At 37.7% G+C, this 57,671-nt stretch carries 62 protein-coding genes, 2 pseudogenes and 1 riboswitch (1 of these 65 running past the window's edge); of the genes and pseudogenes, 19 read left to right on the forward strand and 45 right to left on the reverse strand.

Features of this window, described 5'->3' with window-relative positions:
* Positions 1 to 193: 193 nt before the first annotated feature.
* A pseudogene (locus tag M3183_RS06815) lies at positions 194 to 1,302 on the forward strand (IS1182 family transposase); the annotation flags it as partial.
* A gap of 253 nt (positions 1,303 to 1,555) precedes the next feature.
* Here M3183_RS06815 and M3183_RS06820 read toward each other — a convergent pair.
* Both M3183_RS06820 and M3183_RS06825 read right to left on the reverse strand, forming a co-directional pair.
* Positions 1,556 to 1,918 (reverse strand): YisL family protein, encoded by a 363-nt coding sequence (locus M3183_RS06820; protein WP_251467870.1) that lies wholly within the window; start codon positions 1,916 to 1,918, stop codon positions 1,556 to 1,558.
* A 100-nt stretch (positions 1,919 to 2,018) separates the two neighbouring features.
* Positions 2,019 to 2,927 carry a fumarylacetoacetate hydrolase family protein gene (locus tag M3183_RS06825; RefSeq protein ID WP_251467872.1) on the reverse strand — a complete coding sequence of 303 codons (909 nt, stop codon included), beginning with the start codon at positions 2,925 to 2,927 and terminating at the stop codon, positions 2,019 to 2,021.
* A 165-nt stretch (positions 2,928 to 3,092) separates the two neighbouring features.
* Here M3183_RS06825 and M3183_RS06830 point away from each other — a divergent pair, with 165 nt between their 5' ends.
* The 6 genes from M3183_RS06830 to M3183_RS06855 all read left to right on the forward strand — a co-directional run bounded on the left by M3183_RS06830 (position 3,093) and on the right by M3183_RS06855 (position 5,120).
* Positions 3,093 to 3,314 (forward strand): spore germination protein, encoded by a 222-nt coding sequence (locus M3183_RS06830; RefSeq protein WP_251467873.1) that lies wholly within the window; start codon positions 3,093 to 3,095, stop codon positions 3,312 to 3,314.
* Positions 3,315 to 3,331: 17 nt separating this feature from the next.
* The gene (locus M3183_RS06835) at positions 3,332 to 3,547 is read left to right on the forward strand and encodes a spore germination protein GerPB (RefSeq protein ID WP_251467876.1); all 216 of its coding nucleotides are present in this window, start codon (positions 3,332 to 3,334) and stop codon (positions 3,545 to 3,547) included.
* A 104-nt stretch (positions 3,548 to 3,651) separates the two neighbouring features.
* Positions 3,652 to 4,278 carry a spore germination protein GerPC gene (gene gerPC / locus M3183_RS06840; protein WP_251467878.1) on the forward strand — a complete coding sequence of 209 codons (627 nt, stop codon included), beginning with the start codon at positions 3,652 to 3,654 and terminating at the stop codon, positions 4,276 to 4,278.
* Entirely contained in the window at positions 4,268 to 4,474 is a 207-nt protein-coding gene (locus tag M3183_RS06845; RefSeq protein WP_251467880.1) for a spore gernimation protein GerPD, read from the forward strand. The genes gerPC and M3183_RS06845 overlap by 11 nt, the downstream gene beginning before the upstream one ends.
* The gene (locus M3183_RS06850; RefSeq protein ID WP_251467882.1) at positions 4,455 to 4,844 is read left to right on the forward strand and encodes a spore germination protein GerPE; all 390 of its coding nucleotides are present in this window, start codon (positions 4,455 to 4,457) and stop codon (positions 4,842 to 4,844) included. Before M3183_RS06845 ends, M3183_RS06850 begins: the two co-directional genes overlap by 20 nt.
* A 57-nt stretch (positions 4,845 to 4,901) precedes the next feature.
* Positions 4,902 to 5,120, forward strand: coding sequence for a spore germination protein (locus M3183_RS06855; RefSeq protein ID WP_251467884.1), 219 nt, complete (start codon positions 4,902 to 4,904; stop codon positions 5,118 to 5,120).
* A 249-nt stretch (positions 5,121 to 5,369) separates the two neighbouring features.
* Here the strand turns inward: M3183_RS06855 and addA are convergent, their stop codons facing one another.
* The 6 genes and pseudogenes from addA to M3183_RS06885 form a co-directional block, all read right to left on the reverse strand.
* Entirely contained in the window at positions 5,370 to 9,149 is a 3,780-nt protein-coding gene (gene addA, locus M3183_RS06860) for a helicase-exonuclease AddAB subunit AddA (RefSeq protein ID WP_251467886.1), read from the reverse strand.
* On the reverse strand, positions 9,142 to 12,630 hold the full coding sequence (gene addB / locus M3183_RS06865) for a helicase-exonuclease AddAB subunit AddB (protein ID WP_251467888.1): 3,489 nt from the start codon (positions 12,628 to 12,630) through the stop codon (positions 9,142 to 9,144). Before addB ends, addA begins: the two co-directional genes overlap by 8 nt.
* Before the next feature lie 469 nt (positions 12,631 to 13,099).
* Positions 13,100 to 13,354 (reverse strand): annotated as a pseudogene (locus M3183_RS06870) (transposase); the annotation flags it as partial.
* A gap of 243 nt (positions 13,355 to 13,597) precedes the next feature.
* Positions 13,598 to 14,152 carry a signal peptidase I gene (lepB, locus tag M3183_RS06875; protein WP_251467890.1) on the reverse strand — a complete coding sequence of 185 codons (555 nt, stop codon included), beginning with the start codon at positions 14,150 to 14,152 and terminating at the stop codon, positions 13,598 to 13,600.
* Positions 14,152 to 14,808 carry a TVP38/TMEM64 family protein gene (locus M3183_RS06880; RefSeq protein ID WP_251467892.1) on the reverse strand — a complete coding sequence of 219 codons (657 nt, stop codon included), beginning with the start codon at positions 14,806 to 14,808 and terminating at the stop codon, positions 14,152 to 14,154. The genes lepB and M3183_RS06880 overlap by 1 nt, the downstream gene beginning before the upstream one ends.
* A 45-nt stretch (positions 14,809 to 14,853) precedes the next feature.
* Complete coding sequence (locus tag M3183_RS06885; RefSeq protein WP_311315352.1) at positions 14,854 to 15,792, reverse strand: LCP family protein; 939 nt, start codon at positions 15,790 to 15,792, stop codon at positions 14,854 to 14,856.
* Between the two features lie 260 nt (positions 15,793 to 16,052).
* Here M3183_RS06885 and M3183_RS06890 point away from each other — a divergent pair, with 260 nt between their 5' ends.
* Entirely contained in the window at positions 16,053 to 16,418 is a 366-nt protein-coding gene (locus M3183_RS06890) for a YhjD family protein (RefSeq protein WP_251467894.1), read from the forward strand.
* A 12-nt stretch (positions 16,419 to 16,430) separates the two neighbouring features.
* On the opposite strand, the gene M3183_RS06895 is transcribed toward M3183_RS06890, so the two are convergent.
* Positions 16,431 to 16,994: a competence protein ComK gene (locus M3183_RS06895; RefSeq protein WP_251467896.1), complete on the reverse strand. Its 564-nt coding sequence runs from the start codon at positions 16,992 to 16,994 to the stop codon at positions 16,431 to 16,433.
* Between the two features lie 190 nt (positions 16,995 to 17,184).
* On the opposite strand from M3183_RS06895, the gene M3183_RS06900 reads away from it, so the two are divergent.
* Positions 17,185 to 17,421: an IDEAL domain-containing protein gene (locus M3183_RS06900; RefSeq protein ID WP_251467898.1), complete on the forward strand. Its 237-nt coding sequence runs from the start codon at positions 17,185 to 17,187 to the stop codon at positions 17,419 to 17,421.
* Between the two features lie 69 nt (positions 17,422 to 17,490).
* Here M3183_RS06900 and M3183_RS06905 read toward each other — a convergent pair whose 3' ends face one another.
* The 6 genes from M3183_RS06905 to M3183_RS06930 form a co-directional block, all read right to left on the reverse strand.
* Positions 17,491 to 18,765, reverse strand: a complete 1,275-nt coding sequence (locus tag M3183_RS06905; RefSeq protein ID WP_251468200.1) for a M48 family metallopeptidase — start codon at positions 18,763 to 18,765, stop codon at positions 17,491 to 17,493.
* A 173-nt stretch (positions 18,766 to 18,938) separates the two neighbouring features.
* A complete protein-coding gene (locus M3183_RS06910; RefSeq protein WP_251467900.1) occupies positions 18,939 to 20,492 on the reverse strand; it encodes a fatty acid--CoA ligase family protein in 1,554 nt (517 codons plus the stop codon).
* Positions 20,493 to 20,668: 176 nt separating this feature from the next.
* Positions 20,669 to 21,658: a lipoate--protein ligase gene (locus M3183_RS06915; RefSeq protein WP_251467902.1), complete on the reverse strand. Its 990-nt coding sequence runs from the start codon at positions 21,656 to 21,658 to the stop codon at positions 20,669 to 20,671.
* Positions 21,659 to 21,673: 15 nt separating this feature from the next.
* A complete protein-coding gene (locus tag M3183_RS06920) occupies positions 21,674 to 22,408 on the reverse strand; it encodes an MBL fold metallo-hydrolase (RefSeq protein ID WP_251467904.1) in 735 nt (244 codons plus the stop codon).
* 105 nt (positions 22,409 to 22,513) lie between these two features.
* Positions 22,514 to 24,667: a YhgE/Pip family protein gene (locus M3183_RS06925; protein ID WP_251467906.1), complete on the reverse strand. Its 2,154-nt coding sequence runs from the start codon at positions 24,665 to 24,667 to the stop codon at positions 22,514 to 22,516.
* Between the two features lie 15 nt (positions 24,668 to 24,682).
* The gene (locus M3183_RS06930) at positions 24,683 to 24,838 is read right to left on the reverse strand and encodes a hypothetical protein (protein ID WP_251467908.1); all 156 of its coding nucleotides are present in this window, start codon (positions 24,836 to 24,838) and stop codon (positions 24,683 to 24,685) included.
* A 233-nt stretch (positions 24,839 to 25,071) separates the two neighbouring features.
* On the opposite strand from M3183_RS06930, the gene M3183_RS06935 reads away from it, so the two are divergent.
* Positions 25,072 to 27,210, forward strand: coding sequence for a YhgE/Pip domain-containing protein (locus M3183_RS06935; protein WP_251467909.1), 2,139 nt, complete (start codon positions 25,072 to 25,074; stop codon positions 27,208 to 27,210).
* A 232-nt stretch (positions 27,211 to 27,442) separates the two neighbouring features.
* On the opposite strand, the gene hemY is transcribed toward M3183_RS06935, so the two are convergent.
* The 3 genes from hemY to hemE all read right to left on the reverse strand — a co-directional run bounded on the left by hemY (position 27,443) and on the right by hemE (position 31,041).
* A complete protein-coding gene (gene hemY, locus M3183_RS06940) occupies positions 27,443 to 28,855 on the reverse strand; it encodes a protoporphyrinogen oxidase (protein ID WP_251467911.1) in 1,413 nt (470 codons plus the stop codon).
* A 36-nt stretch (positions 28,856 to 28,891) separates the two neighbouring features.
* On the reverse strand, positions 28,892 to 29,827 hold the full coding sequence (gene hemH / locus M3183_RS06945; RefSeq protein WP_251467913.1) for a ferrochelatase: 936 nt from the start codon (positions 29,825 to 29,827) through the stop codon (positions 28,892 to 28,894).
* 170 nt (positions 29,828 to 29,997) lie between these two features.
* Positions 29,998 to 31,041 (reverse strand): uroporphyrinogen decarboxylase, encoded by a 1,044-nt coding sequence (gene hemE, locus M3183_RS06950; RefSeq protein WP_251467915.1) that lies wholly within the window; start codon positions 31,039 to 31,041, stop codon positions 29,998 to 30,000.
* A gap of 206 nt (positions 31,042 to 31,247) precedes the next feature.
* On the opposite strand from hemE, the gene M3183_RS06955 reads away from it, so the two are divergent.
* The 7 genes from M3183_RS06955 (at position 31,248) to M3183_RS06985 (ending at position 36,078) form a co-directional block, all read left to right on the forward strand.
* Positions 31,248 to 31,739: an antibiotic biosynthesis monooxygenase family protein gene (locus tag M3183_RS06955; protein ID WP_251467917.1), complete on the forward strand. Its 492-nt coding sequence runs from the start codon at positions 31,248 to 31,250 to the stop codon at positions 31,737 to 31,739.
* 131 nt (positions 31,740 to 31,870) lie between these two features.
* The gene (locus M3183_RS06960; RefSeq protein ID WP_251467919.1) at positions 31,871 to 33,145 is read left to right on the forward strand and encodes a hypothetical protein; all 1,275 of its coding nucleotides are present in this window, start codon (positions 31,871 to 31,873) and stop codon (positions 33,143 to 33,145) included.
* A gap of 33 nt (positions 33,146 to 33,178) precedes the next feature.
* Complete coding sequence (locus M3183_RS06965) at positions 33,179 to 33,406, forward strand: hypothetical protein (protein ID WP_251467921.1); 228 nt, start codon at positions 33,179 to 33,181, stop codon at positions 33,404 to 33,406.
* Between the two features lie 181 nt (positions 33,407 to 33,587).
* Positions 33,588 to 34,415, forward strand: coding sequence for a helix-turn-helix domain-containing protein (locus tag M3183_RS06970; protein ID WP_251467923.1), 828 nt, complete (start codon positions 33,588 to 33,590; stop codon positions 34,413 to 34,415).
* Between the two features lie 89 nt (positions 34,416 to 34,504).
* Positions 34,505 to 35,398 (forward strand): tripartite tricarboxylate transporter TctB family protein, encoded by an 894-nt coding sequence (locus M3183_RS06975; protein ID WP_251467925.1) that lies wholly within the window; start codon positions 34,505 to 34,507, stop codon positions 35,396 to 35,398.
* Between the two features lie 4 nt (positions 35,399 to 35,402).
* The gene (locus M3183_RS06980; protein WP_251467927.1) at positions 35,403 to 35,621 is read left to right on the forward strand and encodes a hypothetical protein; all 219 of its coding nucleotides are present in this window, start codon (positions 35,403 to 35,405) and stop codon (positions 35,619 to 35,621) included.
* A gap of 106 nt (positions 35,622 to 35,727) precedes the next feature.
* Entirely contained in the window at positions 35,728 to 36,078 is a 351-nt protein-coding gene (locus M3183_RS06985) for a sigma factor-like helix-turn-helix DNA-binding protein (protein WP_251467929.1), read from the forward strand.
* 324 nt (positions 36,079 to 36,402) lie between these two features.
* Here the strand turns inward: M3183_RS06985 and M3183_RS06990 are convergent, their stop codons facing one another.
* Entirely contained in the window at positions 36,403 to 36,906 is a 504-nt protein-coding gene (locus M3183_RS06990; protein ID WP_251467931.1) for a hypothetical protein, read from the reverse strand.
* Positions 36,907 to 36,955: 49 nt separating this feature from the next.
* Positions 36,956 to 37,042: riboswitch (cyclic di-GMP riboswitch) on the reverse strand.
* A 451-nt stretch (positions 37,043 to 37,493) separates the two neighbouring features.
* On the opposite strand from M3183_RS06990, the gene M3183_RS06995 reads away from it, so the two are divergent.
* Both M3183_RS06995 and M3183_RS07000 read left to right on the forward strand, forming a co-directional pair.
* Positions 37,494 to 37,826: a helix-turn-helix domain-containing protein gene (locus M3183_RS06995; RefSeq protein ID WP_251467933.1), complete on the forward strand. Its 333-nt coding sequence runs from the start codon at positions 37,494 to 37,496 to the stop codon at positions 37,824 to 37,826.
* The gene (locus M3183_RS07000) at positions 37,823 to 39,202 is read left to right on the forward strand and encodes a Fic family protein (protein ID WP_251467935.1); all 1,380 of its coding nucleotides are present in this window, start codon (positions 37,823 to 37,825) and stop codon (positions 39,200 to 39,202) included. Before M3183_RS06995 ends, M3183_RS07000 begins: the two co-directional genes overlap by 4 nt.
* A 58-nt stretch (positions 39,203 to 39,260) precedes the next feature.
* Here the strand turns inward: M3183_RS07000 and M3183_RS07005 are convergent, their stop codons facing one another.
* From M3183_RS07005 to M3183_RS07130, 26 genes are all read right to left on the reverse strand, one after another.
* Positions 39,261 to 39,965 (reverse strand): N-acetylmuramoyl-L-alanine amidase, encoded by a 705-nt coding sequence (locus M3183_RS07005; protein WP_251467937.1) that lies wholly within the window; start codon positions 39,963 to 39,965, stop codon positions 39,261 to 39,263.
* A gap of 51 nt (positions 39,966 to 40,016) precedes the next feature.
* On the reverse strand, positions 40,017 to 40,238 hold the full coding sequence (locus tag M3183_RS07010) for a phage holin (protein ID WP_251467939.1): 222 nt from the start codon (positions 40,236 to 40,238) through the stop codon (positions 40,017 to 40,019).
* Between the two features lie 16 nt (positions 40,239 to 40,254).
* On the reverse strand, positions 40,255 to 40,500 hold the full coding sequence (locus M3183_RS07015; RefSeq protein WP_251467941.1) for a hypothetical protein: 246 nt from the start codon (positions 40,498 to 40,500) through the stop codon (positions 40,255 to 40,257).
* A 60-nt stretch (positions 40,501 to 40,560) separates the two neighbouring features.
* Positions 40,561 to 40,683, reverse strand: coding sequence for a CD1375 family protein (locus tag M3183_RS07020; RefSeq protein WP_251467943.1), 123 nt, complete (start codon positions 40,681 to 40,683; stop codon positions 40,561 to 40,563).
* Positions 40,683 to 40,979, reverse strand: coding sequence for a hypothetical protein (locus M3183_RS07025; protein WP_251467945.1), 297 nt, complete (start codon positions 40,977 to 40,979; stop codon positions 40,683 to 40,685). The genes M3183_RS07020 and M3183_RS07025 overlap by 1 nt, the downstream gene beginning before the upstream one ends.
* Before the next feature lies 1 nt (position 40,980).
* Positions 40,981 to 43,557 carry a hypothetical protein gene (locus M3183_RS07030; protein WP_251467947.1) on the reverse strand — a complete coding sequence of 859 codons (2,577 nt, stop codon included), beginning with the start codon at positions 43,555 to 43,557 and terminating at the stop codon, positions 40,981 to 40,983.
* Positions 43,558 to 43,571: 14 nt separating this feature from the next.
* Positions 43,572 to 43,868 (reverse strand): hypothetical protein, encoded by a 297-nt coding sequence (locus M3183_RS07035; RefSeq protein WP_251467949.1) that lies wholly within the window; start codon positions 43,866 to 43,868, stop codon positions 43,572 to 43,574.
* A complete protein-coding gene (locus tag M3183_RS07040) occupies positions 43,868 to 44,836 on the reverse strand; it encodes a phage tail protein I (RefSeq protein ID WP_251467952.1) in 969 nt (322 codons plus the stop codon). The genes M3183_RS07035 and M3183_RS07040 overlap by 1 nt, the downstream gene beginning before the upstream one ends.
* Complete coding sequence (locus M3183_RS07045; RefSeq protein WP_251467954.1) at positions 44,829 to 45,944, reverse strand: baseplate assembly protein; 1,116 nt, start codon at positions 45,942 to 45,944, stop codon at positions 44,829 to 44,831. Before M3183_RS07045 ends, M3183_RS07040 begins: the two co-directional genes overlap by 8 nt.
* Entirely contained in the window at positions 45,928 to 46,236 is a 309-nt protein-coding gene (locus M3183_RS07050) for a hypothetical protein (RefSeq protein ID WP_251467956.1), read from the reverse strand. The genes M3183_RS07045 and M3183_RS07050 overlap by 17 nt, the downstream gene beginning before the upstream one ends.
* 7 nt (positions 46,237 to 46,243) lie before the next feature.
* The gene (locus tag M3183_RS07055; protein ID WP_251467958.1) at positions 46,244 to 46,930 is read right to left on the reverse strand and encodes a phage tail protein; all 687 of its coding nucleotides are present in this window, start codon (positions 46,928 to 46,930) and stop codon (positions 46,244 to 46,246) included.
* Positions 46,931 to 46,940: 10 nt separating this feature from the next.
* Positions 46,941 to 47,150, reverse strand: coding sequence for a hypothetical protein (locus tag M3183_RS07060; protein ID WP_251467960.1), 210 nt, complete (start codon positions 47,148 to 47,150; stop codon positions 46,941 to 46,943).
* Entirely contained in the window at positions 47,150 to 48,187 is a 1,038-nt protein-coding gene (locus M3183_RS07065) for a phage late control D family protein (protein ID WP_251467962.1), read from the reverse strand. Before M3183_RS07065 ends, M3183_RS07060 begins: the two co-directional genes overlap by 1 nt.
* A complete protein-coding gene (locus M3183_RS07070) occupies positions 48,184 to 48,459 on the reverse strand; it encodes a tail protein X (RefSeq protein WP_251467964.1) in 276 nt (91 codons plus the stop codon). Before M3183_RS07070 ends, M3183_RS07065 begins: the two co-directional genes overlap by 4 nt.
* 12 nt (positions 48,460 to 48,471) lie before the next feature.
* Positions 48,472 to 51,210 (reverse strand): transglycosylase SLT domain-containing protein, encoded by a 2,739-nt coding sequence (locus M3183_RS07075; protein ID WP_251467966.1) that lies wholly within the window; start codon positions 51,208 to 51,210, stop codon positions 48,472 to 48,474.
* Between the two features lie 222 nt (positions 51,211 to 51,432).
* Entirely contained in the window at positions 51,433 to 52,161 is a 729-nt protein-coding gene (locus M3183_RS07080; protein ID WP_251467968.1) for a phage tail tape measure protein, read from the reverse strand.
* A 172-nt stretch (positions 52,162 to 52,333) separates the two neighbouring features.
* Positions 52,334 to 52,648 carry a phage tail assembly protein gene (locus M3183_RS07085; protein ID WP_251467970.1) on the reverse strand — a complete coding sequence of 105 codons (315 nt, stop codon included), beginning with the start codon at positions 52,646 to 52,648 and terminating at the stop codon, positions 52,334 to 52,336.
* Positions 52,649 to 52,662: 14 nt separating this feature from the next.
* Positions 52,663 to 53,181 carry a phage major tail tube protein gene (locus M3183_RS07090; RefSeq protein ID WP_251467972.1) on the reverse strand — a complete coding sequence of 173 codons (519 nt, stop codon included), beginning with the start codon at positions 53,179 to 53,181 and terminating at the stop codon, positions 52,663 to 52,665.
* Positions 53,182 to 53,183: 2 nt separating this feature from the next.
* Complete coding sequence (locus M3183_RS07095) at positions 53,184 to 54,641, reverse strand: phage tail sheath family protein (protein ID WP_251467974.1); 1,458 nt, start codon at positions 54,639 to 54,641, stop codon at positions 53,184 to 53,186.
* Positions 54,641 to 54,913 (reverse strand): hypothetical protein, encoded by a 273-nt coding sequence (locus tag M3183_RS07100; protein WP_251467976.1) that lies wholly within the window; start codon positions 54,911 to 54,913, stop codon positions 54,641 to 54,643. The genes M3183_RS07095 and M3183_RS07100 overlap by 1 nt, the downstream gene beginning before the upstream one ends.
* Positions 54,910 to 55,377, reverse strand: a complete 468-nt coding sequence (locus tag M3183_RS07105; RefSeq protein WP_251467978.1) for a hypothetical protein — start codon at positions 55,375 to 55,377, stop codon at positions 54,910 to 54,912. Before M3183_RS07105 ends, M3183_RS07100 begins: the two co-directional genes overlap by 4 nt.
* Positions 55,374 to 55,946 carry a phage tail protein gene (locus M3183_RS07110; RefSeq protein WP_251467980.1) on the reverse strand — a complete coding sequence of 191 codons (573 nt, stop codon included), beginning with the start codon at positions 55,944 to 55,946 and terminating at the stop codon, positions 55,374 to 55,376. The genes M3183_RS07105 and M3183_RS07110 overlap by 4 nt, the downstream gene beginning before the upstream one ends.
* Positions 55,943 to 56,263 (reverse strand): hypothetical protein, encoded by a 321-nt coding sequence (locus M3183_RS07115; protein ID WP_251467982.1) that lies wholly within the window; start codon positions 56,261 to 56,263, stop codon positions 55,943 to 55,945. Before M3183_RS07115 ends, M3183_RS07110 begins: the two co-directional genes overlap by 4 nt.
* The gene (locus M3183_RS07120; protein WP_251467984.1) at positions 56,263 to 56,598 is read right to left on the reverse strand and encodes a hypothetical protein; all 336 of its coding nucleotides are present in this window, start codon (positions 56,596 to 56,598) and stop codon (positions 56,263 to 56,265) included. The genes M3183_RS07115 and M3183_RS07120 overlap by 1 nt, the downstream gene beginning before the upstream one ends.
* A 14-nt stretch (positions 56,599 to 56,612) precedes the next feature.
* Positions 56,613 to 57,644 (reverse strand): major capsid protein, encoded by a 1,032-nt coding sequence (locus M3183_RS07125; RefSeq protein WP_251467986.1) that lies wholly within the window; start codon positions 57,642 to 57,644, stop codon positions 56,613 to 56,615.
* A 12-nt stretch (positions 57,645 to 57,656) separates the two neighbouring features.
* Positions 57,657 to 57,671, reverse strand: partial view of a head decoration protein gene (locus M3183_RS07130; RefSeq protein WP_251467987.1) — the 3' end only. 363 nt of this gene lie beyond the right edge of the window; the window shows 15 of its 378 coding nt (coding positions 364–378); its start codon lies beyond the right edge, outside the window; the stop codon is at positions 57,657 to 57,659.

A 57,671-nucleotide genomic window follows, 5' to 3' on the forward strand; every position in this document is an offset into this window, starting at 1 on the left:
AAAAAATAAGCGGAGTTTTTTCCGTTATTCAATGAAAAGCACCCGATTTTAGCAGTTTAAAATCAAATAAGGGAAATTCCTCCGTCTATTTCAGCTAATTAACATCCAATTTCCTAAATAACGGGAAATTCTATTTTTTGAACGAATCTTAAAAAGCGAGCAAAAAGCAACAATCTTTTAGAAAAGAGCCTAAATAAAAGAAATTGAAACAAACATGGCCTATCGATGATTTCTAGGATTTGGTTTCTACACAGAAGTTCCTCACTTCTCTACCTTCGGTAAAAATTATGAGCTTTCACGATACCGATGTGTTCGAAGACATCTTTTACCACATTTTGAAGGAGATTATGGATAAGGGATTGCTGTCTGCTGACCATATTTTCTTAGATTCCACTCATGTAAAGGCCAGTGCTAATAAACGCAAGTATGATAAGAAAGTGGTCCGTAAGGAAACTCACGCCTATGAAGAAAAACTTCAGTTGGAACTCAATTTGATTGAGAGGAACACGGGAAAAAGCCATTTCCTCCTGAGAAATTTAAAAAAGAAGAATGGAAAGAAATTAAGGAAAGTACCACAGACCCTGAAAGTGGCTACTATGTGAAAGATGAACAAACCAAACAGTTTGCGTATTCGTTCCATGCAATTACCGATGAAAAAGGATTTGTATTAGGTACGATAGTGACTCCGGGAAATGTGCATGATAGTCACCTGTTACAGCCTCTTGTCGAGAAGGTTATAGAAAAAGTAAAGAAGCCAATTGCAGTCGCTGCTGACGCAGCTTATAAAACACCAGCAATCACGAACTTTCTATTAGAGAATCAAATGTTACCTGTCCTTCCTTATACTCGTCCAAAAACTAAAGATGGTTTCTTTCGAAAGAATGATTATGTATATGATGAGTATTATGATTGTTATCTCTGCCTGCAAGGGCAGGTCTTAAAATACACGACGACAACGAAGGAAGGATACCGGCAATATAAATCAAATGCAGCGATTTGGACTGAATGTCCGTTTCTATCGAAAGTGTACCGAGAGTAAAAACCATAAAAAGCTTATACAACGTCATATTTGGGAGGCTTATTTAGAAGAGGCAGAACATCTACACCACAATGATGAAATCAAACAGATATATGCGAGACGCAAGGAGACGATTGAATGTGTCATTGCAGATGCAAAGAATAAGCATGGTATGCGATGGACAACCCTACGGGGTCTAAAAAAATTGTCTATGCAGGCGATGCTTACGTTTGGCTTCCATGAATTTGAAAAAATTAGCAAATTGGACGTGGGAAATAGTTTGAAAGAGCTCAAACTAGTTGATTGGAGTGGATGGTGTTTGACTCCTGGGGGATTAGCGTTACAGGCGAGACCCCGCAGGAGTGTCAGCGACGAGGAGGCTCGGCGAACGCCCCCCGGAAAGCAAACACCTGGAACGGAAATCAACGTATTATAACAAAAATATAATCCCAAAATGACAAAGACATCGAGAGGGAGTCCTCTCGATGTCTTTTGTTTTTTATGGGAATTTTCCAAAGACCCAATATTTTTTTCTAATTATTGTACATAAAAAATTGACATTGGCAATTTAACAAAACCTAAATACAGCACTAATGCCCAGGCAATGACAAATTGAATCCAGAATACAGATGTTCTTTTCTTATTAGCTGCACGGCTGAGAATCATTTCAAATAGTCCAATAATCCATAATCCAACTACTGCTTTTAAAATATACATGACACTAATATTGGAAACCATAAATAGCAGTCCAACACCTGTTGCAATGATAATCAGGTAAAGAACTCTTAAAATCATTTGGATAATTTTAGCCCCTTTTGCCTTTCCTCCTGATTGCAGGATTAGAGCAACAATAAATAGAATGAGAGCTAAAGCCCAGGCTGTTACGTGTCCATGAATCATTTAATTGCCTCCTATGTTAAATAGTTCGTGATTATCATAACATAGGCCGAAAAAAATTACGAAGAAAAGGCAGTAAAACAGTTATCAAGTCCAGCAATACTTATTTCTCAATATAATTGCTGAGGGTTCCAATTTTTTCAACCGTGATTTCCATTTGATCTCCTGGCTGCAAGAACTTCGGCGGCTTAAAGCCTTTCCCAACCCCGGCAGGAGTCCCTGTTGCAATAATATCCCCAGGTTCAAGTGTCATTCCAGCCGATAATACCGAAATAATTTCCTCAACCGGGAAAATAAAATTGGCAGTATTCGAGCTTTGTCTCACTTCTCCATTTATTTTTGTTTCAATCTTTAATTGATTAGGATTTTGGATCCTGGATTTATGTACAATCCATGGCCCCATCGGACATGATGTGTCCAAACTTTTCCCGATAAAAAATTGCTTATGCCGGGATTGCAGATCTCTTGCCGTAACATCATTCAATATTGTATAACCAAAGACATAATCTAGTGCTTCTTCCCGTTTAATAGCGCGGCCGCTTTTCCCAATAACCACGGCCAATTCACCTTCATAATCAAGCTGTTCCGTCACAGATTTGTGATTGAGTACAGCCATGTTAGGGCCAGTTACTGTCGTCGGCGCTTTTGTAAATACAAGTACATGCTGAGGAATGTCAGCCGAACTCCCCATTTCAATTGCGTGTTCGGCATAATTTTTTCCAACACAAAAGATATTTTTTTCCGGCCTTGGAATAGGAGAAAGCAATGTTACCTGCTCTATCGGTATATAAAGTGATTCAGCATTCCCCTTTGCACTAACCCAGTCAAGCAATTGATTTACTTTCCTGATGAATTCCTCTCCAGCGGCAATACAATCAATCATCGAAGCCGGGATGGTCTTGTGACCGGTCATCGCCTCTTCTGCCTGTTGTAACAAGAGAACTTTCGTCAAATTTTCATTCATGATTCCCACACATGTTTCATCAGCTTTTTTTACCGTTACAAAATTCAAATTGATCACCTCACATACATTTTAACAGTGAAATAAAAACATTCACACAAATTTGGGCGAATGAATCACAATACATTCGCCTATACATAAATTAATAACGGAAAGCAAGAAAATCAAAGATGCCTTGGTCCACTTCTCAATGAATACGAATAAAGGGTGTTGTTTATGCCGGCAATTGTTGGGGTAGCCCAAGTTATAACCCTCGGAAACAGTTCTGTATTTCATATTGGCGATGTTTATAAAATTATGCCATTTGCCACAGCTAAAACTTTCTCAGGTGCAGGCTCGTTTAATACTGGTGAACAAATAGACGTTCAAAATAGATTAAGTTCAACTAATGTAACAGACCCAGATAATATTGATCAAAACATATCTCTTAATATGTAATGAGCAGGTGGTCTTAAATGAATTTATTCATCCAGCAGTCCATTCATATCAATTTCATCAAAATTGGCGGGGTTACCAATTCCTCGGTCCTGCAAATCGGAAGTGCGGGTATTATTAAGCCTTCTGCTCATTTGTATAATACCGGGGGATTCACCAAACCTGCGCCGACTGCTATCCAGCCTACGGAACAAATCCTTGCTCCTTCAGTTCCGTTACAGGCACCCGTAACGTAAAGCCTAATACCACCTTATAATTCAGAAAAAAAGCAAATCTCTATACGTACTTGCATATAGATTAGAAGATAAGGTGAATGGTGATGTACGGGTGAGGTGATTTTATGTATCAGGATTTTTACCAATACCTTCAATGGCTGCAACAGTGTATTCAAGCTCAAGATCAGCGGATTGCTGCATTGGAAGCTTCTATACAAAAATTGCAGAGCCAATTAAAGCAAATTCGAGAAAAACCGACAATCCATGTTGATACAATCGAATACAGCTTTGATCAATTAAAAGTCGAAACCCTTGAAGGAACCTTAAATATCGGCTTAAATCCTAACGAATTATCGGACATTGAGGACTTTGCTGTTGAAAATCAATCACTTCAGACCCCTTTCTCGCCAAAACAGCAAATGAGAAAGTCTATGAAAATTGAAGACTCTATTCGGGAATATTTACAAACGGATTTACCACAAATCGTTGATGAAGCTCAAAGAAACTTTTCCATCCCTCCGAATAATTCCTATTTATCTTTTATTAAAGAGGATATACTCAAACAGCTGCCGAGCCGAATTGATTATCACATACATCACTTTGCGAAAAAAAATAATCAGGACGCAGATGATCGGAGGCCGATTGAAGACAAAGTGATTGGAGCATTAAAGCAGGAGATTCAAAATGGCGTCAAAGTGTTCCTGCAAAATTTACCTGAAAATATGAAAGGAATGAACCCAGATGAATTTTGAGGTATACAACCGGGTCCTGCATGTTGAAAATGTCCAGATTACCGGTGTTGCGAGTTCTTCCGTATTTTTAATTGGGGATGTGGAAACTATCCAGCAGACTGCAGCCTTTGATACTCCAGCGGAATCATTAATTATTGGTCCGTTTGTTCCACTAGAACGGGATGTGACACCTGGATATGCTGACCCGAATCTCTAGCGTTGACAAAGCTAAAGTTAAGCAAGCTGCTTTTAGTTCCATCTATCAAATTGGGGATTCTTCCATTATTAATGCATTTTCACGAGCCATGGCGATCCAGCGGGAAGCGGAAATTTTTCTGGGCGATGAGGGAAATTTCCCTTCTTATTCTGTTTTTAAAAAACCGCTTCCCCTGCCTCCCATCGAGGAACAGCTCACTATGACACGCCATAATTTATCGCCCATCATAAAGGTGAACAACATTGATATCACTGGTGTTTCCAATTCCTCCTTACTGCACATTGGAAACAGTAAGCATATTTCTTTGGAGGTTAGGATTAAACATATTCGTATGCTTTTACCGGAAGTTCATGAACAAGAATTGGAATAAGCGCATACGATAACTGAAAACAGCTACCCTTAGTCAAAATGGTAAAGGATGTTTTTAATGCCAGCAATTATTGGTCCAGTTCAAATTGTGAATGTAGGCGGAGGTATTGTTCATTTTGGGGATACTTTATATATTTCGCCAAAGGCCAGCTCAAAAACCTTTGCAGGTTCCGGCGGGTTTAATACTGGCGGAGTGATTTTTGCAGCCAATGGTTTAAGTAATACAAATGTACTTGATACAAATGTAATCGATCAGCCAATAGCAGGAAACAATTAAAGCGGAGGAACTTGCCCCATAGACCTCTTCTATGGGACAGTTTCTCATGCTGGAACTCTCTAGTCTGAGAGTACCCAGCTTTTGGGGTACTGTACTTCATTTGTTTTTCTGAATCTAGTCCGTTAATTTCCTTTTCCAGGCTCTTCGCTTTCCTCAGATAAACTAATCCAATACTATCTAATAAATCTTTCTAACTGAACTCTAAAAAGCCGTTCTTAACGACCTTTTGGGGAGGCGCTTCCGCTTTAATTAGTCCACCTTTAAAATATGTGCTCCATCAAAGAAAAATAAATATTTTTCCGCTATTTTTCTTTTCCAAATTTTCTCGATTGCTCTCGCATATAAGTCAATTTGCACTTTGTAACGGGCTTCGAGAATCGGTTTTGCTTTTTCAAATCCACCTTTAAATCGGTCGGTAATTCCATCTGATTTATAGTCTATCAGAGTAAGTCCTCTTTCATCCTCAAGAATACAGTCAATGATTCCTTGAACAAAAATCAACTCATTCTCTTCCTGCCAATCATGGTAAACGTCACGAGCAGCTAAAGACAAGGTAAATGGCACCTCCCGGTGAACTGCAGCGGCATGGAAATATCTTTGGCCCAGATCTGTTTGAAAAAATTGAGCAATCAATTTGGAATCAATCACAGCTGCCTGTTCGGTGGTTAATAGTTCATTTGCAACCATCCTGTCGATTTGCTCTATGACGGATGCTTCGGACACGGTCTTTGTTAAGTCGACATGCTGCATAACCATATGCATGGCTGTTCCACGTTCAGCTGGACTTAACGCTTTTTCCTGCATAAATTTTGGCCGTTTCAGTATTGGCTTTTTAAACCTTCTAATAAGGTCGGTACCGCTTTGCTCATCAGCGATTTCCCGCTGCCGTTTAATTTCTGAAACTGACTGCTTTGATCGATGTACTGCAGCACTTGGGAACGAATATTTCCATGAAAGTCTATCTGCTATTTCCTTTGCAAAAAGGGAAGTGATGGGAATTATTTTTTCATCTTCAACAAATTGAATGAAATCGTCTTCCTTTTCGTCTATTACTGTCTCAAGCTTTTTAATCTCTTCAGCCGTTTTGATTGAAATTTTCCATGATGATGGATGGGCCGTGATCTCCTCTGGTACAAGCGGACTTACTTTTCTGTCTATCCTTAATTCCTCACAGTCCTGATGCCTGACCAATGCTGGTCCAATCCAGTCCAGGTAACTTGCAGCCTGTGCACGTTCATAATCCTTTAGAAGCCAGTCTGTGTGTTGAGCAGCCTCACCCCATTGGTCTAATGTTTTCGCTGCATCTTTAAGTGTCGCTGTAAGATAAAGCTTTTCTTTCGCTCTTGTCATCGCCACATATAAGACACGCATCTCCTCAGCCAGCAATTCTATTTTCTTTTTCCTTTTGAAGGCAATTTGCGGAAGTGATGGGTAAGTAATCCGTTTCTTCGCATTTACATACTTGGCAGCAAAGCCATAATCTTTATCCAGCAAATAGGCTTTTTTCATATCAGTAGTATTAAAATTCCGGGCCATACCTGCCATAAAAACTACTGGAAATTCCAATCCTTTACTGCTGTGAATCGTCATAACACGGACGACATCCTCCTGTTCCCCTAGAGCACGTGCCGCTCCCAGGTCATCTCCGCGATTGATCATACGTTCTATAAATCGCAAAAAGCGGAATAAGCCGCGGAAGGAAGTTTGTTCATACGCCCGTGCTCTGTCATACAAAGCACGTAAATTGGCTTGGCGCTGTTTTCCACCAGGAAGACCGCCGACAAAGTCGAAAAATTTAGTATCACGATATAGCTGCCATATAAGCTCAGACAGCGACCCTTGCCGTGCCATCAATCTCCATTTTTTTAAAGAATCATAAAAACGCAGGACTTTATCATAGAAAACGGCCACCGTTTCATCTTCAGCGTCCCGGCAGAAAGCTGAAACTGCTTCCCAAAATGAGCCGCGCTTTTGGTGAAGCCGGATTTTAGCCAGTTCCTCCTCATTCAATCCAACAATAGGTGAACGAAGCACAGATGCCAGCGGAATATCTTGATAGGGATTATCGATCACCCTTAATAAGGACAACATGACCGCAATTTCAGTCGCCTCAAAATAACCGGTGGATAAATCTGCATAGATTGGAATACCCTGCTGCTTAAATTCCTCCATAATTTGCGGTGCCCAGGTAAATGAGCGAAGCAAGATAACGATATCACGGTACATTAGAGGATGGTATGCTTTTAATTTTGGATTGTAAATTTGTTTACCATCCGCTATCAATTCCTTGACTTTGGCAGCCATCACCCTTGCCTCGAGCTGGGATTGTTCAAGATCTGCTTTATCAAATTCATTTAATGCCGCATCAGATTCTTCTTGGAAAGCATCCGTTTCATCTGAATGATCCTTGTTCTGATCAATCAAAATAAGCTCTACTGGGTATGGCTCATCCTCCGGATATGGTGCGCCATTTTTTAGTTCCGCTGCCTCGTCATAATCAATTTCACCTACTTTAACTCCCATGATTTGTTTAAATAAGTAATTGACTCCGTCAAGAACCTCTTTACGGCTTCGAAAATTTCGGGCCAAATCAATTCTTAATCCTGTTGAATCCCCATCTGTCCGAAAACGATTATATTTGGATAAAAATAAATTGGGTTCAGCTAAGCGAAATCGATAGATGGATTGTTTTACATCCCCTACCATAAACATATTTCCAACTGCCTCATCTTCTTTTGCCACAAGCTTTAAAATAGTTTCTTGCACCATATTCGTATCTTGGTATTCATCAACAAAAACTTCTTTAAACTGCCGCCTGAAAGTTAAGGCGATATCTGAAGGTATAAATTCACCCCTAGATGTAACTTCCGCTGTTAAAATATCAAGACAATAATGCTCTAAATCGGCATAATCGACAAGACCTTTCTCTTTTTTTGCCTGTTCAAACCGTTTTGAGAACTTTTTGACAAGTTCAGTAAGTGTTTCGATTAACGGGTACATTTCTTCCATATCACGCAAGAAGCTTTCAGGCTTTCTTGAAAAAACTTCAGTCTGGATGGCTTGAATTTTTTTCTTTGCTTTATCACGCAGCTTTTGTGTCTTTGCCGTCAGTTCTTCGTCATACTCGCCTTTTTTTAATCTTTTGGCTGTGGTAAAGGAAACTTTTTGCATCGCTTCGTAAAGTGTGCTCCAAGAGGCATTATTTGCCTTTATCAGCGTATCAATGATATGAAGGTCGTCCAAGAAATTTTCCGCTCTTGGGGCAGGTCCTTCCGGCTGCTTCGTGATTTCCAAACCCTTTATCATCATTTCTCTGGCTGCTTCTAGCTGTAATTCAATATCATAGAGAAGCTCCTTTGTAAATGGGAGTTCTTCAATATCTTTGATTTTTGATACATCATACATGGATACAATGGTATCTAAATAAGCCTCTGGCTTTGGATTGGCCGCAGCAAAATTATAAATTGACTGCACAATTGTCTGTAATGCTGCATCACTCCGGTCACTTGTGAAAGAGTCCACTAAGTTAAAAAATGCTTCATTGTCTTTTTTTCCATACTCATCTTCAAACAGCTCATCCATTACTTCATCTCTCATTAATTGTGCCTCGGTCACATCGGCAATCCGAAACGCCGGGTCAACATCAATGGCATAATAAAATTTACGGATAACCTCCATACAAAAAGAATGGAGTGTAGAGATAGAGGCCTTATTTAGTAAACTCAATTGTTTCCTTAAATGACGGGAATGCGGTTCGTGATCAATTGCTTTTTCTAACGCTTCACCAATACGGTGCCGCATCTCAGCAGCCGATGCATTTGTAAAGGTTACAACCAATAATTCATCAACATCAATAGGATCCTCTTCTGAAAGAATTTTTTGGATGATTCTTTCTACAAGAACCGCTGTCTTCCCGGAACCGGCCGCGGCAGCGACCAGAATATCCTTGTTCTTCGCCATAATGGCTTTCCATTGGTCATCTGTCCAAGTTACCCCTTCTGGTTTGTCAGGAATCTCCATTTTACTCATCTCTCATGGCCTCCTCTCTAATTCTTTCTAAAACCTCTTCCTGCTTATGGGGTGTAAGGATTCGGAAGCGGTTAGGTTCAATAGACTCATCAAATTGACAAATTGATTTAAATGGGCAGAATGTACACGGTATTTTATCTTTCAATTTGTATGGAGAAATACTCGTCTCCCCATCAACAATGTCATTTCCAGTCTTTTGATATAATCCACGCACATACTTTCTCAGGTCATCAAATTCCTGTATGCTTGCAACCTTTGATTTTTTTGAAATCTGTCCATCTTTTTTGATTCCCGCTGCAATGATTTGAGAGTCTCCAGATTCAAGAGACTGGTCCATTAAGCGGATGACATCAGGGTCGCCAACCATTAATCCGTTCATTTTAAATTTCTTCAATATTTCTTTTTCAATTTCCTCGATTGTCAACATTTTAGTAGTGTTTACAAATGGATTATGAACATGAAAATAAAGAACACCCGCAGGACTTGCTTTCATTTCCACCAGTTCTTTGGAATATGTCATGACAATATCAAGATAGGTAAGCATTTGCAGTGCCAATCCATAGTAAACTTCCGTTAGATTGACATCTTTATCACTGGATTTGTAGTCAACCACCCGTAAATAAAGATGATTATCTTCACCCTTTGCCTTATCCACCCTGTCAATCCTGCCCATCAATTCCATTCTCTTTCCGTTTTTTAATGAAAAAGATAATGGCGGCAGCTTTCCTTTAGGTCCAAATCCCAATTCCAAACCAATTGGCGAGAAGCCGCTCACTTTAGCATGTTCACTTAGAACAAGAGAAGCTCGCGTAATAATTTGTTCAAGCTTTCGGCTGATATAATGATGCCGTTCAGTGCTTAAGAGAATTTCATTTTGCAGCCGCGGAGCTAATGTTTTTACTGCCTCTTTCGACAGCTGTTCACATTGTTTTCTGGTAAGACTTGCCCATGATAGATTCTGTTCATTGACGATCTCGGCAATTTGCTTTAAGGCCGCATGAAACAGCTCACCAATATCGGGAGCCTCGAGCCGAAAAATCTGCCTTTCCCTCAACTTCAATCCATGACGTGCAAAATGAGAGAAGGCACAGGAATTATAAAGTTCCATCCTTGATACACTTGCCTGAATAGTTTCTCCATATAAATCATCAGCCGTCTCTTTAGAAAGTTTAACTGTCCGATTGGTATAAAATAAACTTGATAGTACTTTTTGTGCCTGCTCTCTTTCGGTACTTTCCATGTAATAGTTATAAACATCCCACCATAAATTTGAAATTGGATAATTCCGTTTTTTTAATTGCAGCTGGGCATTTAAGTAAGCAAGTGTTGTAGTTGTATTACTTACAAAGTCCAACTGTTCCGGCTCAGTTAGTTCTGATGGGTCAGAAGTATAAAAATGTTCATCTGCATCAGGAAACATCTCTTTTAATCTTTTAATATAAGAAGAAGGTATTAATGATTTTCCTTCCTCATTAGAAAGAGGATAACTCACATAAAGTAATTCCGAAGGTGCAGTGAAAGCTTTATACGCTAAAAAGTTCTCATCCAATAAGCGGATTTTACTGCCTGGTGCCAGTCTGATTCCCTCAGCATTAAGCAGGTCCCGATCTTCATCGGTTAAAACTCCCTCGTCAGACATCTTCGCCGGCAAAACCCCTTCATTCATGCCTGCCACAAATACCACTTTGATTTGAGTCAGTCTGGATTTCTCCAAATCCCCTATTAGCACTTGATCCAGCGCAGGAGGAATAAGTGAAAAATGCAATGATTCAAATCCCGCATCCATGATGGATATAAATGATTTTAAGCTGATAGAATCTTCGCCTAATATTTCAACATATTGATCAAGGAGTTCAATGACCGCATTCCATACTTGTTCATGTTCCCTCATCTTAATTAGATTCCCTTTTTCTTCAGCAGCCGTTTTCCAATTTTCCAGTTTTGCAGGAATATCTAATTCTTCTAAATATAAATAAATAGCCTCACAAAGCTTCCGTCCCGTGTCCGCTCGTTTCAGCCGTCTCGACAGTCGTAGAAGCGGAGCGGTTATCATAAGTTTTAATTCGTTTAATTCCTGTTCCCACTTTTTCTCCGCATCCGTTTGAATAGCTGTTCCTAATTCGAGCCCTCTAATATTTCGATAAATCCAGCGGTCCTTTTTTGTCCACTTGCTTCCATTAATTCCGTACGCAAGCACATAGTTTTCAAGCTTATCCATTTTTTCACGCATTTTCACGGCATTTTCCTGCAGCGGAAAAATTAATTCTGTTTTAATCACCCTGAATACGGGTTCATACCGCCAATATGATTGAATTACCTCAAGACTGGAGCGGATTAATTCAATTAATGGATGATTAAGCATTGTTCTCTTTTGGTCAATAAAATAGGGGATTTGATGATCGCTGAAAACGGGCTCAATAATTTCGTGATAGTCACCGCCATTTCTAATTAAGACAGCGATATCCCGGTATCTATATCCTTTTGTACGAGCCAGCTCACGAATTTCGCGGGCAATTCCTTCGATTTCAGCACGGCGGTTGACTGCTTGGTAAAATTGAATATCGGCGGCACCATGATAGTTTTGTGCCGGCCGCACATCAAAAGTCTTTTCCAGATGTGCCAGAGCAGGAGACTGCCATTTTTTTTGCTGGTGTAAAACCACCGGCTCCTCCATCTCGATTCCCAAACCTCTTGCCATATCATATAAGGCCCAGGAGATTTCGCCTGACGCCCTAAATAAATCAAGTTCATCCGGTGTGGAGTCAATAGAAAGATGGTCTGTTGTTAATGCAATAGATACCTTTTTGCACTGTTTTACCAGTTCCAGGATAATTTGATATTCCTGCGGAGTAAAACTATAAAACCCATCTATAAAGATTTCAGCCTGGCTTAAATAGGTTGAGGCTGAAATTTTTTCTGCCAGCAAGCGAAAATAATCTTCAGAATCAACATATTTGCCAAAGATTTCATCTTCAAATTTTTGATAAATAATTTCCAAATCATGTAATTTATCCTGTAGAGCCTTTGAAGCTGTATTTTCTTCGATACTCGATCTTTTACCAAGCTCCTCCGGTCTAATACAGTAACGTTTAAATTCTATAACCATTTGCTCTAACTGCTGAACAAAGCCATTCTTATCAACAGCGCGCTGAAAGAGTTTCATTTGCTCTTTATTTTCATCAATTATTTTCCGGATTAACATGCTGATCCCAACACTGCTTAAATGTACACGGCTAATACCGCCGGTTTCTTGGAGGATCCGCCATGCAAGCCTTGAAAAGCTGTATACCTGCCCGCGGATCATTCCGCCAATTTCAGGGTCTGTTGCCAGCTGGTATTCCGATTGAAACGTCATCTGTTCAGGAACAATATAAATAAGCGGAGGTCCTTCTGGATCCTTCACAAGGCTCTCCCGCATTTCATCTAGAAACATTGTAGTTTTTCCAGTTCCGGAACGGCCGATTACCATTCTTAATGACATGAACAAACCCCACTTCCCTTCATCTTCGTACCTATCATTTTACCACAAATAAGCACAAACGTTTGGATTAAATAAAGGATCAGCTCCTCGTTCAACGCCGACAAATCTATTTTCTAAGGTTCTTTTTTATTCTTTTAGAAAAACTGACTTGTGACCTTAAACTGCTTTAAGGTATTGCTTGAGGCAAGATACACGAGGAGCTTATTCAGGGATTAAAATTGTCTGAGGGCCGGAGATAAATTCCAAAAATGACATAAAAAAAACACGATATCGAATTATATTGTGTCAGATTGTCTTTGTCATTTTTGGATTATATATCGGTTAAAATACGTTGATTTCCGTTCCAGGTGTTTGCTTTCCGGGCGTTCGCAGAGCCTCCTCGTCGCTGACGCTCCTGCGGGGTCTCGCCTGTAACGCTAATCCCCAGGAGTCAAACACCTTCCACTCCAATCAACTAGTTTGAGCACTTTCAATCCATTTCCCACGTCCAATTTGCTAATTTTTTCAAATTCATGGAAGCAAACGTAAGCATCGCCTGCATAGACAATTTTTTTAGACCCCGCAGGGTTGTCCATCGCATACCATGCTTTTCCTTTGCATCTGCAAAGACACGTTCAATCGTCTCCTTGCGTCTCGCATATATCTGTTTGATTTCATCATTGTGGCGTAGATGTTCTGCCTCTTCTAAATAAGCCTCCCAAATATGACGTTGTATAAGCTTTTGTCTCGGTACACCGCGGAGGGTGGCTACTCCTGCGGGAAAAGCGGGAAAGTCGAGACCCTGGACTGAGCGTAGCGAGGGAAGCGGCTCGGCCCCGCCCGCGGAAAGCGTCCACCCGAAGTGGAAATCAACCTACACTATTTACCTATTTCTATTTAAAAAGAAAAAAGACTGTAGACAAACTCGAAATTCTTCGAGTTTGTCTACAGTCTGACACGATATTAAATTATATCGTGTTAATTACTGCTAAAAGTGTACATCCATTTCATTTAACGGCCAATAGCGAAGGTCTACCTTTCCCACAACCTGATCAATTGAAATAAAGCCAAAATGACGGCTGTCCCAGCTCCCTAAGCGGTTATCACCAAGAACAAATAATTTCCCTTCAGGCACCGTATCCTCGCCAGTAATTTCCTTTAAACTAAAATCCCCCGTCAATTTCATTCCTGGAGATTTCCGCTTATATTTTGCCAAAAATGGTTCATCAAACTTTTGCCCATTAATATATAATTGATCATTGCGGTATTCTAATTTGTCCCCCGGAAGTCCGATGATCCGCTTAACAAAATCCTCTTTCGGATTGGCATGGAAAACTATCACATCAAACCGATCCAGGTCGCTGACTTGATACCCAAGCTTATTAACAACCAATTTATTTCCATCCTGTAATGTCGGCATCATCGATTCGCCTTCCACGACATAATTGGAAAAGAAAAATGTCCGAATAAAAGCAAATATAATAAGTCCTATCGCAAATGCCTTAACCCATTCCATCCCTTCTCTTTTCCATTCGGTTCTCATTAATGTCCCCTCCGTTTCACCTTTTCCTTTTCTTTATTTATTTTTCCATTATCGTCATTTACGGAAGCATTATTCAATCTGGCTTCAATTCTTCTGCCGACATACCACAGAAAAAAAATAATGACCAAGACCATGGCTGTCCGAGATGGCTGCGTGATTAATGCCTGTAGATCAGCCCCAATAAAACTAATCGTAAAAATCATTACCATTTTTCCTATACATACAGCAAGCATATATTGTGCACGGCTGACATTTGATAGTCCTGCAACAATATTTACCAATGCCGATGGTGTAAACGGAAAGCATAACAAAAGGAAAAGCGGGCCAAAACCGTGGCGGTCGACCCAATCCATCAGCCTGCGAACCTTCGGATGTTTATGTAAAAATGCTAATAACTTTTTTTGCCTGAACCGCCTTACCAGCGAAAAAACCAGCAAAGCGCCAATACAAGCCCCAATCCAGGAATATAGAAATCCCATCCATAATCCAAATGCATTGGCATTAGCCATTACAAAGATAAACAAAGGGAGAAACGGTAAAAATGCTTCAAGCACGGTCAATAAAATTCCTGGTAACGGTCCGAAAGAACGATATTCTTGAATAAGATTCATCATATTTTCGATTGTAAACCAGGCTTTAATTGTTTCAAAATCCATCCGTTTTCTCCTCTTTTTACTTCTATTTTAAAGACAAACCTGCGATTATTTTGTAATAAATTGATGAATGGCTTCTTTATTTTTTTCAACATCAATATCCAGCACAAGTCCATCTCCCGGCACCCGCGGCTCAGTAAAACTATTTTCAATCGGTATCCTTAAAGTCTCCAGTCCCTGTTTTTCAGTTAGAAAATCTTTGCCCATAAATAAGATGTCGGATGTTTTCATATTTGTATTTACATAAGGTGTCACAACTCCAATCAATTTTGGCAGTTTGGTAATAGTCTGTATGCCGCTTAATTGATCTTCAATTGCTTTAATTGTCTTTTGCTGGCGCTGTACACGGCCAAAATCACCAATTGCATCGTGACGGTAACGGACATAGCCGAGTAATTGCTTGCCGTTTAAGCTTTGAAGACCTGGTTCTAGAGTTACGCCAATGTTTTTCTTCATTTCTTTCTCCACATCAATTTCTACACCATCTGGAAAAAGTTCATCAATTACTTGGACAAACCCTTGAAAATTAACAATGGCATAGTATTGCAGGTCAATATCGAAATTATGTTTAATGGTCTGCCTCATTAATTCCGGACCTCCTCTTGCGAAAGCAGAATTAATTTTATGCTTGCCATACCCAGGAATTTCGACATAGCAATCCCTCATAATGGAGGTTAGTTTAAATGTCCCCTTGGCTTCATTAAAATGAGCAATCATAATTGTATCTGACCGTGATGATTGTTCCTTCTTCCTTGCATCACTGCCCAGCAGCAGGACATTGGTATCTCCGTATTGATCTTTTTTGCCCTCGAAGGTATAGACTTCCTTTGAAGGGTCTTGGTCCATCGACTTTAATGATTGATTGACCCCTTGTTTATATTGAAAGTAAGAATATCCAACCCCCGCTGCAATCAGCAGGATAAAAATAAGCAAAACGGATTTCCATCGTTTTTTTTTCTTTACTTGATGTCTTTCTGAACGCATCATTTGTATCACCCATCCGTTCTATGTATTTTATTTTACTATATATTGGACCATTTTTTGTTCATAAGGTTACTTTTTTATTCATTTTTCCCAATTCAGCATCCTTCTATTGAAAACTTCGCTTTGAAAAAAATGGTGTTTGGATAGTTGAATTCTCCGATAGATGGAACTTTTTACAAAAGCAAACACAGTATTGCTTTTATGGTTTCTTTTTTGTAAAATAAAATAGGAACATTAGTTCGTATAGTGGAAGGTGTGATGGTATGACACGAATTCCTGAAAATGATCGTGATTTGATGGAAAAAGCGATTTATTTACCAATGGTGCTGATTATCCTAAACAGGGATTTAACAGTGATCAAAAATAGTCCATTTAAATTAAAAAAACCTTATTTAGAATTAATTGAGGAAACGATGAAAGACGTTCAGAAGGAATTAACTGAGGTAAAGCAATACATGAGAAAGAATAATCTTAAAGTAATGGAAACAAACCGGGACGAGGCATTTACAATGTTTATGTTTTTTTATAAAGGTTATGAAGAAAGCCATAATTACTTTAACCCAAGAATCCGAAACAAAGTCCAAGAATTAATGGAATTTTATTTTCTAAAAAAACACCTGTCCCGCTGATTCACCTTACCTCTAGTCCTTTAAAAAAATAGTATCTTCATACCCGCTGACGCTCTCAGATGCTTTTAAAGATTTTATATCATGTAAAATATAGTATGATTTCCTTTTGTTATTCTCTATTCTTTGCAATAGCTTTGATTTTAATAAAGAGGTCCTTAAAATTTGCCCTTCGATTGTACTGCATGAAACAGAGAATTGCTGTGATTGATGATTTTTAAAAAGAATAAGTGTCTGGTGCGGCCCGATACGCCGGTAATCTTCAATATGCTCAAATGAAAACCAAATACATTCCTGACGGCTCGGTGATGTTGTTGGAAAAAAGAAAAGATGATTTGCAGGCTCAATGGCAATTGGAATTTTCCTTGTATAGCCGATTAAAGAGCTTGTCCCTTTCTTTCTGCTTTCATAACTGACGCCAAAATAGTCGCAGTTTTTTTTAATAAGCTCAATTGGTTTGAATGGTGATATGTACTCATCTTCAATTTCTATTACCTTAGAATATATCTTACTTCCATATTCAACAGGCAGTATGGCCATTGTACATGAGTTAATTTCGTAGTCTTCAATTTTTTTCATACTTCCAGCCCCCTTTATAGTAGTTCCCCCACCATATCTTAACACTAACATTAGGACTTTTCTACTAGTTTTCTAAACGTTGCCAAAATATTCATAAGTCATATTAAAATTATTTTCAAAAAATTAAAAATACGTATGATAATATCCCGAAAATTCCATATAATTAAAAAAAGCAACAGAGGTGATTTTCGTGAAGGAAAAGTCACATGGCGAATTAATGAAAATTTCTGCTATGAAACGCAATCAGCAGAAAGAAAACTTTGTCCAGGAACTGTATATCGAAATGCTTTTATCTGAGATCCAGCTGACAGTGGAAAAGGAAAAGTTATTACGGAAAATTGATGAAGCCATTGACCACCGAGACAAGACATCATTTCTAAATCTGACCGGACAGCTAAAGAACATTAACAAACGCTTTGGCAGCTAGAATCATACTGGGGCACATAAAAAGGCTGAAGACTAAATAAAAATGTCTTCAGCCTTTTTATGATTCATCCTATTCTTTATTTCGCTGCTTAATTTCAAATTCCTCCAGTTTAGCTATACGATCAAGCATAGATGGATGGGTGTAGCGGAATATTTTTACCAAAAGCGGTGGATTTACCTGACTAAGTCCTGAACGGGTTAATTCTTGGAATGAGGTAATCGCAGCCCCAGGATTTTTTGTCATCTCAATCGCATAACGGTCGGCTCTTGTTTCCTGATAACGAGAAGCAAAATTTGTAAACGGGCTTGACGCAAACAATAGCATAGAGATAATCATTAAAAATAGCGGAAGGGATCGTATGTCTCTTACATCATTAATTTTTAATTCTTTCCCAAAACGCCCTACAGCCCAATTCATTAATCTATAGGTTAAATACATTCCAAACAATGATAACAGCAGATAACCGCCAATTCCCCAATAAATATGTTTTTCCACATAATGGCACATTTCATGTGCCATGATAAATAAAATTTGATCATCTGTCAGTTTATTTAACGTCGTATCCCATAGGACAATTCTTGCATTAGATCCAATCCCGGTTACATAGGCATTCATTGCATTTGTTTTTTCCGCCATATCGACTTCAAATACATGTTTTGCAGGAATATCCGCCTTATCAGCCATCGTTAAAATTTTCGTTTCAAGCTGTTTGTCTTTCAAAGTGTAAAAATCATTATAAAGCGGATCAATCACAACAGGCTGAAGAAACATCATAAATAATGTAAAAGGCACGGATAGAATCCAGCCATACAGCCACCAGCGTTTCTTGCTTTTTTTCATCAGCCAGTATAATACTGGAACAATAATCAGCCAGGTGCCATAGTTAAGCCAAAAGTCAATTAATTCATCCTTCATCCAAGCCGGAAAACTTTGAGTGGAAATATTGTAGGTTTTGGATAAAGAATAACTGATATAATTCAGCGGAAATGTGGCGGCAAAGGCAAAAATAGATAACCAGAAAAGATAAATAGCCGTATGAAGAACTTTATACTTCGTTGAATTTTCTGCCCACCGCTTAAAGACTTTTGAGAAACCAAATAATAAAATCAAAAAGTAGAAAAGCCATTCAAATGGCGTACTTAAGAAAAACAAAAGGTTTCGTATTTTCGAATATTCCTCACTCAGCATAAGTTCACGGCCATTTAAAAAAGTGGATGGGTCTGCCTTTGTCCCTTGATATTCAAATGGCAGTTTTGGATCAGCAAAGTGAAACAAGTACCAATAAAAAAACAGTCCATAAAGGACATATGCCAAAACCGCATAGAAACCCATTTTGCGCACCATCATTTGTCCCCCCTTTTGTACAACCTCTTATACTTAGTTTAGATAAAAATCCGGGAATTAGAACTGAAAAGTGAAATAGAAAAAGAACTAGCGCCTTAAACCTTGGGGATTTAACCAGCAGGCCCCGAGGTTAAGGCGCTAATGTAAGGGAGGTGGAATTCCTGTTTCTACATTTAACTATGAGTTACTTGTTTCTTTAATACCCGTCTCAATATTTTTCCGGTTGTATTTTTAGGAAGCTCATCCAAAAATTCAATGACAGACGGGATCTTGTATTTAGCCAAATGGTCTTTGCAATATTCTAGAAGCTCTTCTTTGGTCAATTCGGGGTTTTTACTGACAACATAGGCACATACTGCCTCCCCTTGGTTAGGGTCTGGAACTCCTAGAACAGCAGCTTCCACGATATCCTTATGTTCATAAAGAACTTCTTCCACTTCCCGTGGATATACATTGTATCCTCCAACAATAATTAAATCTTTTTTTCGATCCACAATATAAAAATAGCCTTCCTCATCCATTCTGGCCATGTCACCGGTATAGAGCCAGCCGTTTTTAATGGCAGCTGCCGTTTCCTCCGGCATTTTATAATAACCTTTCATCACATTCGGACCCCGTACAATCAGTTCGCCAATCCCTCCGGCTGGAACCTCTTCACCCAGCTCATTCACCACTTTATTCTCCACATGAAGAATCGATGTTCCTATAGAACCTGGTTTCCGCGGACGATCTAATGGATTAAAACATGTAACCGGTGATGCCTCAGATAAGCCATAGCCCTCTGAAATTAATACATTAAATTTTGCCTCAAAGTTTTGCAGTAATGCTACCGGTAATGTTGCTCCGCCTGAAATACATAGACGGAATGTTTGTAAATCCTCTGAATTCCCATCTGGATATTGGCAGAGAAAATTGTACATCGTTGGAACACCTGCAAAGACTGTAGCGTTATACTGTTTAGTCAGACGAAAAATCTCCTTCGGGCTGAATCTAGGCACAATTAAAATAGTCGCTCCGCTTAAGAGGGGTGCATTTAAGGCAACTGTTAAACAAAATACATGGAACATTGGCAGTGCTGTGATGACTTTGTCATCATAATTCATTTTTAGGTAATCTCCAACATCTTTCGCATTACTATAAAGATTTCTATGTGTAAGCATAGCCCCTTTCGGCTTACCAGTTGTTCCTGATGTATAAAGAATAAGTGCGGTGTCATCGTCTTGCAAATTAGGTCCCTGGAAGCCAGTATCTCCAGAAAAAATCACATCTGTAAACGATTTCAATTTTGAATAAACTGAAAGTTCTTTGACACTTTGCTGATTCGTCTCTTTCTGACCGGTTTCGCAAATAATATAGTGGTCTACTTTTGGAAGGAGGCGGTGAGCTTTTTCAGCAAGCGGAATCATTAAATCAAGACCGACAACCACTTTTACATCCCCATTATTTAAGATATAGCCAATTTCATCAGGTGTATAAATAGGATTGACAGGAATAACAGTTGCCCCTAACCGTAATGCACCATACATGCTAATCACAAAATGCGGTGAGTTTCCCAGCAATAATGCAACATGATCCCCTTGTTTGATCCCTAGTTTTTCCAAACCTGACGCAAACTTTGTAATTGCCCCATCTAATTCAGCATAAGTATAAGGCTTATCTAAGAAGTAATAAGCGATTTTTTCGGCTGAAGCCTTCGCTGTTTCGTGAAGCTGTGATGAAAGATTCATAAACTCGCTCCCCTTTTATGAATGAATACTCATTCATTTATTTTTACAATTTTCTAAATATATTATATTGAAAGATATATACCTATTCAAGTATAAGAATAAAAAAATTCCGAAAATAGTGGAAATTAACTAAACAACAAAAGCACCCGGACTTAGGTGCTTTCATTACTAGTTCATTAGTATATTAAGTTAATAAAATCTTCCTTCGTTATATTTCCAAAATAGTGAGCGACATGGATATCTGCCAGAGCCTTATCAATTTCATTTCTTTCATAGCGAATTCCTTTTAGTTTCTCTTCAATCTCACTTACATCGCCAACACCAAAGAAATCACCATAGATTTTACAATTCTCAATATATCCTTTATTTACTTCCAAACGAACATCAATGGAACCCACTGGGAAACGGTGGGATTGCTGCAAATTAAACTTTGGTGATTTTCCATAATTCCAATCCCAGTTTTGATATCTTTCTTTTGAAAGTTCATGAATATTGGCCCAATCTTCATCAGTTAACACGTATTCCGGTATTTTTTCCATGCCTTCAAATATATTTTTTAACAAGAACGAACGAAATTCTTCGATACCCATTTTGTCTGTCAAGAATTCAGAAATATTAGCAACCCGGCTCCGTACAGATTTAATTCCTTTCGATTCAATCTTTTCCTTCTTGACCCTCAGAGCTGACACCACATTTTCCATTTCTGAATTTAACATTAATGTTCCATGGCTGAACATTCTGCCTTTCGTGGAAAATTGCGCGTTCCCTGAAATTTTCCTGCCCCCTACCTCAATATCATTCCGTCCGCTTAGCTCTGCGTTAACTCCTAATTTGTGCAGTGCTGCAATAACAGGCTCTGTGAATTTGCGGAAATTATGAAAAGAATTGCCGTCATCTTTTGTTATAAAGCTATAATTTAAATTTCCGAGGTCATGGTAAACAGCTCCTCCGCCTGATAATCGTCTCACGACATGGAGTCCATTTTTTTCAACATATTCCGTATTAATTTCCTCAATTGTATTTTGATTTTTTCCAATAATGATGGATGGTTCGTTTATGTAAAAAAGAAAGTAAGTTTCATTAATATCCAGATTTTTTAATGCATATTCTTCAATCGCCAAGTTAATTCTTGGGTCCGTAATCCCCTTGTTATCGATAAATAACATGGTTACTGCCTCCTTTTATAGTAAAAAAGTATCAAATTCTTTTGCCAATTTTATTATACCAGTAAATTCGGAAGATGCCTCGGAAATTAAGTCAGCTAAGTTTCCGTAATGAGGCAGGTGTGTGAGTATGAGCTGTTTTACGGACGCATTGCGAGCAAAATGGCCGGCTTCCAGGCTGTTCATATGGCCTGCACCTTTACCATCTTGGTTTCCGTAGAAATTACATTCGCATAGTAACAAGTCTGCCCCTCTGCTAAATTCAATAAACTCTTCCTTAAATGAACTATCAGCTGTAAAAACCGCGACTTTCCCGTCGGCTTCTATTCTCATCGCATAGCATGGCACTGGATGGTTAGTTTTTAAGAATGTAACTTGAAACGGACCAACAGATAAAACCTCGCCAGGATAATAGGATATACCCTTTGTTATATTTTTGTAGGTCAACTTGGTAAATTCATGCTGGTCAAATGAATGTCCATAAATAGGTAAGGTCGGAAAGTCTTTTCCCAGGAAACCTTGAATTAATCTTGCATGCTGCAGCACGCCAATATCTGCAATATGATCGGGATGATAATGGGAAATAATTACTGCATCAAGTTCCTCCGGCTCAAGGACATTCTGCAATTTGGAAAGAACGCCGCTCCCGCAGTCCATTAATAAGTGAAATCCATCATGTTCAAGTAAATATCCGGCACTTGCCGCATTTTTCTTTGGATAGCCTCCCCAAGGTCCAATTACCGTAAGTTTCATCAGATCTACCTCCGTTTTCCTTCTTCGTTAACTATGGATTAAAGTAATCATTCTAATTAAACAGGAAAAAACCAGCCGATTCAAATCAATGGCTGGTTCTCTCTATTAGTTTTCGGTAACAGTTTTATATTTTACTTTATACCTGATTGTCAGGTAGGTAATGGTTAAGATAGCAAAAATAAGAATATATGTTACTAAAATACCAAGATTATGCCACATATGGCTATAATCACCGATTGAAATGACTGACTTAAACCCTTGAATCGTATAAGTCATCGGCAGAATGGCATTAAAATGCTGTAGGAAATTCGGTATTAATTCAAGCGGGTATGTTCCTGCACTTGATGTTAATTGAAAAATTAATACCAAAATGGCCATAAAACGTCCAACATCGGCAAAGGCCGTTACAAAACATTGAACCAAGGATACAAAGGTTAAACTTGTCATAATAGAAAATAGGATAAATCTAGGTACACTTTGCACCTCTAAATCCAAACCGCCTAAAATAATGGCATCCGCAATTAGGGCCTGAATGATTCCGCAGGCAGCTAAAATGGTAAACTTGCTGATAAACCAATTGAAGCCATTTGCTGGTTGAACTACTGGATCACGCATTGGAAATACAATCGACAATAATAATGCACCGACAAATAAACCTAATGAAAGAAAGTATGGTGTAAATCCAGTTCCATAGTTAGGAACATGATTTAATTTTTCTGTATCCAGTTTTACTGGTTTAGCCATTTGTGCATATGTTTGATCATCCGCATGCACTTTTGATACCTCTTCAGCCCCATCTTTAAGTTTATCTGCTAGTTCCGTTGAACCACTAGAGAGCTTTGTGGTACCGTCCTTTAGCTGATCAGAACCGTCTGCTAATTTGCCTGTGCCTGATGTAATAGCATCAGCACCGGCTGTTAATTGGTTCATTCCTGATGAAAGCTCTTTTGCCCCGCTGGTTAAATCAGCAGAACCTGCATACAATTGATGAATCCCTTGCTTCAATTGCTTTTGCCCATTATTAACATCAGCTATCCCTTTAAGTAGTTGATCAAAATAAGGAGCTGTTTGACTGCCGATTTTCTCCTCAAGACCTGCTCCAGCTCCTGATAGTTTGTGGTTTAAACCCGACTTAAATGCTTTAAAACCATCATCTATCCCAGGACTGAGCTGTGCAGCAATTTCCTTCTGCAGTTCCGCTTTGTTTGGTGATTCAGCTTGAACTTGAGCAAATACCCCTGTAACAATATCAGGGTTGGCTCCATTTTTAATTAACGCTTGGGCAAGCTGCTGCATTTGTGCTTTTTGCTGTTCCATCGTATTTTCAGCAATTTTTTCAGATAATGAATTTTTCAGCTGGGATTGAAATTGATTAACCCCTGCATTCAGATCTTTCACATTCCCGCTCATTTGCTTCTGAATTTCATCTGAGATTTCAGAAGGAAGCTGATTTTTTAATTGCTCTGTTCCTGAGTACACTTTACCCGTTCCATCGATCAAGGCAGGGATGCTTGAATCTGCTTTTGCCAAACCATTATGAAGTTCAGTTGATCCGGAAGCAAGTTTAGTTGAACCATCATTAGCAGATTTCATTCCATTATTAAATTCAATTGATTTCTCTGCTAGTGTTTTCAATCCCTCATTTAAATCTTTTGAGCCCTTCTCCAGCTCCTTGGAACCATCACTTAACTTGCCTGCTCCATTCCCTGCCTGATTAAAGCCATCTGATACGACCGTGATTTTATCAAAAATCGTTTCCGCATAAGTTTCAGTCACTTTTTCTGATACAGCTGTTTTTATTTTTTCGATTGCTGACTTGCTTATTTGTGCTGAAAGAAAGTTAAAACCCTCGTTAGGAACGTAAATTAATTCCAGCTTCTTTGGATTCTTATCCATCAATGTTGCGGCATTTTTTGAAAAATCCTTTGGAATCTCGATTAACATATAATATTTTTGATCCTTTAGCTCTTTATAACCGTCCTGTTTGTTAACCGTATGATAGTCAAAATCTTTACTTTCCTTTAAATTCTTTACAAGATCATTGCCCAGCCGTATGTGCTTCCCATCCAATGTTGCCCCATTGTCATTATTCACAATCGCAACCGGCAGTTTATCCAATTTCCCATACGGATCCCAAAATGCCCAAAGGAACATGCCGGCGTATAATACTGGAATAAATAATATAGCAATAATTGGAATAAGGACTTTATAATTTTTAAATATCATCGAAAATTCCTGCTTTAACAAGCTGTTCTTCACTCCGATCCCCCCCTTTTATACTAGAATGACCAATTTACCAATTTGGTCATATTTCTTCAAAAAATAAAGATTACAAGTATTGTAATCTAATAAATTGACCATATGAACATTATGGTCAATTGACACTTTAAGAGTATAACTCCATTTTTTCCTATTTGCAAGTATTAACATCATTATCCACCTGGTTCAAAGTTTAGAGGCTCTGAAAGACCCCTCTATGCCATACAGCATTGAAAAGTATCTCATTTTATGTCCGCCTTTGTTTTTAATCATCCTGAAAAAGGCGTTGCTCTAAACTAATTAAAAACTTTTGTCTGTTCTATTTTTCTCTTTCCTATTCACGTATCAACTTTATTCTTAAACAAATAATAAAAGGAAAGATGATGTTTAGGTGGTTTGATTTAGTGAAAAAGGTTTTTTCCATTTATCGAAATGATTTGTTAAGCCTCACAACCAATTGGGCAGCCGCATTTATTATTGCTGCCTTAATCATCCTTCCCTCCCTTTATGCCTGGTTCAATATTAAAGCATCCTGGGATCCATACAGCAATACAAAAGAAATCCCCATTGCGATTGTAAATAATGATAAAGGTGCTGAGTTAAAAGGAGAAAGCATTAATATTGGTGAAGAAATCCTCGATTCTTTAAAAAAGAATCATTCATTAGGATGGAAATTTGTCAGTTCATCAGAAGCTGTCACAGGGGTCAAGACCGGAAAATATTTTGCCAGCATCACAATTCCCAGCGATTTCTCAGCCAAAATTGGAACTGTTTTAAACGACAATCCGGAAAAACCTGAACTTCTTTATACCGTTAATGAAAAAATTAATGCGATTGCCCCAAAAATAACAAGTAAAGGAGCCAGCGGAATAAAGGAAGAGGTTAGTAAAAACTTTGTTAAAACAGCAAATGGGGTTATTTTCGATATTTTTAACCGACTGGGAATCGAACTTCAAAAAAACCTGCCTGACATCGAGAAACTAAAATCAATGATATTTTGGCTTGAACAGCATTTAAATGAAGCGGAAAGCATGATAAATACTGCTAATGATAATGCAAATCAGGCACAAAAGATTGTCAATGACTTACAAAAAAACATTGACAAAGTTGAAGGTATAATTAAACATGCACGCGGCCTCTCTGGTCAAATATCAAGCTTTTTAGAAAGCAATAAAGAAAGCATTGCAAATCTTGCACCTGCTATTAAGCAGAATCTAACGTATATGGAGGCTGGAGCTCAATCTGTTGAACAAATAACCAGTCTTCTGTCTTCAGACAATATAAGCAATACCGAGAAACAACAGGCTTTGAACGATGCCTTCACGCAGTTGACTGAACTGATTAAAATTGAAACACTTTTGATTGATTTATTTGATCAATTAAATCATCTTGCCGGTAATACAATGTTTTCAAATGAAATAGCAAATGTAACCGAACAGAAAAACAGGTCACAAAGATTACTGCAAAATGTAAAAAGGCTTAAAATGACGGAGGCCCTTTCACCTGTATTAATAAAGAATACTAACCAATTAGCCAAAAATCTCTCTACAGATCTTGGACAAATAGGCAATTCATATGATTCTAAGACTTCGCCAAAAATAAAGAACTTTAGTGAGACAGCTAAAAGCATCCCAATAAAAGCAGATAACTTTTTCAGCAAAGCCGATGAAACACTTCCACAAATAAAGAAAATTTTAAATGATACTTCAAAAGGAATAGCAATTGGAAAAAGGGACCTTGCTTTAATCAAACGGGATTTTCCGGAAATCAAACAGAAGATTACTACACTTGCCAATCAGATCCGCGAATTTGAAAAATCTGAAGATATACGTGAGATTATTGATTTATTGCGGAATGATGTAAAAAAAGAAAGCGACTTTTTTGCTGACCCAGTATTATTGAAAGAGAAACGTCTTTTTCCAATTCCAAATTACGGCTCAGCGATGTCTCCCTTTTTCACAACCTTATCACTATGGGTAGGGGCAACACTGCTAATTTCTTTGATTCCTGTGGAAGTAGCGGACCTGCCAAAAGACTATCAACCTCACCATATTTATTTAGGCAGACTGTTGACATTTTTATCAATTGCCCTATGCCAAAGCATGATTGTGACATTAGGTGATATTTATTTGTTGAAAACATACATAGCAGCCAAATTATGTTTTTTTATGTTTGGCTTACTGATTAGTGCGGTCTTCATGTTAATAGTCTATACATTAGTTTCAATCCTTGGAAATGTTGGGAAAGGGTTAGCAATCGTGATTCTTGTTCTGCAAATTTCAGCCTCGGGCGGAACCTTCCCGGTACAAGTGATGCCCGTTTTTTTTCAACAGCTTAATCCCTATTTGCCTTTTACTTATGCCATTAGCATGATGAGGGAAGCTGTCGGAGGAATTCTGTGGGAAGTTGTAAAAACGGATCTTCTTATTCTCTTTTTTATCACAATTGTTACCCTTCTATTTGGTTTAGTTTTAAAAAAACCAATCGAAAAGTACGGAAGGGCGATCAAAAAGAAAGCAAAGGAAAGCAGGCTGATTCATTAAAGAAATGTAAAAAAGAAGCTGCAGTTTAATAATCAGCTTCTTTTTAGGTATTATTTATTTTTAGGCATTGTTAAACTTGGCTGTTGACTTGCATTCCACTAGGAAGTCTTCTGCAGCATAGGCTTCGCAAGACTAAAAGCGACAGCTTTTAGAAGGAGGCACAAGCCGTTCGGGCGCCTTCGTATCTTCCGCACCAACTTAGCTGCAAAAAACACATTGACCTTAACACAGCCTATTTTAAAAAGTTTAAGACCTTTTGAACCGCCGCTTCCCCTTGGTCTACACAGTCAGGGACACCTACGCCTCCATACGAAGCACCGGCAAGAAAAACACCCGGCAGTTCTTCTTTCATTTTTTCTAAAATGACGGCCATTCTTTCCTGATGACCGACCGTATATTGCGGCATTGCATTTTTCCATCGGGATACAACTGCGAAATCCGGATCCGCTGTAATATCCATCGTCTTCCTTAAATCATCCAAAACCGTTTTAACGATTTTATCATCAGAAAGATCAACAATGGTTTCATCCCCTGCTCTTCCGACATAACAGCGAAGGAGCGCTTTTCCTTTAGGTGCTGAATGCGTCCATTTCTTATGTGTCCAAGTACAAGCAGTAATGGAATAATCGTTTCTTCTAGAGACAACAAATCCAGTCCCGTCAATATCATTTTTAATCGCGTCAGCTGGGAAAGCTAGTGCAACCGTAGCCACAGATGTGGATGGAACATCTTTCAATGGTTCAAAAAAGCGGTAATCCGAAAACATTGCCTGCAGTGCCTTGTGCGGTACAGCCGCAACAATACTATCCGCCTCAATGGTTTCACCATTATTTAGATATATCTCATATCTACCATTATTCCTTACGATTTGCCCTGCACGATGTCCTTTTAGAATAGTTTTCGAATCTAATTTTGCTTCAATGGCTTCTGCAAATGACTGGAGTCCTGTTTTAAAGGTAAGAAATGCACCTTTTAGGTTATCTTGATGGACGTTCTCTTTTGCCTTAGCCGGTTTTGCCTTTTTCATACCAAGAATTAAGCTGCGATATTTCTGTTCCACTTCATAAAACTGAGGGAATGTAGTCATCAAACTCATCTGATCAATATCACCCGCATAAATTCCGGATAATAGTGGTTCAATTAAATTTTCAACGACTTCATCTCCTAATCGTCTGCGGAAAAATCCTCCCAATGATTGGTCTTTTCCCTTTTCCGACCGGGGCAGAATAAAATCTGCCGCCGCCCTTAGTTTCCCTGGAATGGAGAATAAATTGGTTGAGATGAAAGGCATGATTTCTGTTGGAATTCCCATGATAGACCCGCCAGGCATCGAATAAAGCTTTTCATTTACAAGAATATAAGATCTCCCCGTAGAATTATGAACTAATTTCCCGTCCATCCCTACTTCCTTTGCCAGACGAATCATGCTTGTTTTTCTCGCTAAAAATGAATCAGGACCTCTTTCAATTGTAAAGCCGTCCCTTACAACGGTTTGCATTTTACCTCCAAGACGGTGGGATGCCTCAATAAGCTGAATCTCAATTGAGAGATTCTTTTCTTCTATTTCTTTTTGCAGATAGAACGCTGCTGTCAATCCAGCAGCTCCTCCCCCAATAATGACAACCTTCTGTTTCTCCTCCGCCAAGGACTTCACCTTCTTCCACTAACCCCCAAAAGATGGTTACTCATGTACTTTCTTTAAAACGACATCTGCTAATAAATCTATAAACTCTTGTCTAGCATTCGGCATTTCCGGACGATAATAGCTGACACCTAATTCATCTGTTACAGCCTTACACTCAGTATCATTATCATATAGTACTTCAAGATGATCGCATACAAAGCCAACCGGCGCATAAACAAATGCCTTATAATGATGTTTTTGATATAAATCTCTTGTTAAATCCTGTACATCTGGACCAAGCCAAGGGTCAGGTGTATTGCCTGCACTTTGCCATCCAGTCACATAATTTTTTATTCCTGCCTGTTTGGCAATCATATCTGCTGTTTCCTGGATTTGTTTTGGATATGGGTCGCCAAACTGCAGAATTTTCTCAGGAAGACTGTGGGCCGAAACGATAAGTACGGCGTTTTCCCTTTCATCCTCAGGCATTTGTTTATAAATTTGGCTAATTTTATCTGCCCAGTATGTGATAAATTTCGGCTCTTCATACCAGCTTTCAATCGTTTTAATCTTAAGCCTTCCGCCTAATTTTTCTGCCTCTTCTATTGCCCTGCCATTATAAGATTTAACACTAAAGGTAGAAAAATGCGGAGCCAAAACAAGGCTGACCGCCTCTTCAATACCATCTTCATGCATTTGTTTCACAGCGTCCTCAATAAATGGATTAATATGCTTTAAACCAAGATACATTTTAAATTCAATCTCATCTTGAACACTATTTAAATGTGATTCCAGCTTTTCAGCTTGTTCAAGAGTAATTTTAGCCAGCGGTGAGATTCCGCCGATTGCTTCATAGCGGTTCCGGAGGTCTTCCATCATTTCCGGTGATGGCTTACGGCCATGACGGATATGTGTATAATAACGGTCCAAATCCTCTAATGTATATGGGGTCCCATATGCCATTACTAATAGACCCATTTTCTTTTTTGTCATTTGCTGCACCTCTTTTAAAATCTGCTTGCCTTTCCCGTATAGGGGGTGGATGGGCCGCTAATCACACAGCTAATTAAACAAATGCAACTTCTTGACCCATTAAAACAACTCATTTTATTTTGCCAAAAAATAGACTGGTTTACCAATATTAGAACTTTTAAATTCGGAGATTACCCGCGCTTGGCCTGAGAATATTCATGAACAAAAGCAGTCAGCCTTTTTAAGGTTTCTGGTTTTACAGAAGGGAAAACACCATGACCCAAATTAAAGATATAACCGTCATTTTCCATTCCCTGATCTAAAATAGCCTTCGTCTTTTCCTCAATCACTTCCCATGGTGCCAGCAAAACAGCCGGATCAAGGTTACCTTGTACAGCCTTAGAAACACCCAGCTCCCTTGCCTTGCTTATTGGCATCCGCCAATCCAATCCAACTACATCAAGCGGCAGGTCATTCCATTCTAATGCTAAATGACTTGCCCCAACACCAAACATAATCAATGGGACATTTTCTTTTCTTAATTCAGTAAAAATTCTAGTCATGACTGGCTTTATAAAATAACGATAATCCTCAGCATTTAAGGCTCCAACCCAAGAGTCAAAGATCTGAATTGCTTTTGCACCTGCACCAATTTGAGCCTTTACATATGTAATTATCATATCGCCTAATTTTTCCATTAAGGCAAACCATGCTTTAGGCTCAGCATACATAAACGCCTTTGTCTTGTTATAGTTTTTTGAAGGGCCTCCTTCAATCATATAGCTTGCCAATGTAAAAGGAGCACCAGAAAATCCGATTAATGGGACCGATAATTGTTCTTTTGTTAATAATTTAATCGTATCCAATACATAAGGAATATCTTCCTCAGGATGAATTTCGCCTAATTTTTCCACATCTGCAAGGGATTGTATCGGGTTGTCAATAACAGGTCCTACACCGCCCTTTATTTCAACATGCATCCCTAATGCAGGAAGAGGAGTCATGATATCTTTATATAAAATAGCCGCATCGACATTATATTGTTCAACAGGCAGGCGTGTTACATAGGCGCATAACTCTGGCTGATGGGTAATTTCAAATAAAGAATATTTTTCTTTAATTTCCCTGTACTCCGGCTGAGAACGCCCTGCCTGCCTCATATACCAGACAGGGACATGATCTGTTTTTTCTCCTTTCGCTGTTTTTAAGAATGTTTCATTGATTTCTATAGTCATACTATATAGTCCACCTTTCAAGACTTGTCTTTTCATTATTTTAATATATTTAGCATTTATTTAAAAACTTACCATAGGCATACTGTCTCCACTATAGCTGTAATTCCCAATTGTGTATAGCAATCAATTGAAACTGTCAAAAAAAAGTCGTTTTTTCCTTTATGCGTGGAATAATATGAATATAGAAACGAAAAGGGGCTGATGGAATGAATGTCTATATTACTACAGGTACGTATGACTTTTTAAAAAAAATAAAAGCTAAATATTCTAGTGAACTTGTGATGATGACAAATGCCAGCGGGGCTTTGTTATATCATGAAACAAATGGCAAAACGGTATTTAGTGCACCAAGAAAATATGAAGCCATTCAATTAATTGGAGAAATGCCGTATAAAGGTTTTGCCGTTATGAACAATATCTCTGTTACAGATGAAAGCAGACCAGTCTTTGAGTATCAAATGAAAAATCAAAGTACTCAGGCGGCGAACACGGCCGGTTTCCGTGCCCTTAGGATACTCCGCCCGCTGTCTTCCAGCACCTATATCATATTGACCATTTGGAACAATGAAACTGACTTCTCAAAGTGGAAAAATTCACCTTCTTATTTTCCTGCAAATACTAACAAGATCGAGCAATCGAAAATCTTCGAAAGCGCCCCATATTTTAGCAAATTTGTCATAACAGAAAACGAAGAATAAAAAACATTGGAATGGAGCGGACCCCCTCCATTCTTTTTTCATTTTTTTCACACCCCTTTTTATCATTTTCATATTCTATACTACATCCTTCAGGGCTAAAGCCTAGAGGGATGAGAAAGGGGGTAAACTAAATGCTTGTTGAATTGACAGTGATTCACTGGATCTATGTAGCCTTTATTGCTTTGATTATCGGCTTTATGGTGATGAAAAGAGATACGACCATCGTTTGTATTACGGGAATCTTCTTAATCGCCATCACTGCGACGGGAAGTTTAAGTGTTTCAATCAGCAGTATTTTTAATAGCTTTATTTATGCCATAACCGAATTATTATCCACCATTCTTGTTATTTCCATCATTGTCGCAATGAGCCATACATTAACAACAACAGGAATCAATGATGTCATGATTTCTCCTTTTAGGAAGCTGATAAGGAATCCGGCTTTAGCTTACTGGACAATCGGCATCTTGATGATGGTGATATCTTGGTTTTTCTGGCCGTCTCCTGCAGTAGCCCTTTTAGGAGCCGTTCTCCTCCCCGTTGCTATTCGTGCAGGACTGCCGGCACTTGGTGTAGCGATGGCCATGAACCTGTTTGGCCACGGAATTGCTTTATCGGGGGATTTTGTCATTCAAGCGGCACCTAAACTGACATCGGATGCAGCTGGCATTCCTATCCAAGATGTAATTAATGCCAGCATTCCATTAGTTTTTATCATGGGGATTGTAACAACAATAACTGCATTTTATTTATTGCGCCGTGATATGAGGCGCGGTATTCTTAAAACGGATGAGGCAGCTATTAAGGATATTTCAGAAGAAACCGCTAAACAGACTGCTATTCTATCCATGAATCAAAAACGTTTTTTTGCCATAATAGTACCATTATTATTTGCTGCTGACGTTGCCGCGATGACAATGCTTGATTTAACAGGCGGTGATGCTACTGCACTAGTTGGCGGAACCTCAATCCTAATCCTTCTTCTTATTTCGTTAACAAGTTATAAATCTAAGGGGCTTGAAAAAACAACTCAATTTTTAATTGAAGGCTTTCAATTTGGTTTTAAAGTGTTTGGGCCCGTTATCCCCATTGCTGCGTTCTTCTATTTAGGTGATTCCGGATTTGTGAAAATCATTGGTGACTTTTTACCAAAGACGTCAAATGGAATAGTCAACGATCTTGGCCTCGCACTTGCTAACATTGTTCCATTAAGCAAGGCAGTAGGTGCTGTTACGCTGACATCTGTGGGTGCTATCACCGGACTGGATGGTTCCGGCTTCTCCGGTATTTCCCTTGCTGGGTCAGTGGCCAGTTTATTTGCCGCCGCCATTGGCAAGGGTGCAGCGGTGCTGACGGCCCTTGGGCAAATTGCTGCCATCTGGGTAGGCGGCGGAACTCCTACATAGATATTAGACAAATAAATAAAGGAGCAATTGTCCATGAACCTAGGAACAATTTATACAAACAGTTTACTAAAATCAATTGAAAATATATCTAAGAGTACTACCAAAAGTGAACATGACAAATATGTGGATGTATGTGTCCAATTTGCAAACATCATGACCATTTTAGTCCCTAGACAAGATGAAATAAGCCTAGTAGATCTGCAGATGATTAATAATGTTTTTAAACAATATCAGGATAATTATCTAAATATAGAGGACTAAATAAAAACAAAAGAGCACAGCGTGTATAAGTAGTGTTGACGCACTCTTATACCGTCCGCCTGATGCCCCAGGCAAACACTTGCTGTACCCTTGTGTCTTATTTTACAGACAAAGGGTCTATTTGGCAACGGTTTGCTTCCACAGGCCGTTGCTTTTTTGTTTCCATAAAGGAGACAGAATCATGAAAAATCGTATTGATGTTATTGCCGGTGAAGAATCATATAATAACTTATCTAGCTTTACTGATATCGAAGAAATGAATGAGACAATACGCACCTACAGAGACTCCATACGTGCGTCTATTAAGCGTGCTGATGTACAAGCTAGACTTATTACATTGCTTGAGCTTTTAAAGCGTCACAGTTGCAAATATGTAGGTGTTAGTTTTCTATGCAAAAATTCAATAGCCGAAAAACTCGAACTTTCTTATAAGACTATCCAACGCTTGGTAAAAAAATTAGAAGACCTTGGCATGATTAAACAAGTAGAAATGAAGCGTAAAAAAGACATGCTTCAGACTGCCAATTCAATCATTATTTTGCCCGTAGAGAATGTGGCCAACAAGAACCCTACTCATTGTCCAACAAAGTGTCCGGCCAATAAAACAACACCTGTTTCTTTAAAACAAAAGATTAAAAGATTAAATACACGTAATAATAGCGCTTCTTCAGCCACAAAAAATGAGAATAATTTTTCTAAAGCTAACTTTGTTGCTCATTGGGTACCAGCAGTATTTGCAAAACTAGCAAACTATTACTATAACGACGCTAAAACCATTCAGGAGTTGTGGAAGGTGGTTAAGCAAAACAATAGAATTGTGGACCATATCGACAAGCTTAAAGCCTTTAATAATAACCAAGAACTATCTATTGGCTTAATGGCCATAAAAGAACTTGTTATGAAAATAAAAGATGGCAAAGGTATAAAAAATATTTTTGGCTATTTCAACGGAATTGTAGATAATCTTATGAGTAAATATATTTTCAATTATGAATTTATGAATGAATAATGTCTATTTTTGTCGAATGTATAGGATAAATGTTTTATATTGTTTAAAATTAGCGTAAAAATACTACTAAATTATTGGAGGGGATTATAATGGATACATTTTTATTTCTTGTTGGTTTTTTGGGGTTTATTGTTTTTATCATATTAGCCCTTATAAGTGTGTTTAGGAAAACAAAAAAAGGTAAAAAAATGATGATATATGCACTTATTTGTTTTGTTTTATTTATTATTGGTATTGTTATTACTCCAACATCAGACACAGTAGATGACAATGTTAAGGCGAACCAACCTAAACAAGAAAAGAAGAACGAAAAAAAGATTGAAGATGAGCAAAAAGCCAAAGCAGAGGCTAAGAAAGCTGATGTTGATAAAAAGGCTCAAGCAGAGGCTGCAAAGAAAAGAGCTGCAGCAGAAAAAGCCAAAAAGGTAGAGGAAAAGAAAAAAGAGGAAGAATTAGCAAAGAAGAAAGCTGCAGAGGAAAAAGCTAAAAAGGAAGAAGAAAAGAAAAAAGAGGAACTTAAGAAGGTAGAACAAAAGAAGGAATTAACACTTGATGAAAAAATTACCCAAGGTATTAATAAGAAATTAGGCAAAAACAACAATATGGACAAGAAAAGAATTGTGAAATTACAAGTAAATGATAACGCCGGATCGGATGTTGAAGGAGATAAAATTGTTTTATTAACTTTATCTGGCGATGAAAGTTTTACAAACAAGATGACGATTAAAGAAATGTTGATGAAAAGTAAAAATGCGTTTCAGGAGACTTTTAAAAATAAAGAAGTATCTGAGGTAACATTATTCTGGCAATTTCCAATGGTCGATGCTTATGGAAAATCAAAAGACGAAAATGTTATTAAAATTGGGTTATCACGAGAAACTTTTGAGAAGATCGAATGGAAAACATTTGATTATAATAACTATGAAGTGATTGCTGATCAATACTGGATGCACCCAGCGCTTCAAAGTGAAATGACGAAGTGATTATATGACTATAACTATCCAAATCAACTACATCACAAATGGCAATAAAGTCATGCAACAGGGTGATTTTAAACTAAGAGGTAAAAAGCCTGAACAAATCGCATTAGAGTTTTGGCGACAAATACAAAGAGAAATGCCTTACAAATGCGAATTAGAAAAGATTATTGCTACTGGAGAAGAAATAACAGTTTTGGTTAAAGGATTAGAGGCCCCTCGTAATTGAGGGGTTTTTTATTTTGCCACAAAACAGTCAAAAATCCATGTAGGAAGTTAAGGATTAACCGAGAATTATTAAAAATGAATAACACTTTGAAATGGAGAAAGTCTTAATGGATAAAAATAACGCAGACATAGAAGATGCAATGTTTTATTTAAAAATGATTGGACATGGGAGTGATATAGGTACCATAAAACCCTACTATAAGATACTGAACGATAGAAACTCCGATGATTTTAAACGTTTTATCAGCGTGTACACAAAATTCAAAGATTCATTATCCGAAAAAGAACAATTTGTTTTAGATGAAATTTATGGTGTTAACAAAAAACATGTAACTTTAAAAACTGCTGGAGAAATGTTAGGTGTTGGTCCAGAACGTGCTAGACAGATAACGAAAAAAGCTGAGTTTAGAATGGTCAGTCTTATAAATAAAAGATTAAAGGAAAATACAGAAGAATAATATGTACCGGATAAAACATTTCTGGAATTGGCTTATATATTACCGTCGAGGGAAAATTAAGTATTACGTATACGATTACGTTGATACGTTTAAATGCATGGCTACAAACGGAAAAGTTGCAGTATGTAATTGTTACGGCAGCACACCGGAGAAAGCTAAAGAAATGGCTTTGTACAGACTAAATAAGGCTTTAAATGAAGAACCGGTTGATTTGGAATTGGTTTTAGAAGGAAATGGATATCAGTTGTATCGTAAGGAACAAGCCCCTCTTGATTAAGAAGGGCTTGTTTATAAAAATCAATATTATTGCTTCTTCAATATTTATTATTGACCTGTTGATGCGGGGAACAACTCATTGAATTTTGTATCTAATGCAGCTTTACCATCTGAAATTTCTTGATTAGCTGTTTGTGTTAAGGCATCTTTTTTATTAGCAATGTCAGAAGTTGCCTGTGTATCTGCTTGTTGTTGTAACTCATCGTTATGTGATTTGATTTCAGAGCTTACACGCGATTTTTCTTGATCTCCCCATCCGCTAACTTCAGTCTGTATTTTATTTTTAAGACTGCTTAAAAATGTACCTAAGGAGTCTACACCACTTGATTTTTCTGAATCACCCTTGCTAGTAATCTCTGTGTTTTTGGTTCCAAAAATACTGTTAGCAAAATCAGTAATTTGTGATAAAAACGCAGGATTCATTGCAGCAAAAGCTCCTGTTCCTCCAAGTAATAGTCCAGCAGCAATAGTTGCACCGGCTATCTTCTTTTTAATTGAGGATTTTGAGTTATTAGCAGCTTGAGCTATTCTCTCTTTTCTTGTTCTCTCCATTTTTCTTCCCCTTTTGAGATTTTTTTAAATCTCCACTTTATCTAAATAAAGTGGCAACTGGCTGACATAATGCAATTGCACCTTAGTCCCTGTAGCTTTGCGCCTACGTTTTTCAACGTATTTGCATTTTATATTTAACAGTAAAATGGAAAATTTGTATATATGTAATATATGGGAGTAGTTTACCTAACTAAACTTAATTTTAGAAACCTGGAGCTTAGTTTTGAATTGTTATGATGGAACATCGGAAGTAGCAAAGGGGGAAAATGGCTTTGTTTAAGTTGAATAAAGCCTTAAATGAAGAACCAGTTGAGATGGAATTAGTTTTGAGGGAAATGGGTATCAGTTGTATCGTAAGAAACAAGCTCGCTTGTTTCCTTATTACAATTATTATTGATTTGAATACAATAATCAGAACGTGTCGAAAAATGACTAAAAGTATTAATGTCAGGTAAACAAATAATACTTGACACTGTTTCATTGAAAAAATCACATTTTATGTTATAATATCAAGGTTTTTTGGGAAAAATAATATAATTCTCTATTTGTTATAATTAATTTGAGTTATTTGAGGAGGTGTTTTATAAATGATTAGAATAAATAATGCACGCTTAAAAAGATTAAGGGAAAAAATGTACCTTACAGAAAGTTATGTTGCAGGACTATTAAATTGCCCAATAGAAAGATATCAGTTGATTGAAGGTGGCCGATTAACTGTTACCGACGAGGAACTACAAACCCTTTCCTTGCTATTTGGTATTAATGAACAGCACCTAATAACAGAAGAAATAAAAAGTACAGAAATTCTAGCTAGAACTCATAAGGAACTAACTGAAAATGACGAAAGGCAAATCGCAGAATTTTTAAACTTTCAAAAAATGCTTAAAAAAAACATTAAAAAGGAGCTTTCTGTTAGGTGAGTTGTAATATTTCAATCTTAAGATCTTTTTATGAAGAAAATTTTTGTTCTGCTGAAAAACTTGCTGAAAAAGTAATTGAATATTACTACGGAAAAGAACCCCCAAACTTCCCTATCGATATTTTTAAAATCTTAGGCGAATTTGGGGTTTTTTATGAGTACAGAGAATTGGACAGGCTGGAAGGCGCATACTCTCCGGAAACAGACGAATATGAAGCTGCAATTCTAATAAACATTAAACGTCCTTTTACAAGACAAAGGTTTACAAGTGCTCATGAACTTTGCCATCATATAAAAGATTATAAACAAGGAGTATTGTGTCCTTTTAACAGTAAAGATCCCATTGAAAAATTTGCAGATAGATTTGCCGGCGAATTGTTGATGCCTAAAAAGTATTTTCGTGAGGAAGCTAAAAAGTTAGTTAGGGAAGATGGTTATGTCCATCCTGATGATGCGTATTCCCTCTGTTTATTATTTGGGACAAGCTACGAAGCTGTTATTTGGAAACTTTTTTATAATAGATTTCTATCTTTTGTTCCAGATAAGAAGTTTTTTAGAAAGGCTAAACCTCAAAAAACACTTGGTAAGTTTAGTCAAAAACATTTATTAGAGCAAATAATTAATAGCTATACTTATTTCCCCCAAGGCCAAACAAGTCCACTATGGCATCAATTTAAAAATAAGCTGGTGTTTAATGATAGTAGGATGGAAGGTATTAATGTTATTCAAGAAGATGCAGCTAAGATAATAACAGACCTTAGATTATTCGGTAAGGAAAGTAAATATTACAAAGATATAGAAAATCAAGAGGTCGTGGAAGTTATAGGTCATAGCAATGTTTATGATTTTATACTTAACCAATCTGATATTCCTGATCGTTACCTTCTGTGTGAATTAAATGCTATATTATTCAAATTAGCTCCTCATGGTGAGCAAATGGGGAAGTTTAGAAAATCAGATAATGCAATTACAGGAGCAAGTATCCAAACAGTTCATTATCGAGATATTGAAGCAGAGCTTTTCCTTACAGATAAGGATATTGTGGATTTAATAAGTAACCTGGAGCAGTTTACAATTTCCGAATATTTATATCAGGCTGCAAAAATACATCATCGACTCACTCAGATTCATCCTTTTGAAAACGGGAACGGGCGAGTATCTAGGGCAATATTAAACTGGATATTATATTTGAAGGGATTACCTCCAATTTTTATTCCTTATGAAGAAAAAACTATTTACGTAAATGCGTTGAATAGTGCAGATAATTGGGACTTAGAACCTCTTCATGAATATTGTTTAAAACGACTATTGTATTCTTTTGTTAGTTTGAACGACGAACTTTCTCTCATTTTCGAGTATGATTATATTTCTGATTAAACCCCCTACTCAACCGAGTAAGGGGCTCATTTATGTGATTTTCAAGAGGGTATTGTTATTATTCCTTCACAATGTACGTGTTATACCCTTTTTTCTTTAGTTCCTCTGCTAATTTCTCCGCGTTTTTAGGGTCTGAAAATGCACCTACTTGGACCTTGTGGAGCTTACCATCTGATTTTTGTTTAGCTGCAGTTTTGGTTTCCATTTGTTTAACTGTAGCCTTTTTCTTTAATCCTAACATTTTAACAAATCCATTAACATGCCCTTGTGCTACCTTGTCTAAAAATGAATCCTGTTTTAATAATTTATTATCACCAGGATTATCAATAAACAGATTCTCAGTTAAAATTGCTGGCATACATGTTTCACGTAATACTGCAAGATTACCGCGCTTTTTGCCACGATCTCTTACGTTACCCATTGCCTTTTTAATTTCGCCATGCATAACATTTTGATAAGCAACAGTTTTTGAACTAACGCTATTATAAGCGAATGTTTCAAAACCTGTGCCGCTTGGAGTTGCGTTAATATGCACAGAGACAAAATAATCTGCTTTTGCTTTATTCGCCATTGCAGCACGTTCTGACAATGTTGGATAGGTGTCACCAGTACGAGAGTATAAAACCTGTACATCGTCATAATCGCCAAGTAGTACACCAATTTTCTTCACAATTTTTAATGTTAAGTCCTTTTCTTTCAGTCCGAGACCTACTGCACCTGAGTCTTTTCCGCCATGACCTGCATCAAGAAAAAGTTTAACCATTAATGATCCGCTCCTTTAAATTAAAATAATAAGCCGCTCAATTTGAGCAGCTTAGTGTAAACCTTGTTTTTTTAACGCTTTTTTTTGAGCGCGTCCTTTTTTGGACAGATAATTGTTTTTCCAAGCCATAAAAATAAAATAAACACCTGAAATAAAAGCGACTAAATGATTGGCTAAATCATCCGGAATAGTTTGATAACCTAATAGATTTAGCACCGCATTAACGACAGCAACAACCAATAAAATAAACCTTGAAATACTTGCTTTATCCATTTAAAATTCTCCTTTTCTACTTGGTAAATAATGTTTTAATTTGTTCATCATGCCTAGTGGTTTTTTCTTTTAAAACATCAAGTTCGTCTTCAATCAAACTAATTTTCCTGTCTGTACTTAATTTAAAATCTTTTAATGTATCGTTTAATGAATTGATAGATTTCTGTAATGGCTCAATGACAATCTTTTTAAATAAAAAAATAGCAATACTACCAACAAATGAAATAACAGCGATTAGCCATGTAATTTCTTGCAACGTCAAATTAAACACCAACCTTTATTCAGATAAAAGGGGCCTATAAAAGACCCCATAAAAATACACCTACTCAATAGGTGCTTCGTCTGTTAATCCTAAATTTTCTTTTACTGATTCCTGGTATTGATTTGGTACCTGGTCGATTGTCATGTATCCGTATTTTACGGCGTTTGTGTACATGTTTAGCATTATGCTGCACCCCCTTCCAATGCCTCAATTCTAGACTTTAAGTCGGCATTTTCTTGAATTAAATCGGCAACCATTAACGCCGTAAAATCAGCGTTTTGCATCAACATAGCGATAAAGTTTGCCATCATTTCAGGGTTAGATTGTTGCCTTACTTCCTCTACTTCTGAATCAAATTCACCACGGCTTTTGCCTAATTGGAGCAATACGCGCTCTAACATTTCTTCTATTGGTGTTTTTGGCTCGTTTGTGGCCGGCTGTTCAATAACTTCAACTTGTTCAATGGTTTCCTCTGCCATCTTATAATCCCCCCGCTTTCAATCTTTTTAATACATCATATAACAACAATGTATTTACCGATGTTTCTGTTTTTACATCCTCCACTTTTTTCACTGTATCCTCCAATGCCGTCCGGATGTTGTTGGAGTATTGGGCTAATAGATTAGTAACGTTTGATGTGAAAATGTTTTTGTCATAAACTACATAAGTAGCATAATAATCTACAGTTTGGTCGAATAAATAATCCCTAACTATTGCTTTATACGCTCCTTTTACAACATTATTTGTACTAAAAGACCAATTTTTATCCATAGTATTTCCTTTTACAATAAATAAAAATTTAGAAACTGCATATTTTGTTTGGCTTTCATTTGGAAGGCCCACTCTATTTATCTGATAATATCCTCCTCCTGCCTCATTAATAAATGCCGGGGTTACTTTCTCCCTTAATACAACCCCGCTGCCAACTTCAACTTGAGTTATTCCATTAACACTAATTGCACCCTCAGCACTCACCTCTGAAATAACCGGCGTCGCTAATTGGTAACTCAATTTATACGGAGTAAAGTTTGGTGCTTTGTTAGCTGAAACATAAGCCAGTGTTTGGGTCGGTGCATCAGAACCATCATATAGACTTGTCCATGCTGATGGTTTACCGTTTACATCAACTGTTTTCACTTTCCATCCGTTGAAATAGGCTTTTATTTCATCTGCAACCGGCGTGTATGTTTCTCCAAAACCTGAGTCAAAGTTGAATATAGAAATGTAAAAATATCCCGTTGGGTTTGTAATATTGAAGTTATCACCATTAGGTAAACTGAATCCGTATGGTATAATTTTACCATCATATTTTGTAATTTTTTGTGTAGTTACATTTTCAGCTATTCCGGCAAAAACTGTATTCGGTAATCTTACGCCTTTATATCCGGTGTAATTGTTAAAGTATAGCCATCCCCAAGAACCATCCAAAACTATATCCTTCTCAATCGCTTTTCTAACCATGTATTTCCCATCTTGTTCATATAGACGGTCTGAAACGCCACCAATTGAGCCTAATTTTGTTTCAAATAATGCATATGATGGGTTGCGTGGCACAAACGGTTTTGCTTTGTCGCCGATAGTTATCATTATGTTTTTAATTATGAAACGTCCATCCTTGGCATTGTTGTCAAAATTCACCCTTGTAGCAACCGCATTAGCGGGAATTATAAATGTATTCGTGTTACTTGTTAAAATGTCTGACTTAATCAACGTGTTGTTAACATCATAATAAGATGTATACAAACGAACCCCTGTATTTTCATCATCGAAACTCACTGCATACTTTTGATTTGGTAAAGTCTTTATAAATACATAACTAACCCTTGAAGTACCATATAAACCATCGAAAATTAATTCGTATTCTTTTACATCAACTACCGTTGGATGAAGTGAATCCCATGCACTAAATGGCGGCACTAAGTTTTCTCCCTCAGCTATCACATAAGGATTCTGTAAATGCTGGACACCTTCAACTTGAGGATAACGGGCTAATATTTCAGCTTCGCTCCATGTTACATTAATAGCTTCGTAATGTTCTTTTTTTACCTCGTACAATGGGATTCTTGGTGCATGTAAAATAGCTCCGGATTTTAATTCGATTTCTAACTCTACATAATCTGTGTAAATGGTTGATGTCGTTACGCCATCGGATGCATCAGCATACGCTAAGAAATGGACAAAACCCATACTATCTATATTATTCGTAGGCGTGGCTGTTTCTTGTTTTATATTTGTAACGGTGCCCTTGGCATTAACATTATTACCTGCGTCTGTAGACCAAGTGCTTGTACTTGCACTCCATCTTTGCAATGTTGCCTTATTTCCATTTGGTCCGCTTCCATACCCCCACCAATTGCAAGTAATTTTTACAATATTATCTTTCACCCATTGTATTTTATCCTCTAACGTACTTTTTGGGATACGGCCAATTTGGCGCTCAATTTCTTGGATGATGTCAAAAGCGAAAATTGTTTCAGCATAATATCCATTTGTCGTTGTTGAAACACTTCTTGTTGTTCCATCTAATTTAGCAATTTGGTCATAAGTGGGTTGTGCCCCTTCATAACTCGCTTGCAAATTTGATGGTGTTAATAAAGCTTGGTTACTTATTGGATATGCTTTGTGAGGGTTTTCCATAGTACTTCCTGAAACTTTCCCCTCAAAATTTGCAAGTCTCTTAATAGTGGTTGGTTTCCCCGCAACGGCAGTAAATTTAGTAATCCCTTGATATTCAACCGAATTATAAGTTAACTTTGTTTTTTTATCTGCTAGAACATAATATTTCAACGGATCCAAATCAGAGTTAAGCATTGAATTTAATGTCCGGCCCTCGATTTGAATATTTACCGGGGCATTAACGCCGCCATTTAAAACATTTAACCCATGAATCAATGTCTGAGTTTGCCGGCCGGCTTGCTCCATATTCGCATGTGCCTCAGCAATACCTTGTTCCATATTATTTAAATTTTTTGCACTAACCGGCGTTCCTTGTTGAATAATGGCTCCGGTTGTAGCATCTACCACATGGTCTTTCCAATCTGTTTTTGTGTAAACCATTTAATCACACCCTTTCAAACTCTTTTAATTGTGTATTTAAAAGCGACAAGCAACCCGTTTAATGATGATTTTGAAATACTATCTGGTTGATCATCAAATACCTCACCATCTTGGTCAATCAATTGAAACTTGGTAATAGAGCCACTTATAGCATCATTAAAATACAAATAAAAAGTGATAGTATCACCACTTTCTTGGACATTAAATATTGGTGCTGTCTGAGTGGAGCCATTAATAACATAACGTCCCTCTTTTATTAATCCTTTTAGCCATTTTTTCATTTTTGTATGGCCAGTTGTACTAATTGCCATTAAGCATTAACCCCCTTTCCTGTTACAAACGTTCCACAGATATTCATCCATTTGGTAGATTTATAGTAAGTGTGATACGTTTCCACGGATTGGCTGAAATATTCACCTTTTTGTTCGAATATCGCATTATATCCTGTTAAGAGTTGTTGTGGCATGAGGTCCCCAGAAATGACAGGATATTTATTTGTTATTTTTATAAATTCTTGTGCAGTGTTTAATGAACCGCCAAAATAATTCATAAAATCATTTCTTGGCGCTTTTGAAGGATTAACACTGTCCCCAGCAAAAATAGCTGCTGTAAACGGATAAATAATTGCACTTTTTTCAGTTGGATTAGAATTAATTTGGACCTCGCTTGAAATAAATCGTCCAATTGTTGAAACAGAAGGCCATTTGCCAGCATAAGAAACCCCCGTAATTAATTGCAAATTAATCTGGTTAGTTTCAACAGTATCTCGAACAGCCTGAATTTGAAAACCACCGTCTCCTTTAAACCAAACTCCTTCTAATCGGGTGCTTTTCCTTTTCGTCACGTCAATGAGTCGAAATAGGCGTGCAATATCCGCTTCACTTTTGAATGTTTCATCTGTTTCAATCCTAAAATGAAAAGGATTTCCGCCATATTCAAACCATTCTCGAACCAAAGCATTTTTAAAGAAAATACTTGCTACTTCCTCAATTGCTGCAGGTGTACCTTTTAATTGATGCACCAGTTGAGCTCTATCAATAAGAGCCCTTTTCTCATCAACACCCATTACAGTTTCATAGAAATCAACTTGTTCTTCATAAGCGATAAAATCTAATAGATTGTCGGGAAGACCATCAAATTGCTTTAAAAGACTTGTATTTTCAAATATCAAACTAAAAATCGGTGTTAAGGCATCTGCCATAGCAACTACTTCTTGATCACTCTTTAAGGCTGGTGGAATAAAATCCCGAAGCGCAAAATCGTTTAACGTTTTAATCATCTAAGATTCCCCCAAAAGTAACCGTAACCAGGTTAGACTTAGCGACCTGTGTTTTGGAAAGTGGAATAAAAGATGAAGGATTCGTGACGGTAACCCTTTTTCCACCAGCAGCTTGGATTAATGAAATTAATTCACTTGAATCAATCCCTCTTCCTAATTTGCTTCTTTGCCATATCTGATAATCCGTAATTGCCTGAGAAACAGCTGCTTGTACATCAGGCAACAAATTAGATTTTTCCGAAGAAACATAGTAGGTTACATTAATGTCATATAATATTTCTTCTGGCTTTTGGACAATTACTTTATCAGTTAAAGGCCTTACTGTTCGGTTGCTTACTTTTTCATAAACCTGATTTAACACATCTTCATCTGGTTCAGACCCATCTTCCAAAAGGGGTACAATAATCACTGTACCTTCGCTTGGGGAAGAAACAGAAACATCTATGATTAATGAATTTGCCGACTTTGCGTGATAAATATAAGCATCCTCTGGCCCTGCCGTACTGTATTGTGAATTAGACCGACGTATTCGGTCTGCATAGGAATCATCATCTTCCCAGTCAATTCCGCCATCTGTTTTTACTGTATTGTAAACATTTGAAATCCATGGTAAAGGGTCCACTAAATCTTTAATCTGACCTGGTAAAAATCCGTTTCCTACAGTTCCTGCCTCTTCACATACAGCTGGTATTTCTACTGTTCCTCCACCTGCGCTTACTGTTTTTTCTTCTGTTGTATAAAAATAAAGATCGTCAATCGATATTCTAGAACCGATTGCAATGGTAAAATCTTCAGGACTTTCATACTCAAACGCAAATATTGTGGTAGCAGCCACCGGCTCCAATCGAGGAACATTCTTCTTTGCACCAAGGTGATCAAGATAATTATCAGAGGCATAGGCTAATAGATTTTGTTTACCTGTATAATCGATATTATTGGCCAGCATAGCACCTAAAAAAGCTATGGACTGTATGAATTTACGTCTGGGGTCTGCATCGGTTAAGGTGACTCCTTGTAAATTCTCAAACTTTGAAACAGCTAAATTCTCCAATTCTTCAGCATCTACTTCCACAAAATCGATATCTGGTAAATTAAACCTTGCCATCATTTATCACCACCTTTACGCGTGGAAATACTTTTCCGTTTAATGGATCTTCTTCAAAATTCACTTCTTCCACCTGAATCTCAGGAATATTATTTCCTAAAGTCTCAATAATTTCTGCAATCATAATAGCTTTGGCTTGCTCAGTCGAGTCATCAATTGGTGTTTCCCGTCCAAACTTACGGTCCATATAGCAAGTTCCAACTACTGAAGAAAGAAGGAATTGAGCATTTTGTAAGATTGCAAGATTTCCATTTGCGCCGAAATCAATGACCTTTAATGGCGTTATTTCATACATGCGTCAATCATCCTTTCTTCAAACTTGTATACTTTGAAACTGCCGATGTCCATTTCCCACCGCCCATGTCATACCAAGGAATATCTGTTTTCTTGATACCATACACAGTGTATTTTTGATTTTTCCTCAATACCTTAACAATTCTTCCTTTTAAGGAAGGAGTAGCCCTACAATTTAACATACCCACCTTAATGGTAATGACCCCAAGCCTCTTCTTTTTTGACGGAGGAGGTTTTTTTACTTGAGGTTTGGGCTTTGGTTTAGGCTTTGGTTTCTGTGTCACCTTAGCAACAACAGGCTTTGGATATTCTTTAATATTTAACGTTGCTTCGATAGAAATAATCCGCCCTTTTCCATCCACATGGTTATAGGTTTCAGTAATATCCTCTATATACCAATATCCTGATGATATGGATGAATTTCCAATGATGAAGGATCCATACTTCCCATTATCACGAAACGAACGTAATTTATTTAGTTCGATTAACGGGTTGACACCGAGGTAAGAACTTAATTTGACCTTTATAGAAAGACTATCCTGACCTGGACCAAGAAATTCAGGCATCGGCTTTTTTTGATTAATATCATGTACTGACCATCTTGCACTACCGTTTCTTGAAAAATCATTAAATGTAAGGACTTTATTGGACGAAACTTCAAACGTAACTCCTCCAAAGCTTCCGATTTTACCCATGTTTTTTCACCTACATTCCGCCTAAAATACAGCCTTCTGAAGATTTTACAGGTAGAAACAGGCACCAAACACTGTCCCCAACTTTCGGAAGCCAACCGTCACCTCTATCCAAAATGGATAATTCACCTGTTACCGTCCCTCTATCCTCATGAAAGACTTTGGCTGTCATTCTATCTGGATAAACCGCTGATACCCGTCCGATTGCTGATATCTCCTTCATCAATATCCCTCCAGACATTTACGCAGTTCTAAATTGGTTTCTGAACTATTTCCTACACTACCGCTCACCGACGTAATAATGTATTTTCCATCAAAACCGCCAAATCCAGATAAATTAATGGTCTGCCCTGCGTAGTATGTCAAAAAGCCGGCTAATTTTAATGAAAAAGTGGTACCATTTTTATTTTCAGCACGTAATTTCTTTTTTGCTAAATTTAGCGCAGCAGCCTTTGACTTTACTTTTTCATTCACTACAAGTATCCTATCCGATTCTGGTGGTCTTGAAGGGGTGAATGTTGCCGAAATAGTTTTTACTTTTTTCTTGTTATTTTCCGTCGTCGTATAGGTATAAGTCACTTTGCAAGACTTATACACATTATTCAATGTGTCGCTTCCTGAGTAATCTATTAACCTAAAATCCGTTCTGGATATGGTATCGACAATTGCTTCTTTTTCAAATTTCACTTCATCAAAAATAGAAATACTTTTATTTGCAACTTTCAAAGCAAACCCCGAATCATTACAAAGTTTCATCAAAAAAGCAAGATCTGTTTCACTCTCTTGGTCCACTCTGTCGAAACTCGGATTTTCTTCAACACTAAAATACAGTTTTAATTTATTTTGCTTGGCTATATCCGCTGCTACTTTTTTAAAAGTCGTATTTTCCCATGAACGTGTTTTCTTTTGCCCCTTTAAGGAACTGGACTGAGGTATAGATGTAGCGTCAACAGTTAATTTATTCGATGGCCCACTGATACTAATATCATCAATTTCGAAATAACCTAATTTTCTTTTGGATGAATTGATGCTCCCCCAATCCGGGGAAATATTAAGAGACGCCTCTAATGAAGCGCCTTTTTTAGGTTTCCAACTATTCATCCATTTTCTTTCACGGTCCCCTAATGAAATGGAAATCGTATCAGCCGAACCCGTAAAATTATCCGTAAAACGAACATCTGTAATAAAAGGATCAATATCTACTGAAATCGTCTGGTTATTATAAAGAATGTCAGTGGAGATTCTTCTTCCATCCATCATGAATCCACACCTTCCAAAGCAAATTCAGCAGTCTCTTCTTCTTCGTAAGAACCGGTCTCATCAGCAAGATCATCTTCCATCCATTCCGGAAGATTTTCATATTCATCAATTTCAACTTCCGGGATATTGAGGGTGATTCCAGCTGAAAACATTAGGACCTCCCTGTATTGTTGGTTTTCAGCCAAGATTAAAGGGAAAAGATACTCACTACCTAATGTTTCGAGGGCGATTTTATCAAATGTATCGCCTAATACGGTTGTATATGTTTTCAATATCCCCGCCCCCTACACTTCAAAAGAAAGTCTATTTTTATCTTTGTTATACTTCTTCATCATATTCTTGAATTGCTCGTACTGGTCTCCCAGCATTGCTTTTACCATTTCCTTAATATCTGCTCGGTCTGCTCTATCACCAATATTAATAACAGGTGCAAAAACAAACTGATCATTTGAATCTGTAGCTTTAGGCTCATTAGTTTGTGAAGGATTTTCTGTTTTCCCAAAAGAGAGTAATCCTGATAGGATTTTGTTGCTCCTTTTATTGTCATAGACTTGAGTGCCTCCACGAACTTTCATTAGTTCTGGACCTTCTTCACCAACCCAAGCCCATTGAGAACTATTAACCCTGCCGCCTTTCCAATATCCTTTATAAGGACCACCTTTAGCCATGGATTTAATACCGGGCGTATTAAATACCGTTCCATATCTTGATTTAATGTAACGAATAGCAGCAACAGCATTGTGGATTGGATTCATAATGTCATTTAAACCCGGCATTTTATAAGCATTAAATGTCGGCATAATTGTTTGCATAAGACCCATCGAAGGCGTTCCACGTTTCCAGTTACTATCCCACTTATTAATTGTGGATGGACCGGTACGGCCGCCAGATTCTTTCATAGCCATAGTTACTAAAGCATTAAACCAACTAGCAGGTACACCAGTGATTGCCATTGCCTGAGAAATCCAACTCTTCACATTGCCACTTGCACCGCTGCTTCCCCCGAAATCATTTAATTTCTTTTTAACAAATCCAATTGCTTTTTCCTTAATCATAGAAAAGGCATTTTTCCCAATAGTACCGAAAATCCCATTCATATCAGGAAAATGAACACCATATTTTTCTAAGAACATATTAAAAAGTTTTTTCGGATTGGATGCATAGCTCCACACATCCAAAGCAACATCTTTTGCTTTTCCTGCAGCGTTTTTAACACCATTAATAGCTTTTCCTGTACTTTCTTTTACCCACGAATAGCCAGTTTTTAGCGCATTTTTTACTGTTCCTCCAGCATATGCCGGTATATTCAAGGAATTTAGGATTGCTTTTGTTCCTGATGCAGAAATGACTTGTGTACCCTTCGGCAAGTTCATCAGGGTGTCATGACCAGGACTTAATCCCAAGTGCCCTTGAGGAGTACGGTAAAGCTCAGGGCCGCCCCCGTCACCTAGAATTGCAGGTCCTCCTGGATGTCCCTTTGTACCATTCGCATATTGTGGTACTTTCCATTCATTGATTTGTTTATCAATTCCAATTTTCCCGGTAACAAAGTTGATTCCTTTAATGACTCCATTAACAACTTTGCCTAGTCCACTTAGAAGTTTATTTCCCATGGAAATGGCTCCACTTACTGCTTTGCCACCCATACTTTTAATTCCAGCACCAATTTTTCCTGGTAAAGATGTTGCACCAGTTACAATATGGTCAAACTGCTGCTTTATGCCAGACCACATATTTCTAGCGAAATCAACCGCTTTAGTCTTCATAGTAGAAAAACCGGATGTAATTTTAGGGATCAAACCAACTACTTTATTCCATACCTCTGTAGCTCCTCCACTAAAAAAGGATTTTATTGAGGTCCACATTCCACTTACTTTACCAATAGCACCTGTTGCTAAAGCTTTAATTCCACCAAGTATTTTCCCGACAAAAAGGAGATTGATTGCATTCCAGACAAATTGAATCGAACCAATAAAAAGTTGCTTGGTGCCTTCCCACATTTTTGAAAAATTCCCGGTAAATAAGCCGGCGAAAATCTTGATAAGACCCATGATTATGTTTAGTGCACCTTGAATAACGCCCTTCACATTTCCCCAGATTGTATTGATAATAAAAAGAATTACGGGTGCTAAAAATTTTATTACCGCATTAATACCAGCAAACACATTTTGTACTGCTTTGATGATCATAGGTCCATTTTCATTCCAGAACGTAGAAACTTGTCCTATTAAGCCAGTAAAAAATGAGACAATATTTGAAACTATGGGAGCTATTATCGTAGAAAGATTTCCTAAGGTTTTACCCAGTCCTCCGATAATAGAACCAATGACTTTAAACATTGCTGAATACGCAGATGTTATTTTCTTACCGTTTTCTTGCCAGAATGATGATAATTTATCTCCTATTCCTGCAATAAATCCCATCACTTGAGTAGCAGTGGATTTGATATTAGAAACTGGCAAGAAACCAGATAACTTTTTGGTATAAGATCCAAAACGAGAAAAAACAACTCCAATACCATTCATTGTACCTTCAACAATATTCTTGACGACTGGCATCTTATCCTGAAACCATTGCGAAAAATCAGTGAGTTTCGGAAGTATTTTTTCTCCAATCGGTATCAATAAACCTGTCTCTATTTGCCGGCCAATCCCCTGCAAAGCCATTCCCAAGGTGTCATATTTAATTTTCTTGACATCTGCCATGGTATTTTTCGTCATATCAAATTGACTTCTAACATTACCAAGAGAGGTGATAACCTTCATTTCCAAATCCTCAGCTTGGGTACCAAAAAGACTGACTGCAATGGCATTTTTCTCAGCAGGATCCTTTACCTTACCAATTGCATTAACTACTTGTTTAAATGCATTTTGTGCAGCAGGTCCACCTTTAGCAAAAGTTTGAGTCATCTTTTTTGCATTTAATCCAAGCTGCTTATAGGCTTCGATACTTGTTTTAGATCCATCCTTTGACCTGATGTTGAACTCTTTAACTGCATCTCCAACTTTATCACGATTGTTCAACAGGGGACGCTACTCCCTGCCCGTCCAAATGGACTGCCTGTACTTTCATACAGGACCAGACTATATCAAGAACTCAATGAGTCCCCTCCCATTTCCACTCACTTGAGTGTACTCGGTTTTTCACCGATAGTCGTTGCACGTTCCTATTATAGGCTTCGCTCATGATTACCATATCCAGAAGGACTTAGGCTTTCCATGAATTAGAGAGGTTTCGATACAGTGTCACCACTGTAAAGCCCTAATAATAAGGTTGAAGGCACCATTTTTTAAGCCGGTGCTAAATATGTCAAACATTTGATTAGCTGAAAACCCGAGGGTTTTAAAATATGGCGAATATTCATTTGCTGAATCAATAAGCTCGTCGGATTTATTCAATCCTTTCTGGGCACCTTGTGCCATTAGGTTAAAGGCCTGGGTACTCGTTATCCCGAAGTTCTTCATCATTGTATCTGTTGCCTTAATTGACTGAGAAACTTCTTCACCCCATACATCACGGTAGACTAGGGCATTTTCTGTTGCTTTTTGAAGTTCTTTTCCTGAAAGTCCGGTGACGCTCTTGGCAGTTGAAATGGCCTCCGCTAAATCGTTCCAGTCTTCCCCTAAGTTTTCATTGTAAAGATTTTTAGATATTTCCTTAATCTCTTTCATGTCTTTTAGGCTAGTACCTGTCGAGGCAGCTATATGCTTCATGGCCGAGTTAAATTCATCCGTATGTTTAACGGCAACTACCATACCCGTTCCAAGTGCAGCGAAAGCACCAGCCGTTGCTGCCGCAGTAGCTTTAATTGCCTTCAGTCCGCCTTCTAAAATTTTGGAACGACTATTCAGCTTATCTGTATTATCACTGGTGTTCGATAACATTTGATTGGTATTTGCGAAAGCACTTCGCACAGAAGAATTCATAGAAGCACCTAGCTGGAACGCGATTTCAAATACTCTTGCATTACTCATTCTTTATTCGCCTCCTGCAGGTCCTCAATAAATTCGGAAAGCTCACTCAGGGTCATTTTTAAAAAATACGTGAGACTTGTATGTGTAGAAATAGAAAGGCGAATGCCAGTTTTCCTTAGCATTCGCCCTGTAATTGCTCTCACTATTTTGTTGTCTCTATTCTCAATGACCCCTAATTGTTTAAAAAAGCCATCACCTTATTTTTAACTTTTAATCCTTCACGTGCTGGCAATTGATTAAAAAATTCAATTGGTAAATTTGATGCTCTTGAAGCAACAATTAAGGTATATCCTAATGTCATCTCATTTACAACAGCAAACTGACCTGATGTACCAAATACTTTATCAGCTTCGATAAGGTCTGCAGCTGTTAAAGAATCCAATCCGGAAAGATCCACTTCTTTATATTCTTTGCCTTCAAACTGTACTGGTTTATTGAAGACTACAACATTTTCTTTTTCTACTTTTTCGATTGTTACTTCTGACATGTCAATGCCCCCTCTTAGATTAATTTATTAATTGAACTTAATTCATCTACTCCATCAACTTTATAAACAAAATTAAGCTTATCCAATTCCAAAAGGACTTTTCCGTTTTCTTCGACCTTAAGGTAAAGAACTTCTAAAGTGTTCTTTGATTCTGTCGCTCCACCAACAGCTAATTTACCAAGTTCAAGCCCTTTTGGAGAATATTTAATTGTGACTTTAAGCCCCCGATGGGAAACTTGACCATTTGACACATCATAACTTTGCTGTGCTGCCCTTAAAACTAATGACCGACCACGATTTCTTAATAAAGAAAAGGATTTCTGAAACAAAGTACGAAATGTAATTTCTATGGTCATAGAACCAAAATGCCCAGGATTTATACTGTCAAATTCACCAAGAATTCCAGCTCCTGAAATGGTTTCAGACATAGCTTCCAAGGTTGGTAGTGTCACCTCTCCAGACACACCTACCAATTTTTCTGTATCATCATATACGTTATAATTAACAACTTTTTCTGGAATCGGGTTTCCCACGATTATTCACCCCCGAAAATTGAATTAGTTAGGATTGTTGGGTCAAATTCCAAGATATTCTCGATATGTTCAGCTGGAGTGAAGACTGCAATCTTTTGAATAAAAGTGATTTTTCCATTTAAAATATCTTCCTGAGAATTAAGTTCTTCGTTAAATTCAATGGAAGCCCCGGCAATTTGTCCTTTTGCTTGATATCCATTAGCCCGAAGATTCTCACTATCTACCAAACTCTCGATTAAACGAAAATTTAACGGGTCATCTACCTTATCAAAGTAAGATTGAATAAAGGTATTTCCCCACCAGTCAAACATTCTCCGTACTGAAATAAATCGGTCTTTTGGATCTGTTGTGGCTGGGTAAATGGCTGTATTATTTCCCCATAATCTCCACCCATTCCAGTTAATTGCTGTCACAACTCCAATACCATTCAGATAATTTGCTTGTGTCTGCTCTAAATAAATCTCGGTTCCATCCGCTAATACTGTGGCTGAAATACCGATTCTTTTATTAGAAGGAGAAACAAATGGAACATCATCATTGGACGCATCTGTATAGGCCATTAATGCAGCTGCTACCGAGCTATACCAAAGGATTTTATCCCCTACTTTTACTTTTGGCCAAAGAACCATGCTTTTTTCGCTTGTATAGGAGTTATCTGTTTTCCAAGTTTCTACGTCCTCATATTTTTTTACAGTGCTACTGTCTACGTCCAGAACATTCATGGCATTGAAATTCCCGTTAATTTTTCGGCCCTTAGCATCTAGAACCAATCCTACTTCTGGCATATGGCTCCAACCTGGTGCCAATAAAAGTCCAGGAATTAATCCGTACATGGGAAAAACTTGACGGATTAGCTCTGCCCCGGTGTATTTTCCAGTTGCTGCATCATATCCACCGATAATATCTGTTTTTGTAACTTTGCTTGGATCTAACTTGTCGTAAGCCACTTTGATATTTGTGTCTGATCCAATGGTTCCAGTAGGAATAACTGTGATTTCTGGCTTATTATCTGTATTAAAAGCTAGTGTATAGTCAGTGTTTCTAACGAATGTTTTTGTTCCATCTGCGCTTTTTACGACAACAGAGTTAAGTAGAACACCATCATCATCAATAATCCCCACACCATTTGTTAGTGATTGATCTTTTTCTGCAACTGCTGTTTTATGAATTGCTGGATCTAAAACATTGATAAAAACTACTGGTGCAACCTGAGATAGTTTAAAAGATGCAAACATTGACTCGCAAAGCGTGTATTTTTCAAAATCATCACTATATCCGAATGCTGTTACTGCTTCATTCCATGTATAAGCTAATACCGGCTTATTTACAGCCGCTTCCGGGTTCTCGACTAAATAAATTGGTGCCGTTCCAATTACGACCTGGACGCCTGCAGATGTTTTAATCGGTGGCGTAACAGATGTTGCGTTTTCTTGAATGGTAATACCATGTTCATATCCCATTACCCTTCACTCCTTACATATTTAGAGATTTGTGAATTCAAGGTATGTTCCATAGTCCCTTTAATTGTTAATTTCTTTTTGGATTCTCCTGATTGTAGAATAGGGACCATTAAAGCTTTTATGGCTGGGCACTTTTTAATATCTTCTTCTAAAAATGCTGGAATGCCATTATTAAAGACCGAAAATTGTTCAAGCCTTCCGTTTTTTAAGCTGCTTCCAATGTAAATTAAAGGTTCCTTCTTTACTGGAGAAACCTTCACTGATTTACTCATATCAATTCCTCCACATCTGTTCGTGAGAATGTTGGAGTATCCCACGTTGTTTCAATGCCTCCAAAGAAATAAGGAGAAACATCTTCATCATAAATTGTCCATTTGAAGGGATATTTCATTTCAAAGTTCCCATTTACGACTGGATTCCTTTTAAAATTACTAGAAATTCGGTTAATAATTCTTGTTACCTCACGATACCCCTGATTGGTACTATCGCTGTCAAAAACCCCAATAATAAACATAATTTTTATACCTTCAGATGATGTTTCATCCGTCTGTGTCCCTTCGTTTAGTTGAACAATCACGTAAGGGTAATGACTAATATCACCATCTTCTTTTAATGGAAGGTGTTGCTCGAAAATATTGAGTGGAACCATCTCTCCATTTGGACTTTTGAATTCCTTTCCAGAAAACTCATATTCCAAGCGTATTTTTATTCCAGATTGCAAGTCCATAGGAATCATGACGAAGCACTTCCTGTGTTTAAAATCCGATTTATTTCATGATCGAGCCTTCGGTTAAACATTTGGTATCCCTCATGATTAATCCGATTTCTAACTTCCTCATTGTTCAACATTTGAGGAACAGAAGGGCCGAAAAGCCTCCGAATCGGAAGTCTTGGTTTTCCCATTCTCTCAAACACTTTTATGCCATTTATATCCGTGACAAAAGCATGTAAAACAGGTTTAATACCATCTTTCTTAACTCCAATTTTTATAGGCTTTTTTCGTTTTGGCTGAACTGTCTTAGGAGATACTTTGAATTTGTCCAAAGGAATCAATTCGCCCTGTGATCGGACTACAGCTCGTAAATTCGAACGACTAGCTTTTGTTTTGTCCAACGTATTTTTAATATCAGTTGTTTTGACTGTATATTCTTTTCGAAGTTCCTTACTGATATTGGAGGCCACATTAGTTACAGCTCGATTTAATGAACTTGCCAATACATTTGGAGCTTTAGAAGACATATCCCCTAATCTACGTTGAACTTCGCGTACTGTCCTCCTGTCTAATCTCACGCTCACTGAATTCATGATTGATACCCCTCTAAAACGACAGTAAAAACTCCAAAATTCTCTTTTAAATCAAGTATTTTATAGTGTTTATTATCAAAAACCATGGGTTTTCCAATAAATATTTTCTTATCAAAATCATCTTTTTTGGCATAAAAGAGGATCTTGCCTACTGCAAGACCCTCTGCTGCACTTTTTAAATTGTAATTTTGAAGCTGTTCATCATCTTTCATGACCATCGTGGGCACTTGATCAATGATGACCTCTGTTGCAAATTCCCTAGAATTGAAGAAGGTATTTTGGATATCCGCATACAGATAATCCTTTAAATTAGGCATTATTCTTCATCCTCAAAGAAAGCACCCAATTTTCCAGACTCTATAATAAGAGTAATCAGGTCTTTTTTGCTGATATTACCCTTAAATTCAAGACCTTCTATGGTTTGGGCTACTTCTTTTAATTCCTCGAGTGTATAAGCATCATCTAATGCTTGGTAATCATCCACATCTGGTTTAAGGTCATTCTCATCTTGCTTTTTAAAGCTATCGCCCACAAAAAAAGCAACCCCCAAATTTACAAGGCGCTGCGCTTCTTTGTCTTTGATTTTAGTAATTACTTCACCAGTACTATAAACTTTTCCACTATGACGAACACTTTCTAACAATTGAATCATGATTTATGCCCCCCTTATAATACAGTTGCAACGTACCAAGAATCCACTTCATGAGGAACAGGCAAAGGACGGCTATTAATTTGTAAATAACGCGCAGCTGGATTTTTCTGCACCCATGAGTCAGGAATGCGAGTGCCCTCAAAAGTAACAAAATTATTTGTTTTAGCATCAGCTAATGTCACAGCTCCATATAGTAGAGAGGAACGCGCACGGGTAGAGCCGAGCATTAGTGAACCCGCAGGAACCATTGGCTTTTCGGTCTGTGTTTCCTCATCAAAATACCACTCATCATAGCTATAAATATCTAACCCTAGTGAAGAAATGGAACCAATGTAAGTTACTCCATTTGGCAGAGTCCGTGGTTCAATTTTCCCTAGAATAATTCTTGTGTTATCCATAACTTTTTGTACTTCAGGATGATTAACGAAAGCATCTACTACATCTGAAGCCATAACAATAATATCAGGGGTAATTCCTGATTTCTGGATAACGGACAAACGCCATTGTTTTAAATCAGCAATAGGGTCACTGTTCGATTGATCTGACCATACATCAGTGCCGCTAAGAGTCTGTTTATTCGTAAAGTCAAAATCCAATACTTGGTCTACACCTTCGCCAATCATATGAACCTGTCCAGTAAACAGAATTTGCGAAACCATCCACTCTTCACGACGTGTGATCATATCATCTAAATCCGCAATATCTTGTGCTAGCATCTCTGCAGCTCTTTCATCAGGACTTTTGACAGAATAAATTGTTTCTCCTATTGAGCGCTTATTAATATCATCACCAGTAATGACTCTTAATGGTTTAACCAAAGCAGGCTTAAATGATTTCGTGGTAAAGCCTTGACGTTCTGACACTTGACCAGCAATTCTTGGTGAAACAAACGGTGCCATTTTTCGCCGGCCTTTGTAATAATCTACATCTACATGTTCTGTAGTAAATGTGTTTGACCTTGAAAAGAAAGTATCCTTTAAGAAAGTATTAACCGGCATCATCATTGAGACCGCCGTTAACATGGTACGAGTTGAATAGATATCCATTAATTATTCCTCCTAAGCTCCAATTGT

Origin of the sequence: Neobacillus mesonae, assembly GCF_023715155.1 — a bacterium.
In the GTDB taxonomy this organism is placed as follows: Bacteria; Bacillota; Bacilli; order Bacillales; family Cytobacillaceae; genus Neobacillus; species Neobacillus mesonae_A.

Bases quoted from the DNA above. Each gene is read 5' to 3' on its own strand.
- M3183_RS06885 (WP_311315352.1), bottom strand. From the start codon at position 15,792: ATGATGCGTTCAGAAAGACATCAAGTAAAGAAAAAAAAACGATGGAAA.
- M3183_RS07060 (WP_251467960.1), bottom strand. From the start codon at position 47,150: ATGAAGGAGATATCAGCAATCGGACGGGTATCAGCGGTTTATCCAGAT.
- M3183_RS07080 (WP_251467968.1), bottom strand. From the start codon at position 52,161: ATGAGTAATGCAAGAGTATTTGAAATCGCGTTCCAGCTAGGTGCTTCT.
- addA (WP_251467886.1), bottom strand. From the start codon at position 9,149: ATGAGTAAAATGGAGATTCCTGACAAACCAGAAGGGGTAACTTGGACA.
- M3183_RS07020 (WP_251467943.1), bottom strand. From the start codon at position 40,683: ATGCTAAACATGTACACAAACGCCGTAAAATACGGATACATGACAATC.
- M3183_RS06975 (WP_251467925.1), top strand. From the start codon at position 34,505: ATGGATACATTTTTATTTCTTGTTGGTTTTTTGGGGTTTATTGTTTTT.
- hemE (WP_251467915.1), bottom strand. From the start codon at position 31,041: ATGACTATAGAAATCAATGAAACATTCTTAAAAACAGCGAAAGGAGAA.
- M3183_RS06850 (WP_251467882.1), top strand. From the start codon at position 4,455: ATGCTGACCCGAATCTCTAGCGTTGACAAAGCTAAAGTTAAGCAAGCT.
- M3183_RS07010 (WP_251467939.1), bottom strand. From the start codon at position 40,238: ATGGATAAAGCAAGTATTTCAAGGTTTATTTTATTGGTTGTTGCTGTC.
- addB (WP_251467888.1), bottom strand. From the start codon at position 12,630: ATGTCATTAAGAATGGTAATCGGCCGTTCCGGAACTGGAAAAACTACA.
- M3183_RS06855 (WP_251467884.1), top strand. From the start codon at position 4,902: ATGCCAGCAATTATTGGTCCAGTTCAAATTGTGAATGTAGGCGGAGGT.
- M3183_RS06930 (WP_251467908.1), bottom strand. From the start codon at position 24,838: ATGTTAATACTTGCAAATAGGAAAAAATGGAGTTATACTCTTAAAGTG.
- M3183_RS06880 (WP_251467892.1), bottom strand. From the start codon at position 14,808: ATGGATTTTGAAACAATTAAAGCCTGGTTTACAATCGAAAATATGATG.
- M3183_RS06895 (WP_251467896.1), bottom strand. From the start codon at position 16,994: ATGAAAAAAATTGAAGACTACGAAATTAACTCATGTACAATGGCCATA.
- hemH (WP_251467913.1), bottom strand. From the start codon at position 29,827: ATGACAAAAAAGAAAATGGGTCTATTAGTAATGGCATATGGGACCCCA.
- M3183_RS06960 (WP_251467919.1), top strand. From the start codon at position 31,871: ATGCTTGTTGAATTGACAGTGATTCACTGGATCTATGTAGCCTTTATT.
- M3183_RS07030 (WP_251467947.1), bottom strand. From the start codon at position 43,557: ATGGTTTACACAAAAACAGATTGGAAAGACCATGTGGTAGATGCTACA.
- M3183_RS06915 (WP_251467902.1), bottom strand. From the start codon at position 21,658: ATGTTATTTATCGATAACAAGGGGATTACGGACCCAAGAATTAACTTG.
- M3183_RS07105 (WP_251467978.1), bottom strand. From the start codon at position 55,377: ATGATTCCTATGGACTTGCAATCTGGAATAAAAATACGCTTGGAATAT.
- M3183_RS06905 (WP_251468200.1), bottom strand. From the start codon at position 18,765: ATGGTGCGCAAAATGGGTTTCTATGCGGTTTTGGCATATGTCCTTTAT.
- M3183_RS06995 (WP_251467933.1), top strand. From the start codon at position 37,494: ATGATTAGAATAAATAATGCACGCTTAAAAAGATTAAGGGAAAAAATG.
- M3183_RS06830 (WP_251467873.1), top strand. From the start codon at position 3,093: ATGCCGGCAATTGTTGGGGTAGCCCAAGTTATAACCCTCGGAAACAGT.
- M3183_RS06845 (WP_251467880.1), top strand. From the start codon at position 4,268: ATGAATTTTGAGGTATACAACCGGGTCCTGCATGTTGAAAATGTCCAG.
- M3183_RS07045 (WP_251467954.1), bottom strand. From the start codon at position 45,944: ATGATGGCAAGGTTTAATTTACCAGATATCGATTTTGTGGAAGTAGAT.
- M3183_RS06990 (WP_251467931.1), bottom strand. From the start codon at position 36,906: ATGGAGAGAACAAGAAAAGAGAGAATAGCTCAAGCTGCTAATAACTCA.
- M3183_RS07035 (WP_251467949.1), bottom strand. From the start codon at position 43,868: ATGGCAATTAGTACAACTGGCCATACAAAAATGAAAAAATGGCTAAAA.
- M3183_RS07065 (WP_251467962.1), bottom strand. From the start codon at position 48,187: ATGATGGATGGAAGAAGAATCTCCACTGACATTCTTTATAATAACCAG.
- M3183_RS06965 (WP_251467921.1), top strand. From the start codon at position 33,179: ATGAACCTAGGAACAATTTATACAAACAGTTTACTAAAATCAATTGAA.
- M3183_RS07055 (WP_251467958.1), bottom strand. From the start codon at position 46,930: ATGGGTAAAATCGGAAGCTTTGGAGGAGTTACGTTTGAAGTTTCGTCC.
- M3183_RS06920 (WP_251467904.1), bottom strand. From the start codon at position 22,408: ATGAAACTTACGGTAATTGGACCTTGGGGAGGCTATCCAAAGAAAAAT.
- M3183_RS07040 (WP_251467952.1), bottom strand. From the start codon at position 44,836: ATGATTAAAACGTTAAACGATTTTGCGCTTCGGGATTTTATTCCACCA.
- M3183_RS07100 (WP_251467976.1), bottom strand. From the start codon at position 54,913: ATGAGTAAATCAGTGAAGGTTTCTCCAGTAAAGAAGGAACCTTTAATT.
- M3183_RS06835 (WP_251467876.1), top strand. From the start codon at position 3,332: ATGAATTTATTCATCCAGCAGTCCATTCATATCAATTTCATCAAAATT.
- M3183_RS06890 (WP_251467894.1), top strand. From the start codon at position 16,053: ATGACACGAATTCCTGAAAATGATCGTGATTTGATGGAAAAAGCGATT.
- M3183_RS06820 (WP_251467870.1), bottom strand. From the start codon at position 1,918: ATGATTCATGGACACGTAACAGCCTGGGCTTTAGCTCTCATTCTATTT.
- M3183_RS07050 (WP_251467956.1), bottom strand. From the start codon at position 46,236: ATGTATGAAATAACGCCATTAAAGGTCATTGATTTCGGCGCAAATGGA.
- M3183_RS06970 (WP_251467923.1), top strand. From the start codon at position 33,588: ATGAAAAATCGTATTGATGTTATTGCCGGTGAAGAATCATATAATAAC.
- M3183_RS07025 (WP_251467945.1), bottom strand. From the start codon at position 40,979: ATGGCAGAGGAAACCATTGAACAAGTTGAAGTTATTGAACAGCCGGCC.
- M3183_RS07125 (WP_251467986.1), bottom strand. From the start codon at position 57,644: ATGGATATCTATTCAACTCGTACCATGTTAACGGCGGTCTCAATGATG.
- M3183_RS07110 (WP_251467980.1), bottom strand. From the start codon at position 55,946: ATGAATTCAGTGAGCGTGAGATTAGACAGGAGGACAGTACGCGAAGTT.
- M3183_RS07095 (WP_251467974.1), bottom strand. From the start codon at position 54,641: ATGGGATATGAACATGGTATTACCATTCAAGAAAACGCAACATCTGTT.
- M3183_RS07085 (WP_251467970.1), bottom strand. From the start codon at position 52,648: ATGTCAGAAGTAACAATCGAAAAAGTAGAAAAAGAAAATGTTGTAGTC.
- gerPC (WP_251467878.1), top strand. From the start codon at position 3,652: ATGTATCAGGATTTTTACCAATACCTTCAATGGCTGCAACAGTGTATT.
- M3183_RS07005 (WP_251467937.1), bottom strand. From the start codon at position 39,965: ATGGTTAAACTTTTTCTTGATGCAGGTCATGGCGGAAAAGACTCAGGT.
- M3183_RS06985 (WP_251467929.1), top strand. From the start codon at position 35,728: ATGGATAAAAATAACGCAGACATAGAAGATGCAATGTTTTATTTAAAA.
- lepB (WP_251467890.1), bottom strand. From the start codon at position 14,152: ATGAGAACCGAATGGAAAAGAGAAGGGATGGAATGGGTTAAGGCATTT.
- M3183_RS06955 (WP_251467917.1), top strand. From the start codon at position 31,248: ATGAATGTCTATATTACTACAGGTACGTATGACTTTTTAAAAAAAATA.
- M3183_RS06980 (WP_251467927.1), top strand. From the start codon at position 35,403: ATGACTATAACTATCCAAATCAACTACATCACAAATGGCAATAAAGTC.
- M3183_RS06910 (WP_251467900.1), bottom strand. From the start codon at position 20,492: ATGAATCTTTCATCACAGCTTCACGAAACAGCGAAGGCTTCAGCCGAA.
- M3183_RS07120 (WP_251467984.1), bottom strand. From the start codon at position 56,598: ATGATTCAATTGTTAGAAAGTGTTCGTCATAGTGGAAAAGTTTATAGT.
- M3183_RS07115 (WP_251467982.1), bottom strand. From the start codon at position 56,263: ATGCCTAATTTAAAGGATTATCTGTATGCGGATATCCAAAATACCTTC.